This window comes from Anoxybacillus sp. P3H1B, from assembly GCF_001560855.1.
Taxonomy (GTDB): domain Bacteria; phylum Bacillota; class Bacilli; order Bacillales; family Anoxybacillaceae; genus Anoxybacteroides; species Anoxybacteroides rupiense.
Genome location: NZ_LPUG01000025.1, coordinates 1 through 57,671, shown reverse-complemented (window position 1 = coordinate 57,671; position 57,671 = coordinate 1). Strand labels below are relative to the sequence as shown.

Sequence of the window (57,671 nt, the reverse complement as noted above, 5' to 3'; positions counted from 1 at the left end):
TAGCCGTAATGATGAATAGGTGCATCGACAATATCAGAGGTATGATGTGAGAGAATTTCTTCTGGAAGCTGAATCGTCTCGTGGATTCTGTTATAAAACCGAATACCCATATGATTGCGAAACAAACGAGGCTGATAATATAAAAAAAACTGATCTTCCTGAATCGGAAAATGATCTCCATAATAATTAAGAACAGGAAATAAAAGCACATGTGCTTTTGTCTGCACAACCGATTGCTCGACCAAGCGCTCTTGATTAGATTCGAGCTGCTCATCGGCGTCCATCCATAAAATCCAATCACCGCTGGCTTGTAAAAGTCCAAAATTTCTAGCCTCAGCAAAATGATGGTTCCATTCATAATGGTATATCTTTGCCCGGAATTTTTCACAGATAGATAAAGTGCCATCATTAGATCCCGTATCAACGATAATGATTTCACTGACTAATTTGCTTACGCTAGCCAAACATTGCTCGATAAAGTCTTCCTCATTTTTTACGATCATACATAACGAAATAGCGGGAAACTTCATTGCTGCATCACACCCTTTATCCTGATATTCCGAAATATTAACGATTGCTTAGATATTTAGGCTTCCATGGAGGAGGTAGCGAGGCATCGACTACGACTTTGATATTTTGCACATCAGGTGAGTAATAATAGGATAATATTTTCCTGATAACCTTCTCAAAAAGCTGTTTGTGCTCTTGTTTAAAAAATGGATGTTGTTGGATTAAACTCATTAAACATTTTAAATCATGATAACTTTCGTTGTTTTTACTAAAAAAGGATAATTTTTCTGATAACATCCCTATTTCTTGAAAAAAGAACTGTTGCTCATACAGATACATATGGATTTTTTCAATCAACTCCAGAGAGTTAAGGATAACCCTTTCAGTATAAATTTGTTTTTGTCGGGAAGAAGTACGGCAAGAAATGGTGAAAAAATAATGAATGATAAATTGAAAAAAGAAATGAAAATATTTGAAGTAATTGATTTTGCTTTGAATGATTTTATCTTGCACAGATGCGTATTTACTTCGCATTTACTTCCCACCCCACATTTAATCATGTCTCACGAACTACACCTAGTAAATGTTTAACTTCATTTTTCATTACATCCATCATCACAGCCACACGGATAATATCTATCAAGACAATCAGGGCATGGTGGCTCCTCATCACATTCATCTGGATCTTGACTAGGGCATTTTTCACAGCACGTATCACGGTCCAATAAAATGATATCTTCTAGTCTGAATTGCAGTAATATTTGTGATTTGACTACAGCGCGAAGGGTACGATTGATACTTTCGTTTATTTTTAAATAATCATTTAAATTGTTAGGATCTGTATTTAAAAAAGCTTGAAGCTTTTCGGCTTCTGCGTTCAAAATATTTGATAATCCAATTTCTTCAAGAGCAATGGATGATAATAATAAGTCGATGGTTTCACATCGTTCTAATGATATAATCGGTGTAATGTTTGGAATATTGGGGAGCGACATATTTCGTTTACCTCCTAAATAAGCTTTTTGTTCCGAATCCTTTACAGGTTTTCCTTTCATCATAAGTCCAAGAATGATGGATGCTCTCTAGGCATTCCTTACATGCAGCTTTTCAAATGAGAACAAAACAAAGAAAGATGGGCAATGCTTTGATCGATAATGGTCTCATAAAGAGGTCTCTTGAAACAAATGAGTTCTGTAGCAACCAATCGCTCCTCACCTGTGCCATCTTCCCTGACGCTTTCTATTTCATGCATTTGCCTATATCATATGTAAAAAATAAGCAGATGTTACCCCAGTAGAAAATATGTTAAAAAAGCAATCATTCTTTCCGCATATTAAAAAAGCTGGTATGCCATAATGCATCCAGCTTTTCTCACTTGAATTAAGCGATTTGGTGTACAGACCAGACAATTCCAGACGATGTACCACCTAAATTTAACCCGATTGTTAAACCATTGGCTTCATAAAATAATCCGATTTGATCCCCTGCTGTTAGTTCAACTTCTCCACTCAATGTAACAGTGCCGCTTCCAAGAACAGCTCTTAAAGTTAAAACTAATGCAACGTTCACATTTAATACAGGGAATAATCCTGTTATTAAGTCTGTCGTGGTAGGGGCAATACGCCTTACAACAAACGCTGGGTTTACACCTGTTCCTAAACTGATAGTCAGTGCAGCAGATGTCTGATAATTAATGGTGGCCGAAATAGAATATCGACCCGTTGCTGGAACCGTATAGGTCCCTGTCACTTCATTAAAGCTAGGATTATCATAATAAGGGGACGATACGGTCCATCCAGCAATCTGGGTAGAAGCCGTAACCCCTGGCGCAGTAGTGAATGCGGAAAAACCATTTGCTGCAAACGCCGGACCGGTTGGGCCGGTTGGACCCGTTGCTCCTGTTGCTCCTGTCGCTCCCGTTGGACCCGTCGGACCTGTTGCTCCCGTCGCTCCCGTTGGACCCGTTGCTCCTGTTGGACCGGTTGGACCCGTTGGACCTGTTGCTCCTGTTGGTCCCGTCGGACCTGTTGCTCCCGTCGCTCCCGTTGGACCTGTTGGACCCGTTGCTCCTGCTGGACCCGTTGGACCCGTTGCTCCTGTTGCTCCCGTCGGACCCGTTGCTCCCGTTGGACCCGTTGCTCCCGTTGGACCCGTTGGACCCGTTGCTCCTGTTGCTCCCGTCGCTCCCGTTGGACCCGTTGCTCCCGTTGCTCCTGTCGCTCCCGTTGGACCCGTCGGACCTGTTGCTCCCGTCGCTCCCGTTGGACCCGTTGCTCCTGTTGGACCGGTTGGACCTGTTGCTCCTGTTGCTCCCGTCGGACCTGTTGCTCCCGTCGCTCCCGTTGGACCTGTTGCTCCTGTCGCTCCCGTTGGACCCGTTGCTCCCGTTGGACCCGTTGGACCCGTTGCTCCTGTCGCTCCCGTCGGACCTGTTGCTCCCGTCGCTCCCGTTGGACCCGTTGCTCCCGTCGGACCAATCCCTCCGCTCGGCATAATTTGAGTAACTTGGCGCAATTTGTTATCCAATAATAATTCCTTCTTCATCGCCATCGCCAACGTACTTTGAACACTCTCATTGATTTCTAATATATCTTCAAGTGTCGATGGCGTTGGCAATCCAGGAATGGTACCTAAAGCATATTGAATTTTTTCTCCTTCTGCGTTTACAATATGGGCAATCCCTATTTCCTCCATCGCTATTGAAGCTAAAAGTAAATTGATGACATCATCTCGATTTAAAGAAATAGTTGGAGTAATATTTGGTAAATTAGGCTGTGACACTTCTTTCCCTCCACTCGTATTTTTGACGGTTACAGGTTTCTCTTCTTAACGATCCATTGCTATAAAACCATCATTCATAATCAACTCAATACAATCCATAATAACTATCCACTATTCCGAGCATATCGATAAATGGATCTTTGACTTTTGCCCTGCCATAACACCACCTATCCATAACTCAAATCAATATCTTCTTTAAGTTATTCAATAGTAGAACAAATAGTGTAAGATAATTTCCATTTGTTTGTTAAATTTTCCAAATTAGGCATTCGTCTTATGAAGAGTATATGAAAATATAGGAGAAAATGATTAGGGAACAAATCAATTGAAGAACAAGAAAGGATAATTAGCTGAGGAAAAGGTTAGCCCAAGCAAAATAAAAAGACTCTCGAAGCATAAAAAGATCGAGAGTCCTGCTTTGAAATATTAACGTTTTGAGAATTGTGGCGCGCGACGAGCACCTTTGAGACCGTATTTTTTACGCTCTTTCATGCGTGCATCGCGAGTTAATAAGCCAGCACGTTTTAATGGTTGACGGTACTCTGGATCTACCTCCAATAACGCGCGAGCAATGCCGTGGCGAATAGCGCCTGCTTGGCCAGAGAAGCCGCCTCCATGTACGTTAACTAATACATCATAGCTGCCTAATGTTTCTGTCAATACAAGCGGCTGTTTTACCACTTCAATCAAAGCCTGAGATGGAATGTACTCTTGAATATCACGATTATTGATGACAATACGTCCGTCACCAGGAACTAAGCGTACACGTGCAACAGAACTTTTGCGACGGCCTGTGCCATAATATTGTACCTGTGCCAAAATAATACCCTCCTTAATCGATTATCCGCGAAGTTCGTAAACTTCTGGTTTTTGTGCTTGATGTGGATGTTCGCTTCCTCTGTAAACATGCAATTTTTTAAACATTTGACGGCCAAGGCGACCTTTTGGAAGCATGCCGCGAATAGCTCCTTCAAGCATTTTCTCAGGATAGTTTGTACGCATTTCAAGCGCTGTTCTTACTTTTAATCCACCTGGATGCAAGCTGTGGCGGTAATATAGCTTATCCGTTAATTTGTTCCCAGTTAATTCAATTTTCTCTGCATTAATAATAATAACATGATCACCAGTATCAACATGTGGTGTGAAAGTTGGTTTATGCTTGCCGCGTAAAATTGCCGCAACTTCGCTTGCAAGACGACCTAACGTTTTGCCTTCAGCGTCAACAACGTACCATTTACGTTCTACTTCGTTTGGCTTTGCCATATAAGTTGTACGCATGATTTTCCCTCCTAAAATAAAAAATCAACGAAACGTTATATATTTATCTGAACACGATTATTTTTCCGGGGCTAATCGTGGCTCTAAAATACATACCATATGATATGATATCTCTTTCCGTTGCCAATGTCAAGAAAATGTTACACCAGGATTAGTTGTCATAAAACACCTGCCATAAGTAGAGTCCATGCGGAGGAGCCGTTCTTCCCGACAGGCGGCGATCTCTTCCTTCTAAAATGGAAGGAATGCAGCTCCAGTGCCTTTTTCCTTGCCCGATTTCCAGCATCGTACCAACAAGGATTCGAACCATATTATATAAAAAACCGTTCCCTATCCATTGAAACTCTATGCCATCATCCGCTACAAGCAGATTCGCTTCATAAATGGTCCGTACCCGATCCTCTATCTCGGTTTTTGCCGAACAAAAGCTGGTAAAATCATGAGTTCCCTTCACAAGCTGTAGTGCTTGCTTTATTGCTTCATCGTTAAGCGGATACGGATAATGATAGGAATAATAGCGAGAAAATACATCTTGTTCAGATGCTGTCCTAATTTTATAACGGTATTCTTTTCCCACTGCGCTAAATCTAGCATGAAACGAAGCGTTTACTTCTTGTACTTGGCGAATCACAATATCATCTGGCAACATGGCATTCAGCGCTTTTTTCCATCCTTCTGTCGGAAGCTGCAATGGCGAATCAAAATGAATGACTTGTCCATATGCGTGAACACCTGCATCCGTTCTTCCTGACGCAACTACCCGGATCGGATCTCCTTTATGCATCTGTAATAAAACGCGTTCTAATTCCCCTTGTACCGTTCTTTGGTTAGGTTGAATCTGATATCCACCAAAATGCGTTCCATCATAAGAAATAATACATTTCCAACGTTTCATGTTTCCATTCTCCATTAAGATCGCAATAAAAATAATGCAGCAGCTAATATAGCAACGGCTAACAGCAAGACTGTGTCGATCCCCTTCCATGTCAAGACGCGATATTTAGTGCGCCCTTCTCCCCCGCGATATCCTCGTGCCTCCATTGCGATTGCCAGCTCTTCAGCACGTTTAAAGGAGTGGATAAATAATGGGACAAGCAATGAAACAATCGCTTTCATCCTTTCACCCAACGGCCCGCCGTAAAAATCAACTCCCCTAGCTGCCTGTGCCTTCATAATTTTCTCTGTTTCATCCATTAATGTAGGGATAAAACGAAGGGAAATAGACATCATGAGCGCTAGTTCATGGACAGGTATCCGAAATCGTTTTAATGGGCCAAATAAGCTTTCGATGGCGTCTGTTACCTCGATTGGAGTGGTTGAAAGCGTCAGCAAGGTAGTGATGAGAACGAACAAGAGAAAACGAAGGGAAATAAATATCCCCTGTTGAATCCCGCCTTCATAAATGGCAAATGGTCCAATCTGATACAGAACACTTCCCTCTTTCGTCATAAAAACATGAAGTAAAAAAGTGAACAATACAACCCAGAGAACGGGTTTGATTCCCTTTAAAACAAATAAAAACGGAACTTGCGATAAGAAAAGGAGCAAAAGCGTAAAAGCCGTTAAAATCGCATAAGTTACCCCATTATTTGCTAAAAAGACGATACCCACATAAAAAAATACTAAAAGAAGCTTAGCCCGAGGATCCATTCGATGGATCACAGAGTTACCTGGAACGTATCGCCCAATAATCATCTTATTCATGCTCATTCACCTTAGCGAATAGCTGCTTAATGCCTGCTATGAGTTGTTCCATTGTTAGGCATGGGGAAGGAATTTCTTGTCCCATTTTCTCCTCGAGCCGTCGCTTTAACAACACCGTTTCCGGCACATCTAAGCCCAAATGCAGCAAAGAGTCCAAATCATGAAAAATTTGCTGCGGCGTTCCTGTTTTCCAAACTGTTCCCTTATGCATAACGACGATATAATCTGCATACTTTGCTGCATCTTCCATACTGTGAGTAACTAAAATCGTGGTTAGTTGTTTTTCGCGGTGCAGACGAGCGAACATCTCCATTAAATCTTTACGACCTTTTGGATCTAAACCGGCCGTTGGTTCATCTAAAACAATCACATCTGGTTCCATCGCTAATATACCCGCAATAGCAACACGGCGCATTTGGCCGCCGCTTAAATCAAACGGAGATTTATTCAGCACTTCCTCAGGCAGTCCGACTAATGAGAGAGCTACCTTGGCTCTCCTTTTCGCTTCCTCCTCTGAAACGCCAAAATTGATGGGGCCAAAACAAATATCTTTCTCTACCGTTTCCTCAAATAATTGATGTTCAGGAAATTGAAAAACAATTCCCACCTTTTGACGCAGTGGCTTCAGCTGTTTCGCTTGTTTGGCGCTATGAATGACATAATCATCAACGCATACCATGCCCTTTGTTGGCTGCAAGAGCCCATTTAAATGCTGCAGCAATGTAGATTTTCCAGATCCAGTATGGCCGATAATCGCCACGTAAGTGCCACTTTTTATCGATAAATTGACATCGTATAAAGCTCTTTGTGAAAACGGTGAATTCGCCTGATAAATATGTTCTACTTGTTCAAATACAATGTCCATAATTCATTCACCAGCCCCTCTAGCGACGCATCATTCAATTGAAGGGGAAGCCCCGCCTGCTTTAATTCATTTCTTATTTTAATGACAAAGGGAAGATCTAAACGAATTTCCTCCAGCTTTTCTCCCAAAGAGAAAATTTGCTGTGGTGTTCCCTCAGACATGGTCTCGCCACGGTTCATCACAATCATTTTATCCGCTTTCATCGCCTCTTCTAAATCGTGGGTGATAGAGATGACCGTCATATGGTGTTTCACTTTTAGCTTTTCGATGGCCCCAATGACCTCTCTCCTTCCGCGCGGATCAAGCATTGAGGTAGCCTCATCTAAAATAATGATATCTGGCTGTAACGCAATCACTCCAGCAATAGCGACTCTCTGCTTTTGTCCCCCTGATAAATAATGAGGCTCTCTTAACAAAAATTCTTCCATTCCTACTTGCTGAATAGCAGACTTCACACGCTCAATCATCTGTTCCCGAGGAACTCCGTTATTTTCCAAACCAAAAGCAATGTCATCTTGCACAGTAGTTCCAACAAATTGATTGTCTGGATTTTGAAAAACGATGCCCATGCGTTTGCGAATACTCCAAATCGTTTCTTCATTTAGCAACTGATCAAATACTTTGATGATGCCGCTTTTCGGCTTTAATAGACCCATGAGAAGCTTCGCAATCGTCGATTTGCCAGAGCCATTATGGCCAACAATGGCGACCCATTCACCTTTTTTGATTTGAAAGCTAACATTGCGAATCGCATCATTCGGTTGATTAGGATATTGAAAGAAAAGATTTTCTACTGATACCGCTATTTCTTCCACTCTTCTTCTTCCTCTCATCTCGATCTATATAGATGCAACTTAGCCTCTTAACTTTTGCATGGATATGCAGTCATGGTAAGTTACATCTATACACCGTGGCGCTTGTTGAGCATTACGCGTATATGAAGGCTTTACCATTTGTCCCTGTGTGAGCTGGTGATGACCCGATTGCTTCGGCGGTTGCGTGACGGAACGACACCGCTTCCTCACAAATAGGTTGTCTGTAAAGAGGCTTATGGGTCGGCACCAAAGCGTGACCGAGACCAGTCATCTCCTTGTCTCCCAATCATCAATTTTTACACATACCGTTCGTTCCAAGTCATAGAACCCAAGGCTAACCAATGGAGCGATTGGATCTAACACCACGGAATATCTATCTCTACTCTTTACTCTACTACATCACATATTCAAAAGGGAAATAAAAAAAGGGCATAGATCCAGTTCAAAATAAACTGTCTCGCCCTTGTTAGTCAACCGAATCGTATTAAACGAGTTCAATAACAACCATTGGAGCGCCGTCGCCACGACGTGGTCCAAGTTTCATGATGCGAGTGTAGCCGCCTTGACGCTCTTGGTAGCGAGGAGCGATATCGCTAAATAATTTTTGAATCGCATCCTGACCAGTTTCTGTGTTTGCTACCTCTGGGCGGATAAATGCAGCTGCTTGACGACGAGCATGTAGATCGCCGCGTTTTCCTAAAGTAATCATTTTTTCTACTACAGAGCGCAATTCTTTTGCACGAGCTTCTGTCGTTTCAATGCGCTCATTAATAATTAAATCCGTAGCTAAGTCACGAAGTAACGCTTTACGTTGAGCGCTTGTGCGTCCTAATTTTCTGTATGACATGAGAGATGTCCCTCCTTTTTTGAATAACTTGTAACATGAAAATGCCTAGTTAATCAAATGTTAACTAGTCATCTTTACGCAACCCTAACCCTAGCTCCTCAAGCTTTGCTTTGACTTCCTCAAGGGATTTCCGTCCTAGGTTGCGCACTTTCATCATATCTTCTTCTGTTTTCTGTGCGAGCTCTTGAACAGTGTTGATTCCTGCACGCTTCAAGCAGTTATAGGAACGAACGGACAAATCGAGTTCCTCGATTGTCATTTCAAGCACTTTTTCCTTTTGGTCTTCTTCTTTTTCAACCATGATTTCTGCATTTTGTGCTTCATCTGTAAGACCGACGAAAATATTTAAGTGCTCTGTCAAAATTTTAGCGCCAAGAGCAACGGCTTCTTTCGGACCAATGCTTCCATCTGTCCATACATCCAGCGTTAACTTATCATAATTGGTCACTTGCCCAACACGAGTGTTTTCTACTTGATAAGATACGCGCGATACCGGTGTATAAATCGAATCGATAGGGATAACACCTATTGGCTGATCCTCGCGTTTATTCGCATCAGCTGGAGTATACCCACGCCCGCGTCTTGCCGTCATTCTCATGCGAAGATGACCGCCTTCGGCCAGCGTAGCAATATGAAGATCCGGATTTAGTATCTCAACATCGCTGTCGTGAGTAATATCCGCAGCCGTGACAACTCCTTCACCCTGTACATCAATTTCAAGCGTCTTTTCTTCTTCAGAGTAAATTTTCAACGCAAGTTTTTTAATGTTTAAGATCATTGCTGTCACATCTTCTACGACGCCTTCAATTGTTGAAAACTCATGCAGTACACCATCTATTTGAATAGATGTCACAGCGGCACCAGGGAGTGAGGATAATAGGATACGACGTAAGGAGTTACCCAAAGTTGTACCATATCCACGCTCAAGTGGTTCAACGACGAATTTGCCATACTTGGCATCTTCGCTGATTTCAACCGTCTCGATTTTTGGCTTTTCGATTTCGATCATGATCTATACATACCCTCCTTCAAAACGTCGAAACCCCGACCAAACGATATGCGTCTAATCGAAATTCCCCCATGAATCAGTTCCCGAATGTGCGCATTAAATGAGTAAAGCTTCTCTGCTAGAAAACGATATCATATCCCATTATTGACAAGAGGATACAAAATCTATACAGAGAAATTAAACACGGCGACGTTTTGGCGGACGGCATCCATTATGTGGAACAGGAGTAACATCTTTAATTGCTGTAATTTCCAATCCAGCAGCTTGAAGTGCACGGATGGCAGCCTCACGACCAGCGCCAGGACCTTTTACGTTTACCTCAATAGTTTTCATACCATGCTCCATCGAAGCTTTCGCAGCTGCTTCTGCAGCCATTTGTGCCGCAAATGGAGTAGACTTACGAGAACCTTTGAACCCTAATGCACCAGCACTTGACCAAGAGATTGCATTGCCATGGACATCAGTAATTGTCACGATTGTATTGTTAAATGTAGAACGAATATGAGCAATACCTGATTCAATATTTTTTTTCACGCGGCGTTTGCGTGTATTTGTTTTACGTGCCATTCGTTCATGTACCTCCTTTGCCTAATTATTTTTTCTTATTCGCTACTGTGCGGCGCGGACCTTTACGTGTGCGAGCATTGTTTTTCGTATTTTGACCGCGAACTGGCAAGCCGCGGCGATGACGAAGGCCACGGTAGCAGCCAATTTCCATCAGACGTTTAATATTTAAAGATACTTCACGACGAAGATCTCCTTCTACTTTTAAGCGGTCAACAATTTCACGGATTTTCCCTAATTCTTCTTCTGTTAAATCGCGAACGCGAGTATCTTCAGAAACACCTGCTTCTGCTAGAATTTTTTGTGCAGTTGGTTTACCGATACCGTAAATGTATGTTAAAGAAATAACTACACGTTTCTCACGAGGAATATCTACACCTGCAATACGTGCCATAATTTTTACACCTCCTTAAAAATTACCCTTGTTTTTGTTTGTGTTTTGGGTTTTCGCAAATTACCATAACTTTTCCACGTCTGCGAATGACTTTACATTTTTCGCAGATTGGTTTCACTGATGGTCTGACCTTCATGATTTTTTACCTCCTTGTTCATGCGGAGTACTGATTATTTATAACGGTACGTAATTCTGCCACGAGTTAAATCGTATGGAGATAATTCTACCGTAACTTTATCTCCAGGTAAAATACGAATGAAATGCATGCGAATTTTACCAGAAACATGTGCTAACACTGTGTGGCCATTTTCAAGCTCCACCTTAAACATTGCATTAGGCAATGTCTCAACAACTGTTCCTTCCACTTCAATTACATCGTCCTTCGCCATGGATCGGCTCTCCCTTCTTCGAATCAGTAACATATTTCATTAATGCATAACGCAATTTACCGTTTGTCACACGACCAGTTTCAAGGATGCTGTTTTTAACTTCCGGGGAAATAATGTCTAGCAACTTTATATGCTGGACATTCTTCTTTTTCGGGAAGTCAAACTTCCGCTTGCTTCCATCAGCAAGCAGAACAAACCGCTCATCAACGATTCCAACAACGACAGCATATTGCCCTGCTTCACGACCATGTGTAATCAACACAATTTGTCCGATTTGGCATGGTGAGCCTGTATGCAATGATTTCACCTTCGATTAGAGGGTAGTTAAAATCTCATAGCCGGTCTCTGTAATGGCGATTGTATGCTCAAAATGAGCGCACATTTTTCCGTCTACTGTTACAACTGTCCAATCATCTTCAAGCGTTCTTACATAACGGCTCCCCGCATTCACCATCGGTTCAATGCACAATACCATGCCTGGCTTCAGCCGTGGCCCTTTATTTGGCGGACCATAATGTGGAATTTGCGGGTCTTCATGTAAGTTTTGACCAATTCCATGCCCGACATACTCGCGGACAATTGAAAAATGGTGTGCTTCTACATATGTTTGAATAGCATGAGAAATATTGGATAAGCGGACTCCTGGCTTCGCTTCCTTTAAACCTATATATAAAGATTGTTCCGTCACTTCTAGAAGCTTTTTCGTTTCGTCAGCAATTGGGCCGACTGGATACGTCCAAGCTGAATCAGCATGGTAGCCATTATATTGAGCACCGATATCAATGCTAATGATATCGCCCTCTTCTAAAACGCGGTTACCAGGGATGCCGTGCACCAGCTCTTCATTCACTGAAGCGCAAATGCTGCCCGGGAATCCGTTGTATCCTTTAAAAGAAGGAGTGGCTCCATGCTGGCGAATGACTTTTTCAGCGATTTGATCAAGCTCTTTAGTAGTGATTCCAGGCTGAATATGTTTTTGCAATTCTTGGTGAGTAAGAGCTACGATTCGCCCAGCTTCACGCATCACTTCGATTTCACGAGGGGTTTTGCAAATGATCATTACTTTAAGCCCCCAAGCAATTCACAAATATCCGCAAAAACCTGTTCAATTTCCTGTTGTCCGTTAATGTTGTGCAAATACCCTTTAGACTGATAAAAATCAAGCAACGGCTGTGCTTGCTTCATATTGACTTCCAAACGGTTCGCAACCGTTTCGGCATTGTCATCTGCACGCTGGTAAAGCTCTCCACCACACTTATCACAAACTCCTGATTGGGCAGGTGGATTGAATACTAAATGGTATGTGGCACCGCAGTCTTTGCAAATGCGTCTTCCTGTCAAACGTTCCATTAAAATTTCTTTATCTACTTGAATATTAATAACGGAATCAATCGAACGGCCAAGCTCCGTTAGCATGCTTTCTAATGCTTCCGCTTGAGCTACTGTTCGTGGGAACCCATCAAGCAAAAATCCTCTTTGGCAATCGTCTTTGCTTAAGCGTTCACGAACGATGCCGATTGTTACTTCGTCTGGTACAAGATCGCCACGATCCATGTATTCTTTAGCTTGTAATCCTAATGCTGTTCTTTCTTTAATAGCTGCTCGAAACATGTCTCCAGTTGAAATATGAGGAATCTCATATTTCTCCACAATTTTTTCTGCCTGTGTCCCTTTTCCGGCACCTGGCAATCCCATTAAAACTAAGTTCATCATAGTTCCCCCTCAACTCTAGTGAGGTAGAGGGAATGAACTCCCCCGCAAACCTCTTTACTTAATGAAACCTTTGTAATGTCGTTTAACTAATTGACTTTCAAGCTGCTTCATGGTTTCAAGCGCAACTCCAATCACAATCAGCAAGCTCGTTCCACCGATTCGAGCAGAATCTGGCAAATTAGCAACCTTGACAAAAAATACAGGAAGAACAGCGATTACTGCTAAAAATATTGAACCAACAAATGTGAGACGATAAAGAACTTTGGTTACGTATTCTTGAGTGTTTCTTCCTGGGCGAATGCCTGGAATATATCCACCTTGTTTTTTCAGATTGTCCGCCATTTGCTCCGGGTTCACTTGAACAAAGGCATAGAAGTACGTAAAGGCAATAATTAATGCCACATATATAATCATACCAACTGGCTGTGTATAATCAAACGTTTTCTTGATCCACAATGTTACATCATTCGAGCCGAAAAACGATGCAATTGTCGGTGGTGCAACAATAAACGACACCGCAAAAATAACAGGAATAACCCCTGCCGGATTTACTTTTAACGGCAAATGAGTAGAGTGACCGCCTACCGGACTGCGTCCCTCCAATCGCTTTGCATACTGAATTGGAATCTTTCTAAACGCTTGTTGAACGTAGATGACTCCAACAATGATGGCAATCACAGCTAAAGCGATAAGAAGCACCGTTACAATTCTTAAAAATAGCTGATCACCAGCGTTTTCAAACTGCTGGGCGTAAATTTGGTTAAGAGTAGAAGGGATTCCCGAAACGATACCCGCAAAGATGATAATGGAGATTCCGTTTCCTACTCCCTTTGCTGTAATTTGTTCTCCTAACCACATTAAAAACGATGTACCCGCAGTTAATACAAGCGCGATAAGCAAATATGTCGGCACTCCAGGATTTTTAATTAACATGCCATTTGTCATATTGTTAAAGCCGTATGACATACCGAATGCTTCGATGAAGCCAAGCACAATCGTAAAGTAGCGGGTAAACTGAGCTAATTTACGTCGTCCAACCTCTCCTTGTTTGGACCATTCCGTAAATTTAGGAACAACATCCATCTGTAGCAGCTGTACGATGATGGATGCTGTAATGTAAGGCATAACCCCCATAGCAAAAATGGAGAAGTTTTTTAAAGCCCCTCCCCCAAATGTATTGAGAACGCCGAACACATTTAACTGGTCTTGCATTTTCAATACATCAGCGTTCACGCTTGGAACAGGAATAAACGTCCCAATCCGGAACACAATGAGCATAAGGAGGGTGAACAGAATTTTCTTTCTTATGTCACCCACGCGCATAAAGTTGGAGATTGTTCGAAACATTAAATCACCTCAGTTTTACCGCCAGCAGCTTCAATCGCTTCTTTTGCAGCAGAGGAGAATTTATGTGCTTTCACTGTTAATTTTTTCTCAATTTGACCATTTCCTAAAATTTTCAAACCAGCTTTCAGCTTGCTGATTACACCTGTTTCTAAAAGAAGCTCAGGTGTTACTTCTGTGCCATCTTCAAAGCGGTTGAGCGTATCAAGATTTACGATCGCATATTCTTTTCGATTGATGTTTGTAAAGCCGCGTTTTGGAAGACGACGGAATAAAGGAGTTTGACCACCTTCAAAACCAAGTCTTACACCGCCACCTGAACGAGCATTCTGTCCTTTGTGACCTTTACCAGACGTTTTACCGTTACCAGAACCGATACCACGACCCACACGGTTACGTTCTTTGCGGGAGCCTGGTGCTGGTTGTAATTCATGAAGTTTCATCGCGAGGCACCTCCTTATACTAATTATTGTTCTAGCTCTTGTACTTTCACAAGATGCGATACTTTATTAATCATTCCGCGAATCGCTGGATTATCGTTATGAACAACTGTTTGATGCAATTTTCGCAAACCTAAAGTTTTTACAGTGACACGTTGATCTTCAGGACGACCAATCACGCTGCGAGTGAGGGTAATCGCTAATTTTTTCGCCATTTGTATTTCCCTCCTTATCCTAACAGTTCCTCAACTGTTTTACCACGCAATTTTGCTACATCTTCTGCGCGTTTCAATTGTTTTAAGCCGTCGATTGTCGCGCGCACCATGTTGACAGGCGTGTTAGAACCGATGGATTTAGATAGAATGTCACTTACTCCTGCTAATTCAAGTACTGCACGAGCTGGACCACCTGCGATAACTCCTGTACCTTCAGAAGCCGGCTTTAAGATGATTTCACCCGCACCAAAGTGGCCGACTACTTCATGAGGAATGGTTGTACCAACGATCGGCACTGTAATCAAGTTTTTCTTAGCATCTTCAATCGCTTTGCGAATCGCATCTGGAACCTCTTGAGCCTTTCCAGTTCCAAATCCGACATGACCGTTCTTGTCACCAACAACAACAAGAGCAGCGAAACGGAATCGACGTCCACCTTTTACTACTTTTGCTACACGGTTAACGGCAACTACGCGTTCTTCAAGTTCAAGTTTATTTGGATCAATGCGACGCATCTCTGTCCCTCCTTTATAATTAGAATTCTAACCCAGCTTCGCGAGCAGCGTCAGCAAGTGCTTTTACACGGCCATGATATAAGTATCCACCGCGGTCAAATACTACGCTTTTAATTCCTTTTTCTAATGCGCGTTTTGCAACTAATTCGCCCACTTTTTGTGCTGCATCTACATTTCCAGTTGCGTCTAAGTTGAACTCTTTATCAAGTGTAGAAGCACTAACAATGGTTACAGCTTTGACATCATCAATAATTTGTGCATAAATGTGCTTGTTGGAACGGAACACATTTAAGCGTGGACGTTCAGCAGTTCCAAATAATTTTCTCCGAACGCGAGCATGTCTTTTTTTGCGAACCGCGTTTTTATCAAGCTTAGTGATCATTTCCGTCACTCCTTTCATTTACCTAAGCAGCATTATTTCTTACCTGTTTTACCTTCTTTACGACGTACAACTTCGCCTTCGTAACGAATACCTTTTCCTTTGTATGGTTCTGGAGAGCGTACCGCACGAATGTTTGCTGCTAATTCACCAACACGTTGTTTGTCCGCACCTTTAACAACAATTTTTGTTTGTGAAGGAACCTCAATTTCAAGACCCTCTTCTGGCTCAATTTCAACAGGATGAGAGTACCCGACACTAAGAACGAGCTTTTTGCCTTGTTTTGATGCACGATAACCGACCCCTACTAATTCAAGGCCTTTCTCGTATCCTTTTGAAACTCCTTCCACCATGTTCGCCAATAAGCTGCGTGTTGTACCGTGAAGAGTGCGATGCTCTTTTGCATCACTTGGACGAGAAACTGTGAGAATATTGTCTTCCACTGTGATTGTCATATCAGGATGGAAAGCACGAGTCAATTCGCCTTTCGGTCCTTTTACTGTAACGGTGCTGCCGTTAACTGTTACTGTTACACCTGCAGGAATTTCGATTGGTTTTTTACCAACACGTGACATAACTTGACACCTCCATTCTTAAAAAGACTGATTACCAGATGTATGCTAACACTTCGCCGCCAGTTCCTTTTTGACGCGCTTCTTTATCTGTTAAAATTCCTTGAGACGTAGAAATAATAGCGATACCTAAACCGTTCAATACACGAGGCACTTCATTAGCTTTGGCATAAACGCGCAAACCAGGCTTGCTGATGCGTTTAAGACCAGTAATAACGCGCTCATTATTTGGACCGTATTTTAAGAAAATACGGAGAACACCTTGTTTGTTATCTTCGATGTATTCGACATCACGAATGAAGCCTTCACGTTTTAAGATTTCTGCGATTTCTTTCTTCATTTTCGAAGCAGGGACTTCAAGTTTTTCGTGACGCACCATGTTCGCATTACGAATGCGAGTAAGCATATCTGCAATTGGATCTGTCATCACCATTATGTTTTACCTCCTTCCCAATTCACGGGTTGATTACCAGCTTGCTTTTTTCACACCAGGAATTTGACCTTTATATGCTAATTCACGGAAACAAATACGGCAAAGTTTAAACTTGCGATAAACGGAGTGTGGACGTCCGCAGCGTTCGCAGCGAGTGTACGCCTGAACTTTAAACTTTGGTGCGCGTTTTTGTTTCGCGATCATTGATTTCTTAGCCACATTTTCGCCTCCCTCTTTTTATAAATGGGATTCATTATTTTTGGAACGGCATACCAAGCAATGTTAACAACTCATGAGCTTCCTCATCAGTGTTTGCTGTTGTAACGATCACAATGTCCATACCACGAACTTTGTTGACTTTATCGTAGTCAATTTCAGGGAAAATTAGCTGTTCTTTGATCCCTAATGTATAGTTACCGCGGCCGTCGAATGATTTTTTTGATACGCCGCGGAAGTCGCGAACACGTGGAAGAGAAACAGAGATTAATTTATCAAAAAACTCATACATGCGCTCTCCGCGTAATGTGACTTTCGCTCCGATTGGCATACCTTCACGAAGACGGAAACCAGCGATTGATTTTTTCGCACGAGTGACAACTGGTTTTTGACCAGAAATTAATGCTAGCTCTTCAACAGCATTGTCCAATGCTTTCGCGTTTTGCACCGCATCACCAACACCCATGTTGATGACGATTTTTTCGATTTTTGGAACTTGCATTACAGATTTATAGTTAAACTTGCTCATAAGAGCAGGAATAACTTCTTTTACATATTTTTCTTTTAGGCGGTTCATGTAAGTACCTCCTTTCTCACATCACGATTATTTATCTAAAATTTCACCAGATTTTTTCGCGTAACGTACTTTTTTTCCATCTACTAATTTATAGCCTACGCGAGTTGGAGTTCCTGTTTTAGGATCTAAAGGCATTACGTTTGAAACGTGAATTGGTGCCTCTTTGCTAATAATACCGCCTTGAGGGTTTACTTGAGATGGTTTTGCGTGTTTTTTAACGATGTTTACTCCTTCTACAAGCACTCGGTTTTTCTTAGGGAACGCTGCAAGTACAACCCCTTGCTTTCCTTTATCTTTACCAGAGATTACTTGTACTTTATCACCTTTTTTTACATGCATCGTAGTTCGCACCTCCTTGAAAGGCTTTTCCTATTCATTAAATCACTTCTGGAGCTAGAGAAACGATTTTCATAAAATCTTTTTCACGTAATTCACGCGCAACTGGGCCGAAAATACGAGTTCCGCGTGGGCTTTTGTCGTCACGGATGATCACGCATGCGTTTTCGTCAAAGCGAATGTAAGAGCCGTCTGCGCGACGCACACCACGTTTTGTACGAACCACAACAGCTTTTACAACTTGACCTTTTTTAACAACGCCACCTGGTGTTGCGTCCTTAACAGTCACTACAACAACATCGCCGATGTTCGCATAGCGACGACCGGAACCACCTAACACTTTAATGACAAGCACTTCACGCGCACCAGAGTTATCTGCAACCTTCATACGAGTTTCTTGTTGAATCATTTACGAAACCTCCCTTCGGAATTATATCAATCATCCGAACATCATTAAAGAATAATCGCTTTTTCCACTACTTCTACAAGACGGAAACGCTTTGTTGCAGAAAGCGGACGAGTTTCCATGATTTTTACGATATCGCCAACTTTTGCTACGTTGTTTTCGTCATGCGCTTTATATTTTTTGGAGTATTTAACACGCTTTCCATAAAGCGGATGTTTTTTGTATGTTTCTACAAGAACCGTCACCGTTTTGTCCATTTTGTCAGACACAACGCGGCCAATGTATACTTTACGTTGATTGCGTTCACTCATGTCGCGAACCTCCTCTCAAGCGTTTATTTATTAGCAGCAATCTCTCTCTCGCGAACGATCGTTTTCATGCGGGCAATAGATTTACGCACTTCGCGAATGCGAGCTGTGTTTTCTAATTGGCCTGTCGCTAATTGGAAGCGAAGGTTGAATAATTCTTCTTTTAAAGATTTAATTTTTTGTTCAATCTCGGCAGTGGTAAGGTCACGGATTTCTTTAGCTTTCATTAGATTCACCACCAATTTCTTCACGTTTTACAAACTTACACTTAATCGGAAGTTTATGAGAAGCTAAACGCAATGCTTCGCGTGCTACTTCTTCAGAAACACCCGCAATTTCGAACATTACTTTACCAGGTTTTACAACCGCTACCCAACCTTCAGGCGCCCCTTTACCGGAACCCATGCGCACTTCTAAAGGTTTTGCTGTATAAGGCTTTGAAGGGAAAATTTTGATCCAAACTTTACCGCCACGTCTCATATAACGAGTCATCGCACGACGAGCAGCCTCGATTTGACGGTTCGTAATCCAAGCAGATTCTAATGCTTGTAATCCATATTCACCGAAATGCACTTCTGTACCGCCTTTTGCGCGGCCTCTCATGCGTCCACGATGTTCACGACGGAATTTCACGCGTTTTGGCATTAACATAATTAATTTCCTCCTTCCTCAGTTTTCTTTTTCGCAGGAAGGACCTCTCCACGATAAATCCATACTTTCACACCGATTTTTCCATATGTTGTATCCGCTTCTGCTGTTGCATAGTCAATGTCAGCACGAAGAGTGTGGAGTGGAACTGTTCCTTCACTGTAGTGTTCAGAACGAGCGATATCGGCACCGCCTAAGCGACCAGATACCATTGTTTTAATTCCTTTTGCACCAGCACGCATTGTGCGTTGAATCGCTTGTTTTTGTGCACGACGGAACGATACGCGGTTTTCAATTTGACGCGCAATATTTTCAGCTACTAATTTCGCATCTAAATCCGGTTTTTTGATTTCTAAAATGTTGATATGAACACGTTTCCCCGTTAGTTGGTTAAGAGCTTTGCGAAGCGCTTCGACTTCTGTGCCGCCTTTACCGATAACCATGCCTGGTTTAGCAGTATGGATCGTAATGTTGATACGGTTAGCCGCACGTTCGATTTCTACTTTAGAAACAGCCGCATCGCTTAAACGTTTCGTGATGTACTCACGCACTTTAAGGTCTTCATGCAAAAGATCCGCATAATCTTTTTCAGCATACCATCTTGATTCCCAATCACGGATAATACCGATGCGAAGACCGACTGGATTCACCTTTTGACCCACTGATTATCCCTCCTTCTTTTCTGAAACAACGATCGTAATATGGCTTGTGCGTTTGTTGATCGCGCTCGCACGACCCATTGCGCGAGGACGGAAGCGTTTCAATGTTGGACCTTCATCCACATATGCCTCTGTTACGACTAAATTGTTAACATCCATATCATAGTTATGCTCTGCATTCGCTACAGCAGATTTCAATACTTTCTCAATAATTGGAGAAGCAGCTTTAGGAGTATGACGAAGAATCGCTACTGCTTCACCTACTTGCTTTCCTCGAATCAAATCAATCACTAAACGAGCTTTACGAGGAGCAATACGAACTGTTCTAGCAACAGCTTTAGCTTGCATAAATGAGCCTCCTCTCATTAACGTTTTGTTTTCTTATCATCGCCAGCATGACCTTTGTATGTGCGCGTTGGTGCGAATTCACCAAGCTTGTGTCCTACCATATCCTCTGTAATGTACACAGGTACATGTTTGCGTCCATCATATACCGCGATTGTGTGACCGATGAATTGTGGGAAAATCGTCGAACGACGAGACCATGTTTTAATTACTTGTTTTTGTCCAGTCTCATTTAACTTTTCAACTTTTTTCATTAAATGATCATCACAAAAAGGACCTTTTTTTAGGCTGCGACCCATAAATAAACCTCCCTTCGTGATTGTTCTACGGTTCTTAAGAACCGTAGTTCAACCCCGTTATTTTTTACGACGACGTACAATAAATTTATCGGATTTATTTTTCTTTTTACGAGTTTTGAATCCAAGAGTTGGTTTACCCCATGGAGTCATTGGCGACTTGCGTCCGATTGGTGCTTTACCTTCACCACCACCATGTGGGTGATCAACAGGGTTCATAACGGAACCGCGAACAGTTGGACGGATGCCTAACCAACGAGCACGTCCTGCTTTACCAACATTGACAAGCTCATGTTGTTCGTTACCTACTTGACCAATTGTCGCACGGCAAGCACCTAAAATCATGCGAACTTCACCAGAAGCTAAACGAACAAGAACATACTTGCCTTCTTTACCAAGCACTTGTGCAGATGTACCAGCAGAACGAACAAGCTGTCCACCTTTTCCTGGTTTCAATTCAATGTTGTGTACTAAAGTACCAACAGGGATATTCGCAAGCGGTAGTGCATTCCCTACTTTGATGTCCGCTTCTGGACCAGACATGATTTCCATGCCTACTTCTAAGTTTTTAGGAGCGATAATATAACGTTTTTCACCATCTACATAGTGAATCAACGCAATGTTCGCTGAACGGTTTGGATCGTACTCGATTGTAGCAACGCGTCCTGGAATGCCATCTTTGTCGCGTTTGAAATCGATGATACGATATTGACGCTTATGACCGCCACCTTGGTGACGAACTGTCAACTTACCTTGGTTGTTACGACCACCTTTTTTCTTTAAAGGCGCAAGCAATGATTTCTCTGGCTTGTCAGTTGTGATTTCTGAGAAATCAAGAACTGTCATGCCACGGCGACCGTTGGACGTTGGTTTGTATTTTTTAATCGCCATGTCGGTTTCCCTCCTTCTCTGTTAAACTTATACTTCGAACAATTCGATCTCTTTGCTGTCTGGTGTTAATGTCACAATCGCTTTGCGACGGCGGTTTGTAAGCCCGCTATAACGGCCAACTCGTTTGAACTTTCCTTTGTAGTTCATGATGTTGACTTTCGCAACCTTTACGCCAAAAATTGCTTCGACAGCATCTTTTACTTCTGTTTTGTTTGCTTTTACATCCACTTCGAATGTATATTTTTTCTCAGCCACTAAATTCATTGAGTTTTCAGTGATAACGGGGCGCTTAATAATATCGCGAGGATCTTTCATTATGCAAGCACCTCCTCTACTTTTTCCACGGCTGCTTTTGTAATCACAAGCTTATCGTGGTTTAACACATCAAGCACGTTGATTCCGTTAGCAGCAACCACTGTTACTCCAGGAATGTTGCGTGCCGATAGCATGATATTTTCATTGATGTCCGCTGTTACGATTAACGCTTTGCGGTCTGCAGAAAGATTGCTTAAAATTTTCACCATTTCTTTTGTTTTTGGTGCTTCTAAAGCTAAGTTGTCTAATACAACAATGTTATTTTCAAGAACTTTTGAAGACAAAGCAGATTTAATAGCTAAACGACGAACTTTCTTTGGAAGCTTGTAGCTGTAACTGCGTGGAACTGGACCAAACACAGTACCGCCGCCACGCCATTGTGGAGAGCGGATCGAACCTTGACGAGCACGTCCAGTACCTTTTTGGCGCCATGGTTTACGGCCACCGCCGCTTACTTCAGCGCGATTTTTCGTTTTGTGCGTTCCTTGACGCAAAGAAGCACGTTGCATAATCACTGCTTCAAATAACACATGTTTATTTGGCTCAATACCAAATACGGAATCGTTTAATTCAATTTCTCCAACAGTTGCTCCGTTTTGGTTGTACAATGCTACTTTTGGCATTGGATAATTCCTCCTTTCTTAAGAAAGTTATTTCACTTTTGCTTTAACCGCACTTTTGATCACAACAAGTCCTTTATTTGGACCAGGTACATTTCCTTTAACAAGAAGCAGATTACGTTCTACATCTACTTTTACAATTTTCAAGTTTTGAACTGTAACACGCTCTCCGCCCATGCGACCTGGCAATTCTTTCGATTTAAATACGCGGTTTGGCGCAATAGGACCCATTGAACCAGGACGGCGATGATAGCGAGAACCGTGAGCCATAGGTCCACGAGATTGGCCATGGCGCTTAATTGCACCTTGGAATCCTTTACCTTTTGAAACTCCTGTTACATCGATCATATCGCCCTCAGCGAAAATATCAACTTTGACTTCCTGACCAACTTCGTATTCCGCTGCGTTAGCACCGCGGATTTCACGGATGAAGCGCTTAGGTGCAGTGTTCGCTTTGGCTACATGACCTTTTTCCGGTTTGTTGGCTAACTTTTCGCGTTTATCTTCAAAACCTAATTGGATTGCTTCATAGCCATCATTTTCAACTGTTTTCTTTTGAAGAACAACGTTAGGAGTCGCTTCAATTACCGTTACCGGAATTAGATCGCCGTTTTCTGCGAATACCTGCGTCATACCAATTTTTCTCCCTAAGATTCCTTTGGTCATTTGTCACACCTCCTATAAATTCGTTTTTACAATTAAAGCTTGATTTCAATATCGACACCGGATGGTAAGTCCAAACGCATTAATGAATCCACAGTTTGTGGAGTTGGGTTTACGATATCGATCAAACGTTTATGTGTACGCATTTCAAATTGTTCACGAGAGTCTTTATACTTGTGAACAGCACGTAAAATCGTATAAACAGTTCTTTCTGTTGGTAATGGAATCGGCCCAGATACTTTTGCACCTGAACGTTTTGCTGTCTCTACGATTTTCTCAGCAGATTGATCAAGGATTCGATGATCGTAAGCTTTTAAACGGATACGAATTTTTTCTTTTGCCATTATTTTCCCTCCTTCTTCGCCTATTTTAAAAATAGACATTCTCCGTGGAAATTTCCTCACACTCGCCATGGCAAAGCGGCCGGGTGTGTCAGCAACCTTCCACTTCATCGCAGTCAAAGACCAACATTAGATATTATACAGATATCTATAATGAAATGCAAGCAAAATCTCGCTTTGCATCCATTGTTTTATCGTAAAACTGATTTTCGCTACAGCTTATCAACGCGTGTCAAAAATGCCTGAATCCATTGTAGACGAATGGGGACATTTATAAACCTATTGGCCTGAATTTCATTATTGAGATTTAGGCCCCTATTTCTTGAGTCTATGTTGAAAATACTTTCATATCGACATGATTTGATTCTCATATGAGCGGATGATGATTTACTTTTGCAGTCAAACGATCATGAGTTTTAATAGATATCATCATATGTATACAAGCATGGAGACAATAAGTGATTCGATTAGATCTAGCACCACGAGTTTTTATTATTTATGAGAACCAAAACATAGCAAAACACAATTTTCATCTTTTTGATGGCGACGCAACTTTCCGTCATAGACAAGTAATGAAGACAACGCTGCCCAGATAGATTTTCAACAATAAAAAAGGGTTTGCTTGAAGCAAACCCTTTCTATGATTATTCAATGATAGAAGATACAACGCCAGCGCCTACTGTACGTCCACCTTCGCGGATAGAGAATTTTGTACCTTCTTCAATCGCGATAGGTGCAATCAATTCTACTGTCATTTCGATGTTGTCGCCAGGCATAACCATCTCTACGCCTTCTGGTAGAGTGATGATACCAGTAACGTCAGTTGTACGGAAGTAGAATTGTGGACGGTAGTTAGAGAAGAATGGGGTATGACGTCCACCTTCTTCTTTAGATAATACGTAAACTTCTGCTTTAAATTTTGTGTGTGGTGTGATTGTGCCTGGTTTTGCAAGTACTTGACCACGTTGGATTTCATCGCGAGCAACACCGCGAAGAAGTGCACCGATGTTGTCACCAGCTTCTGCTTGGTCAAGAAGCTTACGGAACATTTCTACACCAGTAACTGTTGTAGATTTTGGCTCATCAGCAAGACCGATGATGTCTACAACGTCACCAACTTTTAAGATACCGCGCTCAACACGACCAGTAGCAACTGTACCACGACCAGTGATAGAGAATACGTCCTCAACTGGCATCATGAATGGTTTATCAGTGTCGCGTTGTGGAGTTGGGATATACTCATCAACAGCGTTCATAAGCTCAACGATTTTAGCTTCCCATTCAGCGTCACCTTCAAGAGCTTTTAACGCAGAACCTTTGATTACTGGGATTTCATCGCCAGGGAATTCGTATTCAGACAATAGGTCACGAACTTCCATTTCAACAAGTTCTAATAATTCCTCGTCGTCTACCATATCGCATTTGTTTAAGAATACTACGATGTATGGTACGCCTACTTGGCGAGAAAGAAGAATGTGCTCACGAGTTTGTGGCATTGGACCGTCAGCAGCAGATACTACAAGGATCGCGCCGTCCATTTGTGCCGCACCAGTGATCATGTTTTTCACGTAGTCAGCGTGTCCTGGGCAGTCAACGTGTGCATAGTGGCGGTTGTCAGTTTCGTACTCAACGTGTGCAGTTGAGATTGTGATACCGCGCTCACGCTCTTCTGGAGCAGCGTCGATTTGATCGTATGCACGAGCTTCTGCTTTACCTTGTTTCGCAAGAACAGTTGTGATTGCAGCTGTTAAAGTTGTTTTACCATGGTCAACGTGGCCAATTGTACCAATGTTAACGTGTGGTTTAGAGCGTTCAAATTTCGCTTTAGCCATTATAGATATCCTCCTTAAATAATAATTTTCATTTTAATTTTTAAGTATATTGAATGCTTGGAAGCAAACATGCAAGCATGTCTGCTCCCAAGTCTTACATAAGTATTTATACTTGAACAATGCTAGAAAATCAATTATTCGCCTTTATTTTTTTTGATGATTTCCTCAGCAATGCTCTTTGGAACTTCTTCATAGTGATCAAATACCATGGAGAATACTCCGCGTCCTTGCGTATTAGAACGCAATGAAGTTGCATATCCGAACATTTCGGATAATGGAACCATCGCGTGTACCACTTGCGCGTTACCGCGAGCCTCCATGCCTTCTACGCGTCCGCGGCGAGAAGTGATGTCACCCATAATGTCACCAAGGTATTCTTCTGGAATGACAACTTCTACTTTCATAATTGGCTCAAGTAATACTGGGTCACATTTTGTTGCTGCGTTTTTCAATGCAAGAGAAGCAGCAATTTTGAATGCCATTTCACTTGAGTCTACATCGTGGTAAGAACCATCGAATAGTTTCGCTTTGATATCAACAACTGGATATCCAGCGAGAACACCATTTTGCATTGCGTCTTCAAGACCCGCTTGAATTGCCGGGATATACTCTCTTGGAACAACCCCACCGACAATCGCATTTTCAAATTCAAAGCCTTTTCCTTCTTCGTTTGGCGTAAATTCAATCCAAACGTGACCGTATTGACCGCGACCACCAGACTGACGTACGAATTTACCTTCTACTTGAGCAGACTTGCGGAATGTTTCGCGGTATGCAACTTGTGGAGCACCTACATTCGCTTCTACTTTGAACTCCCGACGCATACGGTCAACAATGATATCAAGGTGAAGCTCACCCATACCCGCAATAATGGTCTGACCTGTTTCTTGGTCTGTCCACGCGCGGAATGTTGGGTCTTCTTCTTGAAGCTTTTGCAACGCTGTGCTCATTTTGTCTTGGTCTGCTTTTGATTTTGGTTCAATCGCAATTTGAATAACTGGCTCTGGGAATGTCATCGATTCCAAAATAACAGGATCTTTTTCATCGCACAGAGTATCTCCAGTCGTTGTATCTTTTAAACCTACTGCTGCAGCGATATCACCCGCATATACTGTAGAAATTTCTTGGCGGTGGTTCGCATGCATTTGTAGAATACGACCGATACGTTCACGTTTACGTTTTGTCGAGTTCAATACGTATGAACCGGAATCTAATGCACCAGAATATACGCGGAAGAACGTCAACTTACCAACGTAAGGGTCTGTCATAATTTTAAACGCTAATGCTGCAAATGGAGCATCATCGCGAGATTCACGCACTGTCTCTTCTTCTGTATCTGGAACAACCCCTTTAATTGGCGGGATGTCCACTGGAGCAGGTAGGTAATCTACGACTCCATCTAGCATTAACTGAACACCTTTGTTTTTGAAAGCAGAGCCGCAGAATACTGGGAAGAATTCAACAGAAATAGTGGCTTTACGGATTGCTGCCTTTAATTCCTCTGTTGTAACCTCTTCTCCTTCTAAATATTTCATCATTAATTCTTCATCAAGCTCCGCTACTGCTTCAATCAATTTCCCGCGATATTCTTCTGCTACATCGCGGTAATCTTCTGGAATTTCAATGCGCTCAATGTTTTTACCTAATTCATCGTGGTAATGATAAGCGCACATTTCAACAAGATCAATAATGCCATTGAATTGATCTTCAGCGCCAATCGGCAATTGGACCGGATGAGCATTCGCTTGCAAACGGTCATGAAGTGTTTTAACAGAATATAAGAAATCAGCGCCGATTTTGTCCATTTTGTTAACGAATACAATACGAGGAACACCGTATGTAGTCGCCTGACGCCATACCGTTTCAGTCTGAGGCTCTACCCCAGATTGCGCATCAAGTACTGCTACTGCTCCGTCTAAAACGCGTAAAGAACGTTCAACTTCCACTGTGAAATCTACGTGTCCTGGTGTGTCGATAATGTTAATACGATGACCTTTCCATTGAGCTGTTGTCGCCGCAGACGTGATGGTAATCCCGCGCTCTTGCTCTTGTTCCATCCAGTCCATCGTAGCAGCGCCTTCATGCACTTCACCGATTTTATGAACGCGACCTGTATAGAAAAGGATACGTTCCGTTGTTGTCGTTTTACCGGCATCGATATGAGCCATGATACCAATATTGCGAGTGTTTTCTAAGGAGAACTCTCTTGCCATCTTGGTTTTTTCTCCTTCCTTGATAAGTTAAGTATCTTAATTTAATAAATAGTTGCAAATATAGGAAGATAGGTGAGTATACGAACAAGGTCAACACCTGATCGTCTTCACCTATTTTCCTCATTGGACATAAAAGATCCATCGTTTCATTAAGGCAATACGATTACCAGCGATAGTGAGCAAATGCTCTGTTTGCCTCTGCCATTTTGTGAGTATCTTCGCGTTTTTTCACAGATGCTCCTGTATTGTTTGCAGCATCTAAAATTTCGTTTGCTAAACGCTCTTCCATCGTTTTCTCACCACGAAGACGAGCGTAGTTTACTAACCAACGAAGACCTAATGTTGTGCGGCGGTCAGGACGAACCTCTACTGGAACTTGGTAGTTCGCACCACCAACGCGACGTGCACGCACCTCAAGAACAGGCATTACATTTTTTAATGCTTGTTCAAATACTTCCATCGGATCTTTGCCAGTGCGTTCACGAATAATGTCGAACGATGTGTAAAGAATTTTTTGCGCCTTTCCTTTTTTACCATCAATCATGATTTTGTTGATGAGGCGTGTTACGAGTTTCGAATTGTAAATTGGATCTGGTAGTACATCTCTTTTCGCAACCGAACCTTTACGTGGCATAGTTTTTCCTCCTTTCAAGAAAAAAATCCTATTTTTTCAATTGTCATCATCTATTATTTTTTAGCAGCTTTTGGTTTTTTAGCACCGTATTTAGAACGGCCTTGCATACGGTTAGCCACACCTGCAGTATCTAATGCACCACGAACGATGTGATAGCGCACACCCGGCAAGTCTTTAACACGACCACCGCGAATTAATACAACACTGTGCTCTTGTAGGTTGTGACCGATACCCGGAATGTATGCTGTTACCTCGATTCCGTTTGATAAACGCACACGGGCATATTTACGAAGCGCTGAGTTTGGCTTCTTCGGCGTCATTGTACCTACACGTGTACATACACCGCGTTTTTGCGGAGAAGCAACGTTCGTTTGTACTTTTTTGAAGCTGTTATACCCTTTATTTAAAGCAGGGGATTTAGATTTCACAACTTTTTTCGTACGGCCTTTGCGTACTAATTGGTTAATTGTAGGCATAATAAAAATCCTCCCTTCACACATAAGTTCAAGTCCACACATCCAGGTGGCTCATTATTTATGCAAAAACAAAGTTTTTGTAGAAAATCCACAAAAACAGTTTTAACGAATAATCGCAACAGCTGCGGCCCTTACTTGGATTTTACACGCTTCTCCAAGCTTCTTCATCGAATCTACCTTTGTTACAGGGACGCCTGCTTTGTTTGCTGCTTCCATAATTTTAGTGGTAATGGCTGGATCAGCATCCTCGGCAACCACTACTTCCTGTACGATTCCTTCTTTTAGGACGCGCATTGTTTGCTTTGTTCCCACTAACACTTGTTGAGCCTGTAATACTTTTTCATAAGACATATGCCATATCCTCCAAAGCAACAGGTTTTCGGAACACCTTTATTACATTAACATGTTCTACATGACATTGTCAACTCTTATTTGATGAATTTGTTACCGGCAGGTCTTACCTGCCGGTAACTCCATGAATCATGATTTACTTGGTTGTTACCTGTTCATCTTGATGCTGTTTAACAGCAGGCTTGATTTTTCGATAACGCGCCATTCCCGTTCCGGCTGGCACAAGCTTACCGATGATCACATTTTCTTTTAAGCCAAGCAATTCATCGCGCTTACCTTTGATAGCTGCATCCGTTAACACACGCGTCGTTTCTTGGAATGAAGCAGCCGATAAGAACGAATCTGTTTCGAGTGACGCTTTTGTAATACCAAGAAGCACTGGGCGAGCCGTAGCTGGACGTTTTCCTTCAAGCAGAACCTGCATATTCGCATCTGTAAATTGATGAACATCAAGCAAGGTGCCTGGAAGTACATCTGTGTCTCCAGCGTCAATGACTCGAACTTTGCGAAGCATTTGACGCACCATCACTTCAATATGCTTATCGCTAATTTCTACCCCTTGCATCCGGTATACTTTTTGCACTTCACGCAACAAGTACTCTTGAACAGCCGTGATGTCTTTTACTTTGAGGAGCTCCTTCGGATCAATCGATCCTTCTGTCAACTCTTGACCTCTCTCAACTTGCTTTCCTTCTTGAACTTTTAATCTTGCGTTGTATGGAGCCGTATATGTTCGTGTCTCAACCTCGCCTTTTACGACGATTTCTTGTTGACGGTCTCTCGTTTCATTAATAGCAACAACGACACCGTCAATTTCAGAGATGACCGCTTGCCCCTTCGGATTACGCGCTTCGAATAGCTCCTGAACCCGAGGCAAACCTTGTGTAATATCGTCTCCTGCTACCCCACCTGTGTGGAATGTACGCATCGTTAGCTGTGTACCAGGTTCACCGATGGATTGGGCAGCGATAATACCAACTGCTTCTCCTACTTCTACTTCTGCACCAGTAGCAAGGTTGCGGCCATAACATTTTTTACATACTCCATGGCGAGTGTTGCATGTAAAAGCAGAACGAATCCATACTTGATCAATACCGGCTTTAATAATAGCGTTAGCAATATCCTCTGTGATCATTTCGTTCTCTTTTACTAGAATTTCTCCTGTTTCTGGATGCTTCACTGTTTTCCGCGCATAGCGCCCTACTAGACGCTCCTCTAGCTTCACAATCACTTCTGTTCCATCAGTTAGTGATTTCACAAGCATACCACGGTCTGTACCGCAATCATCTTCACGAACAATGACATCTTGGGCAACGTCGACAAGTCGGCGCGTTAAATAACCAGAGTCCGCTGTTTTTAATGCTGTATCAGCAAGTCCTTTACGCGCACCATGTGTGGAAATAAAGTATTCCAATACTGTTAAACCTTCACGGAAGGATGATTTGATCGGCAATTCGATAATGCGTCCCGCCGGGTTCGCCATCAATCCGCGCATACCTGCAAGCTGTGTAAAGTTAGAGGCGTTACCACGCGCTCCAGAATCACTCATCATAAAGATCGGGTTACGCTTATCTAAGGACTCCATCAGCTTGCTTTGAATTTTATCTTTCGCAGCGCTCCACACGGAAATGACACGTTCATAACGCTCTTCATCTGTAATTAAACCGCGTCTAAATTGCTTTAACACTGTATCTACTTTCGTTTGCGCTTCTTGAAGGATTTCTTGCTTTTCCGGCAATACGACGATATCGGCTACACCAATAGTGATACCAGCTTTTGTCGAATACTTAAATCCAAGATCCTTCATCCGGTCTAACATTTTAGATGTTTCCGTGATTTTGAACCGTTTAAATACTTCAGCAATAATATTACCAAGTATTTTCTTTTTAAATGGAGGCACAAGCTCGCGCTTGCGGATTTCTTCTTTTACGTTTACACCTTTATCAAGGAAGTATTTATCCGGCGTTCTTTCTTCAATATTTTCCTGCGTCGGCTCGTTAATATACGGGAAAGACTTCGGCAGAATTTCGTTAAAGATCAACTTCCCGACGGTTGTAATGAGCAACTTCTGATTTTGCTCTTCTGTGAACGTTTCATTTTTCAACGAACCCGCATGGATGGCAATTCGAGTGTGCAAATGCACGTAGCCGCTATGGTAAGCGAGCAACGCCTCATCTGTATCTTTGAAGATCATTCCTTCACCGACCGCACCCTCGCGTTCCATCGTCAAGTAATAGTTTCCTAACACCATATCCTGTGAAGGAGTAACAACTGGTTTTCCATCTTTCGGATTCAAAATGTTCTGGGCCGCCAGCATAAGCAAACGCGCTTCCGCTTGTGCTTCTGCTGATAACGGAACGTGTACAGCCATTTGGTCTCCGTCAAAGTCCGCATTATAGGCTGTACATACAAGCGGATGCAGACGAATTGCCCGTCCTTCAACAAGCGTTGGTTCAAACGCTTGAATTCCAAGTCTATGCAAAGTTGGAGCACGGTTTAAAAGCACTGGATGTTCTTTAATGACAGACTCCAATACATCCCAAACTTCCGGGTGCACACGCTCGATTTTCCGTTTCGCGCTTTTAATATTATGAGCCAAACCACGCTCAACCAGCTCTTTCATAACAAATGGCTTGAAGAGCTCCAGCGCCATTTCTTTTGGCAAACCGCATTGATACATTTTTAAGTTCGGGCCGACGACGATTACAGAGCGGCCAGAATAGTCCACGCGTTTACCAAGTAAGTTTTGGCGGAAACGCCCTTGTTTACCTTTTAGCATATGCGATAAAGATTTAAGCGGACGGTTCCCTGGCCCTGTTACCGGACGGCCACGGCGTCCATTGTCAATTAACGCATCCACCGCTTCTTGAAGCATCCTTTTTTCGTTTTGCACAATGATGCTTGGCGCACCCAGATCTAATAAACGCTTCAAGCGATTGTTCCGGTTAATGACACGGCGATATAAATCATTTAAGTCTGAAGTCGCAAAACGGCCACCGTCTAATTGAACCATTGGGCGCAATTCAGGCGGAATAACCGGAAGTACGTCAAGCACCATCCATGCTGGATCATTTCCGGAATTACGGAAGGCTTCCAACACTTCTAAGCGTTTAATCGCCCGAGCGCGCCGTTGTCCTTGCGCTGTTTTTAGCTCTTCTTTTAATGTTTCTACTTCTTTTTCAAGATCAATATCCTGTAAAAGCTTTTTAATGGCTTCTGCTCCCATTGATGCTTGGAATGAGCTTCCGTATTTTTCACGATAGGCACGATACTCCTTCTCGGAAAGAAGCTGCTTTTTCTCAAGCGGTGTATCTCCGGGATCTGTAACAACATATGAGGCAAAATAAATTACCTCTTCCAAAGCTCGCGGGGACATGTCTAGGACAAGTCCCATGCGGCTCGGAATCCCTTTAAAATACCATATATGCGAAACAGGGGCAGCCAGTTCAATATGGCCCATACGCTCACGGCGAACTTTCGCTCGAGTAACTTCTACACCACAACGATCGCAAACAACACCTTTATAACGTACGCGCTTATATTTTCCACAATGGCATTCCCAGTCTTTCGTTGGTCCAAAAATGCGCTCGCAGAACAACCCGTCTTTTTCAGGCTTGAGTGTACGATAGTTAATCGTTTCTGGTTTTTTCACTTCGCCATAGGACCAAGAGCGAATTTTTTCCGGCGAAGCGAGTCCGATTTTCATATACTCAAAGTTATTTACATCTAGCAAGGGGCCTACCTCCCTCTCAATCTCCAGGTTTTACCCTTTTTGCCTTATCGGTTTATTCCTTTGTCACTGCATCTTTTTCTTCTTCTTTTTCCACTTCTATTCCAACGGCAATGGCTTCTGCTGGTTGGACATCATCATCTTCGTCAAAGTTTTCCATGTTGATTTCTTTCTCGTCACTTGAAAGGATCGTCACATCCATTCCTAAGCTTTGAAGCTCTTTGATTAAAACTTTAAATGATTCCGGAACGCCTGGTTCTGGAACATTTTCACCTTTGACAATGGCTTCGTAAGTTTTTACGCGACCCACTACATCGTCCGACTTCACAGTCAAAATTTCTTGTAGCGTATATGCCGCACCATAAGCCTCAAGAGCCCAAACCTCCATCTCACCAAAACGCTGGCCGCCAAATTGAGCTTTACCGCCAAGCGGCTGTTGCGTGACAAGCGAGTATGGACCTGTAGAACGAGCATGGAGCTTATCGTCAACCATGTGCGCAAGTTTAATCATGTACATGATTCCGACAGAGACACGATTATCGAACGGCTCACCAGTTCTTCCATCATAAAGCACCGTTTTGGCATCACGTGCCATTCCAGCTTCCTCCAAAATGGCCCAAACGTCTTCTTCGCGAGCTCCATCGAATACTGGTGAAGCAACATGAAGACCAAGCTTTCTCGCAGCCATTCCCAAATGCAATTCAAGCACCTGACCAATGTTCATGCGTGAAGGAACGCCCAATGGGTTTAACATGATATCCACCGGTGTTCCATCTGGTAAAAATGGCATATCTTCTTCCGGAAGAATTCTTGAGATAACCCCTTTGTTTCCGTGACGACCAGCCATTTTATCTCCAGCAGAGATTTTCCGTTTTTGAACAATGTATACACGCACAAGCTGGTTCACGCCGGGAGGAAGTTCATCCCCATCTTCTCGGTTAAAGACTTTGACATCCAGTACGATCCCGCCGCCACCGTGTGGTACACGAAGCGAGGTGTCGCGCACTTCACGCGCTTTTTCTCCGAAGATAGCATGAAGCAGACGTTCTTCCGCTGTCAGCTCTGTCACCCCTTTTGGTGTGACCTTCCCTACTAGCAAATCTCCGTCTTTTACTTCTGCGCCAATTCGCACAATGCCGCGCTCATCTAGATTGCGCAACGCGTCTTCTCCAACGTTTGGAATATCGCGGGTGATTTCCTCTGGTCCCAATTTTGTGTCACGAGATTCTGATTCATATTCTTCAATGTGAACAGACGTATATACATCTTCTTTTACAAGACGTTCGCTCATAATGATCGCGTCTTCGTAGTTATAACCATCCCATGTCATAAAGGCAACTAATACGTTGCGACCGAGCGCCAGTTCACCTTTTTCCATTGATGGTCCGTCTGCGAGAATTTCTCCTTTTTCAACAATATCGCCTTTTTTCACAATTGGGCGTTGATTATAGCATGTTCCTTGGTTGGAACGAACAAATTTAAGCAGACGATATTTGTCCAGATCGCCTTTTATCTCTTTCCCGTCAACTTCCACCAAACGGCGAACCCAAATTTCTTTTGCTTCCACCCGCTCAACAATTCCACGATGCTTACAAATAACAGCAGCACCTGAATCTTTAGCTGATACATATTCCATTCCTGTACCAACAATTGGTGCTTCCGGCTGCAATAACGGCACCGCTTGGCGTTGCATGTTTGCTCCCATCAACGCTCGGTTGGAATCGTCATTTTCTAAGAATGGAATACACGCAGTCGCCGCTGATACGACCTGTTTCGGCGATACGTCCATATAGTCGACGCGATCGCGTTTAACGACAATGTTTTCACCACGGAAGCGCGCTACAATATCTTCATCTAGGAATGTTCCATCCTCAGCAATTCTGGCATTTGCCTGCGCTACCACATAGTTATCTTCTTCGTCAGCCGTTAAATAGTCGATGCGGTCCGTGATTTTTCCTGTTTCAGGGTCAACTCGGCGATAAGGTGTTTCAATGAATCCAAATTTATTAACTTTGGCATACGTAGATAAAGAGTTAATTAAACCGATGTTTGGCCCCTCAGGTGTTTCAATCGGACACATGCGTCCATAGTGAGAATAGTGTACGTCACGCACTTCCATACCCGCACGTTCGCGAGTTAAACCGCCTGGTCCTAATGCGGATAAACGGCGCTTATGAGTCAGCTCAGCAAGCGGATTGGTTTGATCCATAAATTGTGAAAGCTGTGAGCTGCCAAAGAATTCCTTAATAGCAGCAATCACTGGACGAATATTAATAAGCTGTTGAGGTGTGATCGTATTTGTGTCCTGAATCGACATGCGCTCGCGAACTACCCGTTCCATGCGCGATAAACCGATACGGAATTGGTTTTGCAACAGCTCTCCTACAGAACGAAGGCGCCGGTTTCCTAAATGATCGATATCATCCGTGTCACCTACTCCATGGAGAAGGTTGAAGAAATAGCTAATGGACGCAATAATATCGCTTGGCGTAATGTGTTTGACATCTTCAGCAATGTATCCGTTGCCAATGACATTAATGACTTGCTCACCATCAGGATCATTCGGTGCATAAATTTTAATGGACTGAAGCGTAAACTCCTCATCTACTACACCACCGAATGGCTTATATGTCCGGAAGCCGATCCCGTTTTCGAGATAAGGTAGAATTCGATCAAGCGTTCTGCGATCAATCATCGTTCCTTTTTCAGCGATAATTTCACCAGTCTCCGAATGAACGAGTGTTTCAGCAAGCCGTTGATTGAAAAGTCTATTTTTGATATGAAGTTTTTTGTTAATTTTATAGCGGCCGACGCTCGCTAAATCATAGCGTTTTGGATCAAAAAAACGAGAAATAAGCAAGCTTTTCGCGTTTTCTACTGTCGGCGGCTCGCCAGGACGTAAGCGCTCGTAAATTTCTAGTAACGCTTTCTCCGTATTTTCTGTATTATCTTTTTCAAGCGTATTACGAATATACTCGTTTTCACCGATTAAATCGATAATCTCTTGATCGGATCCAAATCCAAGAGCACGCAAAAGCACGGTGACAGGCAGTTTACGAGTACGGTCAATGCGAACATAGACAACGTCCTTTGCATCTGTTTCATACTCCAGCCATGCGCCTCGGTTTGGGATAACAGTGGCTGAGAATCCGCGTTTGCCGTTTTTATCTACTTTTCCGCTATAATATACGCTTGGAGAACGTACAAGCTGCGAAACAATGACCCGTTCGGCACCGTTAATAATAAACGTTCCCGTCTCTGTCATTAGAGGGAAATCGCCCATGAAAACATCTTGCTCTTTTACTTCGCCTGTTTCTTTATTAATCAGGCGCACTTTTACGCGAAGAGGTGCCGCATATGTAACATCGCGTTCTTTCGACTCTTCGACTGAGTATTTCGGCTCTCCTAGGCTATAGTCGATAAATTCAAGAGATAGATTTCCGGAAAAATCCTCAATTGGCGAAATTTCTTTGAACATTTCTCTCAGACCTTCATCAAGAAACCATTGGTAAGAGGAGGTCTGAATTTCGATAAGGTTTGGTAATTCCAATACCTCACTAATACGCGCGTAACTTCTTCGTTGGCGGTGTCGTCCATATTGAACTAGTTGACCTGTCAACTGATTCACCCCTCAAATTCAAGCGTTGATAAAAAAGTAGAAGGCTGCCTTGCTGATGAAGGCATTTTTTGCCTTACTATCAGACAAAAGAAAAATGGTTTCTATAACAAGAAAACCACATTTTCACCTATTTATTGATTTTATAATTTTCCCCATTAGAAATAAAATTATACATATGAATTATAGATAGCTACATAAGGTTACACATTTGGCATTTTATAATGCTATCATAGCTAAAAAAAACTGTCAATATTTTTTTGCCTTTATGATATAATATCCTTTTTTCTTTGTTATTACTTCTACTTCTGGAAATAGTGATTGGAGTTTTTCAAGAGCGGAAGGAGCCCCTTGCTTCTTCTGAATCACAATCCATAATTCTCCACCAGAAAGGAGATGATCCACACTTTCTGCAAAAATCGAATGAACGATCTGCTTTCCCGCACGAATTGGGGGATTCGTTAAAATGGCAGCGAACTTTTTCATTCCGATCTCTTGAAACAAATTGCTTTCATAGATGATGGCATTATGAATTTGATTTTGCTGCTGATTTTGGCGGGCTAACGCAATCGCTCGTTCATTAATGTCAACCATCTCCACCTTGCGCTCAGGGAAAGATTTTGCTAAAGCTAAACCAATCGGACCGTAGCCGCAGCCGACATCCAAAAAGTCCCCTTGAATCAACGGCTCTTCAAACGTTTCAATGAGCAATCGTGAGCCAAAATCCACCTCACGCTTAGAAAAAACACCTTGATCAGTTGTAAAGAGCAAATCATTTCCTCTAAGTGTGTAACTCCATGTATGTGGATCACTTGAAGAAGACGGAGCTTTGGAGTAGTAATGTTCACTCAATGATTCTCATCCTTTCATTGGCTTTTTACCATTCTCTCCATACTTGATAGCAGAATATGCTGTAAAATCCATGTATATAGATATATAGCCGGATGCCTCCACATTAATTCCCAAGTGAGCAGGTGATGATCCTGCTTCGTCCGATTTCGACGGTCAGACAACCATAGTTTTTTACACATACCATCCATTTCATCTTTGTATTGATGCCGTACAAGGACAACAAAGTGAATCGATTTTATTTGACTGATACGATAAGTGCTGTAAAGATGAAAAAGCCCGCTATCATTAGCGGGCTTTTTCATTCCACATAAAGAAAAGAGAAATTACTTCACTTCTACGCTAGCGCCAGCTTCTTCAAGTTTAGCTTTGATTTCTTCAGCTTCTTCTTTAGAAACGCCTTCTTTAACTGGCTTTGGAGTGTTGTCAACTAAGTCTTTTGCTTCTTTTAAGCCAAGACCAGTAAGTTCACGCACAACTTTGATAACTTTGATTTTTTGCGCGCCGCCATCTGTAAGAATAACATCGAATTCTGTTTTTTCAGCAGCAGCTTCGCCACCAGCAGCACCGCCACCAGCAACTACTACAGGAGCAGCAGCAGTTACGCCGAACTCTTCTTCAATTGCTTTTACTAAATCGTTTAATTCTAAAACTGTCATATTTTTAACCGCTTCAATGATTTGTTCTTTCGTCATTGTAATATTCCTCCCTTAATATCAAGATGTTTAGCATTGTTTTTCAAATGGGCTAAGCCACTATAAGATTAAGCACCTTGTTCTTCTTTTTTCTCTGCAACTGCTTTTGTAACAAGCGCGAAGTTGCGGATAGGAGCTTGAAGAACGCTAAGCAACATAGAAAGCAAGCCTTCGCGAGAAGGAAGATTAGCAAGTGCTTTCACTTCTTCAACTGTAGCTACGTTGCCTTCAATAATTCCTGCTTTAATTTCCAACGCTTCATGCGCTTTTGCAAAATCGTTTAGAAGCTTGGCTGGAGCTACTACATCTTCGTTACTAAACGCGATCGCATTTGGACCAGTAAGTACTTCATCTAACCCTTCTAAACCAACTTCTGCAAGCGCACGGCGAGTTAACGTATTTTTGTATACTTTGAACTCAATACCAGCTTCGCGAAGCTGTTTGCGAAGTTCAGTAACTTCTGCTACGTTTAGACCGCGATAGTCTACAATAATAGTTGATTTGCTTGCGCGGAATTTCTCTGCGATTTCTGCGACTACTTGTTTTTTGAGTTCGATTGCGCTGCTCATTTTCACACCTCCTGTAGAAGATAAGATGAAATACCACTTATACCGTTCATAAGAAAACCTCCATGCCACGTAGACATGGAGGTACTGTAAAGCACCACAAGATGCACTTTGCTTTCTATAAACAAAACACCTCGGTAGGAAATTAAGCTCATGCCGAGCACCTACTGTCTACGGTACAAATGATATTCTCTTTTCAGACAAGTTTTATGATACTAAATGACTGCCCGAAAGTCAACAGCCACTTATTTTGCAACAGCAAATGTTGAAGGATCGACTTTGATGCCAGGTCCCATCGTTGAAGTTACTGTTACATTTTTTACATACGTGCCTTTAGCAGCAGCAGGCTTCACTTTTAAAATTGTTTCGTAAATTGTTGTGAAGTTGCCCACTAGCTTTTCGTTATCAAACGAAATTTTGCCAATTGGCACATGAATGTTTCCAGCTTTATCAACACGGTACTCTACTTTACCAGCTTTGATTTCTTTTACCGCTCTTGCTACATCAAATGTAACTGTTCCTGTTTTTGGATTCGGCATTAATCCTTTAGGTCCTAGGATACGACCTAGCTTACCGACTTCACCCATCATGTCAGGAGTAGCTACGATTACGTCAAAATCAAACCATCCTTGTTGGATTTTGTTGATGTACTCTGTATCGCCCACATAATCTGCTCCCGCAGCTTCAGCTTCTTTTGCTTTTTCTCCTTTTGCAAATACGAGCACGCGTTGTACTTTACCTGTTCCATGAGGCAACACAACGGCCCCGCGAATTTGCTGATCCGCTTTTTTAGGGTCAACCCCTAAACGGAAAGCAACTTCTACAGTGGCATCAAATTTCGCAATGCTTGTTTTCTTCACTAATTCAATTGCTTCAGTTACAGAATAAGCTGTATAGCGGTCCACAAGCTTCGCCGCTTCTAAATATTTTTTTCCTCTTTTAGCCATTTGAATTTCCTCCTTATTGTGGTTTTAGCGGAATAACCTCCCACGAATAAAGGTTGCGAAACAGATTATTTCTGTACTCGCAACCTTCAGCAGCCAGATACCATAACACGATTAGTCTTCGATAACAATTCCCATGCTGCGTGCGGTACCTTCCACCATACGCATTGCTGCTTCAATGCTAGCAGCATTGAGATCTGGCATTTTTGTTTCAGCAATCTCACGTACTTTGTCACGCTTGATTGTTGCTACTTTATTACGGTTTGGCTCACCAGAACCTGACTCAATGCCAGCCGCTTTTTTAAGCAAAACAGCAGCAGGCGGAGTTTTTGTAATAAATGTAAATGAACGGTCCTCGTATACCGTAATTTCAACAGGAATGATCAAACCTGCTTGGTCAGCTGTACGAGCATTGAATTCTTTACAGAATCCCATAATGTTTACACCAGCTTGACCTAAAGCTGGACCAACTGGTGGTGCCGGATTCGCTTTACCCGCAGGAATTTGTAGCTTTACAACTTTGATTACTTTTTTAGCCACGAGACACACCTCCTTAAGTCCGTGATGTGGTATTAGGGACGTTCCCTCCCACTCATATAAGGTTATGAATAATGCAGCATTTGCATTATTCTTTCGTAAGGCAGGACGTAACCTTTCGCCCTTCTATTTCCTATCATGCTTAAAGCATAGGAAATGCCACTGATTTATCATTGATTATAAAAAAGTTCATATGATCAGCTTGTATCATGAGATACACTGACTATAAAATATTATCACTTTTCCTTTTTGATTGCAAGTTGTTTCAGCAATTATATTTTTTCAATTTGCGAAAAATCAAGCTCTACTGGGGTTTCACGCCCAAACATATTCACAAGCACTTTAACCTTCCGCCGATCCATATCAATTTCTTCAATCGTTCCTGTGAAATTAGCAAAAGGCCCTTCCTTAACCTGTACCGTTTCTTTTAGCTCATAATCAAAATCAAGCTCATTAAGCGGCACGCCCATACGTTTTAAAATTAAGTGAACCTCTTCTTCAAGAAGAGGGGTTGGCTTTGATCCTGCTCCGCTTGATCCGACAAATCCAGTAACTCCTGGTGTATTGCGCACTACATACCAAGAGTCATCCGTCATAATCATTTCAACCAACACATATCCAGGGAATACCTTCCGCTTTGTTACTTTTTTCTTTCCGTTTTTCATATCTGTTTCTTCTTCTTCAGGAACGACAACGCGAAAAATTTTATCCTGCATCCCCATCGATTCTAAACGTTTTTCCAGATTGGCCTTCACTTTATTTTCATAGCCTGAATATGTATGGATAACATACCAGTTTTTCTCCATTGGCTGGGACTTAAACGTCCTTCCCTCCCCTTAAACAGCAATTAAGTTTTATAAGCAAAACAAAAACCCGTTTCCGGGCCTTTTATTTCTACCTTATTATCTTTTATTATACCATAACAAAGCGCCAGTTATTCAAGCACAAAACGAATTAAAGAAGAAATCCCTAGATCCACAACCGCAAAAAAAATGGTCATGAAAGCAACAGTGGCTAACACGGTAATGGTATAATTGACTAACTCTTTTCTTTTCGGCCAACTGACTTTTTTCATCTCACGTGCGACTTCATTAAAAAAATTGATAATACGTTGCATGATTAATAACCTCCAACAACTTAGAGCTGCTTTGCCAGTCATTGGCATGATCGTAAAACTTATTTCGTTTCCCGGTGAATTGTATGTTCATTGCAAGTTTTGCAAAACTTTTTGATATCTAGACGTTCTTGAGTATTTGCGGTATTTTTCATCGTTGAATAATTACGGGTATTGCATTGACTGCAGGCTAATATCACCTTTTTACGCATATGCCTCCCACCGTTCTACGAGATGTCTTTAAAAATTTAACATATCCATCTTTCTTATGTCAATGACAAATAGTGCTTTAGCCTGTTGCCCAGCATGCCCTTTTCATTTATAGACTGATTTCGCGATATTCCAAATATCTTTCCAACTTTCGCTTCACTCTTTGTAAAGCGTTATCAATCGATTTAACATGGCGGTTAAGCTCTTCAGAAATTTCTTGATATGACCGCCCATCTAAATATAGAACAAGCACCTTTCTCTCTAAGTCACTTAAAAGCTCGGCCATTTTAATTTCAATATCATCGACTTCTTCACGATTAATAATCAACTCTTCTGGATCCGTTGCTTTTGTTCCGGAAATAACATCCATCAGTGTTCGATCGGATTCATCATCATAAATAGGCTTATCAAGCGAAACATATGAGTTGAGCGGAATGTGCTTTTGCCTTGTGGCCGTTTTGATTGCGGTAATCATTTGCCGAGTAATGCATAATTCCGCAAAGGCTTTAAAAGAAGTAAGCTTGTCCTCTTTAAAATCCCGAATCGCTTTATATAGGCCAATCATTCCCTCCTGAATAATGTCCTCTTTATCTGCTCCAACTAAAAAATAAGAACGCGCTTTCGCTCGGACAAAGTTTTGATACTTATGAATCAAAAAGTCCAAGGCATCGCTGTCTCCTTGGTGCACCCGTTCGACTAATACTTCATCCTCAAACTGTTCCAACTTTTTCTCATCTTTGCTTTTGAAGCCTTCGCCCACGCCGATCCCTCCGACCGCACAAATCGATAAAATTATTATACAGTACAAAATTTTACAGCGTCAACCTCTCATTTTTCGCCTCTTCGCCATCTTTCGAAAATTCTTGCCACTTCATCTGTTAAAGGAATTTTTGAGACTGGTTTTTGTTCGTGAATGGCTTTTACTTTTTTAGAAATTCCTTGTTCAATTGATTCCATTTCGGTCAAAAGCTCACGAGCCGACTTTCGCAAAGCACCTTGTCCAAAAATCGCCCATTGTTCTGTGTAATCAGAGGTCGCTACATATACTTTTGTCCGAATATTAATTAGCTGCTTTGCAAGCTTTTCAATTCGCTCATCTGCTGTTTCATTCTCTTTTGTAAAAATAACATCTACTTGATAATTGGTATATTTTTTCTCAACGCCTTGTACGAGGTGTGCATCAAAAACAATGATCACTTTATATCCAGTAAATCCTTGGTACTCAGCCATTTTAGAAATTAATACATCTCTTGCTGAAGCAAGATCATGCTCTTTTAATTTGCGAAGCTCAGGCCAAGCACCAATCACGTTGTAGCCATCCACAATGAGAATATCCATAGAGTTATTCTCCTAAAGGATATCGTTTACGGTACACCTCATACATTAATAAACTGGCTGCCACTGAAGCGTTTAGCGATGTCACCTTCCCCTTCATCGGAAGGCGAATTAAAAAGTCACATTTTTCCAAAATCAACCTCCCAATTCCTTTCCCTTCACTTCCAATTACGAGGGCTAAAGGCATTGTTCCATCCAGCTGGCGATAATCGTCTTGTGCTTTGGCATCCGTGCCGACAATCCAAATTCCCCGTTCTTTTAGCTCATCAATCGTTCTTGCTAAATTCGTCACACGGGCAACTGGAATATGTTCAATCGCTCCTGTGGAAGCTTTGGCCACTGTTGAGGTTAAGCCAACTGAACGACGCTTCGGGATAATAATGCCATGTGCTCCGACCGCATCGGCTGTGCGCATAATAGAGCCTAAATTATGAGGGTCTTCCAGCTCATCAAGCATCAAGAAGAAAGGAGGTTCATTTTTTTCTGCCGCACGGTAAAATAATTCATCGATATCATAATATTGGTAAGCAGCTACTTGAGCAATAACTCCTTGGTGATTTCCATCAACCATCTGATCCAGCTTTTTTTTCGGAACATATTGCACAATCACTTTTTGCTGCTTAGCCAGCTCAATGACCGATTGCATCGCTCCCCGCTGCGCCCCTTCGGCAACCCAAATTTTATTTACTTCCCGTTCCGACTTTAACGCTTCTAATACAGGATTTTTTCCGATAATAAGGTCCATTTCTTTACGTCTTCCTTTCTTAGCCTTCAGTAATATCAAATGAATAACGGATGAGCTCTTTCAGTCTTTCCTCATTATTTCCTAAGAAATGATACCCAATCAACGCTTCAAAGGCTGTACTGTATCGATACGTTTGAACATCGGTATTTTTAGGAATTGTAGCTGATTTAGCATTTCTCCCTCTGCGCAAGACCGCTTGCTCTTCCTCCGTTAAGATCGCTTGTTCTAGTAACGCCAATACCACTTTTGCCTGCGCCTTGGCAGAAACATACCGGATGGCTTGCTTGTGTAATTGATTTGGCTTAACGCTTCCTTTGGCAAGGAGGCGATGCCGCACATACAATTCGTAGACAGCATCACCGATATAAGCAAGAGCTAAACCATTAAGCTGTTTTACATCTTTTATATCTACAAAAAAGTCTTTCACACTCTTATCCTCTTTTCCATCTCGTTCCTTGCGGCGTATCTTCTAAAATAATATTTTTTGCTTTTAGTTCATCCCTAATTTGATCAGCTAAGGCAAAATCGCGATTTTTTCTAGCTTCATTTCGCTTCTGGATCAATGCTTCGACTTCGTCATCGAGCAATTCATCCTCTGTTAAAGAAATTCCCAATACACCTAATAGCTCTTCAAACTCATGTATGAAAGCAGAAATGACTTTTTCAGCTGTATTTTTTTCAAGCAAATATAAATTTGCCTGTTTAGATAGCTCAAATAATACAGCAATGGCATTTGCCGTGTTAAAATCATCATCCATCTCCGTAATGAAAACATTGCGGCATTCATTAATCTTATCTAACCATTGCCCATCGTTATCGGTTAAATTGCTGCAGCTCGCAAGACGATGTTTTAAATTAAGGTAGGACGTTTTTAAACGTTCCAATCCGTTCTTTGTGCTTTCTAACAACTCTTGACTATAGTTAATCGGATGACGGTAATGAACAGATAGCATAAAAAAGCGCAATACTTTCGGATCTACTTGCTGAATGATATCGTGTACAAGAACAAAGTTCCCGAGAGATTTAGACATTTTTTCATTATTGATATTAATGTAGCCATTATGCATCCAATATTTCGCAAATGTCTTTCCTGTCAACGCTTCTGACTGGGCAATCTCGTTTTCGTGATGTGGAAATGTTAAATCTTGGCCACCTGCATGAATATCGATAGTATCTCCTAAATATTTGTGCGCCATCGCTGAGCATTCGATATGCCAGCCCGGCCGTCCTTTTCCCCAAGGGCTATCCCAAGCGATTTCGCCCTCTTTCGCTGCTTTCCATAAAGCAAAATCAAGCGGATCTTTTTTCTTTTCTCCAATTTCAATACGGGCCCCCGCTCGAAGCTCATCAACCGATTGATGTGAAAGTTTTCCGTATTCTGCAAACGCTCTTGTTTTATAATAAACATCCCCATCTACTTCATAAGCATATCCTTTTTCGATCAGCTGCTCAATAAATTCAATAATAATGTCAATATTTTCGGTTACACGCGGATGAACATCGGCTTTTCGGCAGCCTAATGCGGATACATCTGCAAAATAAGCCTCAATAAAACGTTCAGCAATCGTTGGAACATCTTCTCCTAATTCTTTAGCCGCCTTAATCAATTTATCATCAACATCAGTAAAGTTCGAAACATATTGCACATCATAGCCGCGAAATTCTAAATAGCGGCGGACGGTATCAAATACAATAGCTGGACGCGCATTTCCAATATGAATATAGTTGTACACCGTTGGACCACAGACATACATTTTTACCTTATTTGGTTCAATCGGTTCAAATTTCTCTTTCTTTCGTGTCAATGTGTTATAAAGCTGAATGCTCATTTTGTGCCTTCCCTTCTTTAAGTTGTTGAATTTCCATTTGTAGCTTTTCAACCTGATTCTCTAGCTCTTTTAAACGATCGGCAATAGGATCCGGTAAATCCGTATGGTTTAAATCTTTGTTCACTCTGACTCCATTATGCACCACGACTTTCCCTGGAATACCAACAACAGTGGAGTTCGGGGGTACATCTTTTAAAACAACCGATCCTGCTCCTATTTTTGAATTTTCTCCAATTGTAATGGAACCAAGCACCTTAGCTCCTGTTGCAATCAAACAGTTATCTTTAATGGTCGGATGGCGCTTTCCTTTTTCTTTTCCTGTCCCACCTAATGTCACTCCTTGATATACCGTCACATTATCGCCAATTTCACATGTTTCTCCAATCACAACACCCATGCCATGGTCGATAAAAAAGCGACGACCGATCTTTGCACCTGGATGAATCTCAATGCCTGTAAAAAAGCGACTAATTTGTGAAATCAGCCTTGCAAGAAAGTACAGTTTCCGTTTATAAAAAGCATGAGCAATGCGATGCGCCCAAATAGCATGTAATCCTGAGTAAGTCAAAATAACTTCTAAATAGCTTCTTGCTGCCGGATCTTGTTCAAACACAACTTCAATGTCCTCTTTCAAGATTTTAAACATCTCTCTCCCTCCTCCTCAGACTTCCAGAATATCGGAATAATAAAAAGCGTCTCTGTGTTTGCAAACACAGAGACGCTCGGACGCGCGGTTCCACTCTGTTTAGCCAAATGAAAAGCTTGGCTCCCTCAGCTCTTATAACGGAAGAGAATCCGCTCCATTCTACTACAGAGCATCTCTGCTTCGAAAGGAGGCTCCGAGGCGCATTTCAAAAGCATTAAGCATGAATCACTTCCAGCCAAGGTGACTCTCTCTGTAATGTTAATGCTTTTTACTTCTCCTCATCTACGCTTTATATATGGATTTGTTAATCATCATATTACAAAAAAGAAAAAATGTTAGTCAATTAGTTTTTCTAAGCGTTGAATCACTTTTTCTTTTCCAAGCAGCTGTATCGCGAGCGGCAGCTCCGGTCCGTGAGTTTGTCCTGTGGTAGCTACACGGATAGGCATAAATAATTTCTTGCCTTTCTGTCCCGTTGTTTTTTGTACCGCTTTAATAGCGGCTTTAATGGACTCTGCATCCAATTTTTCCAGATTTTTCACTGCCTCTAAAAACGCCTTCAATACGGCTGGAACTTGTTCTTCCACTAATACAGCCCGCGCTTCTTCGTCATACTCGACATCTTCTTTAAAAAACAGCTTGGACAATTCTACAATCTCTGCTCCATAGCTCATCTGTTCTTGATATAAAGCAATTAATTGCCGAGCCCATTCCCGCTGCTCTCCGGTCATTTGCGCCGGCAAACAGCCCGCCTTGATTAAGTGAGGCAAAGACAGTTCTACAAGCCGATCTAAATCAAGCTTTTTAATATATTGGTTATTCATCCATGTCAGCTTCTGTTTATCAAACATCGAAGGAGATTTAGATAGGCGAGATACATCAAAAATACGAATGAGCTCTTCCTTCGTAAAGAGTTCTTCTTCTCCTTCTGGCGACCACCCTAATAAAGCAAAAAAGTTAAACATCGCTTCAGGAAGGTAGCCAAGCTCTTTATATTGAGAAACAAATTGAATAATCGATTCATCGCGTTTGGATAACTTTTTGCGCTGCTCATTTACAATCAATGTCATATGACCGTAGCGCGGTGGCTCCCAACCTAAATACTCATAAATCATCAACTGTTTTGGCGTGTTCGATAAATGTTCTTCGCCGCGAAATACATGAGTAATCTCCATTAAGTAATCATCTATGACCACCGCAAAGTTATAAGTCGGAATTCCGTTAGCTTTGACGATGACCCAGTCACCGATATCTTTTGATTCAAACACTACTTTGCCACGAACCATGTCTTCAAACTCGTATACTTTCCCTTCAGGTACTTTTATACGCAATGTATACGGCTTGCCTTCCGCCTCCAACTGCTGTACCTGTTCAGGCGTTAGATGACGGCATTTGCCACTATATTGCGGTGCTGCAATTCCCGCCGCCTTTTGGGCTTCACGTTCTTGCTCCAATTCTTCGGGCGTACAGAAGCATTTATAGGCATATCCTTTTTCTAATAGCTCATTTGCATACTGACGATATATATCAAGACGCTCTGTCTGGCGATAAGGTCCATATCCTCCATCTTTGTCTACCGATTCATCGTAATCAATGCCGAGCCATTTTAAATTCTCCAATTGAGACTGCTCTCCGCCGGGCACATTCCGTTCGATATCAGTGTCTTCGATTCGCACAATAAATTTCCCATTATGGTGGCGAGCAAACAAATAATTAAATAGAGCTGTGCGCGCTCCTCCGATATGTAAATGGCCAGTCGGACTCGGCGCATAACGCACTCTTACCTCTTGTGACATGTTAAGACCTCCATCAACATTTAACTGTGTATCGTTATTTTAACATTATACCACCACAAAGTTAAGCCATTATTGCCTTTGCAATAAAACAACCGCTTGAGCAGCAATGCCTTCTTCACGCCCAGTAAATCCAAGTTTTTCTGTCGTCGTCGCCTTCACATTTACTTGAGAGCGCTCCGCTTCTAATAACTCAGCCATTCTCTCTATCATTTGTTCAATATAAGGAGCCATTTTCGGTTTTTGTGCAATAATGGTACAGTCTAGATTGGCAAGCTTATACCCCTCTTTCTTAACGAGGTTCCAAACTTGCTGTAGCAATCGCGCGGAGTCGGCATCTTTATATTGTTGATCCGTATCTGGAAAATGCGTCCCAATATCGCCAGCACCAATGGCTCCTAAGCACGCGTCTGCCACAGCATGCAACAACACATCTGCATCTGAGTGACCAAGCAATCCTTTTTCATAAGGAATGCAAACACCGCCAATTATTAAAGGGCGGCCTGTTACTAATTGATGAACGTCAAATCCTTGCCCTATCCGAAACATATATTCACCTTGCTTCCTTTAATGATAAAATCGCTTCCGCAAATAGTAAGTCATCTGGCGTTGTTAATTTAATATTTCGATAATCTCCCTCCACAATTTTCACTTTTTTTCCCATCCGTTCAACAAGACTGGCATCATCTGTTCCGATATACCCTTCTTCCTGTGCCCGTTTATGCGCTTCTAAAACAAGGGAAACACGAAAAGCTTGTGGAGTCTGTACAGCCCACAAGCTAGAGCGCTCCACCGTTTCCTCAGCCATTCCATTCCTAACTTTTTTAACGGTGTCTTTCATAGGTACAGCGGGAATTGCCGCACCATGCTCTTGCGCTTCCTTCACTAATTCGTGTATTTTTTCTAGCCTAATAAACGGGCGGGCACCATCATGAATGAGGACAATCTCACCTTCTTTAACTGCCTGCAACCCATTGTAGACGCTATGTTGCCGTTCGATGCCACCACTGACGATCGAGATCACTTTTTTGATCCCGAACTTTTTCAGTAGCTCAACAAACAGCGGTCTTTCCGTTTCGTTTACTACCATAATAATTCCGCGACAATCGTCATCTTGTTCAAACACCTTTAACGTGTGTATAATGACAGGCTGATGCTGCAATTCAATAAGCAGTTTGTTCATGCCAGCCTTCATTCGCTTTCCCTGTCCTGCTGCCGGAATGACTACTTGATATAACATATGACTTATTCTCCTAGTCTACACTTATAATGCCTTTTGGAGAAGCTTGAGCTTCGCAAAAATCATTCTCCCTGCTGAAGTTTGTAACACACTAGTGACTAAGACGTCAACCCGTTTGCCTATATAATCTCTGCCATCTTCGACAACAATCATCGTTCCGTCATCTAAATAGGCAACGCCCTGGTTATGCTCTTTTCCATCCTTAATGACTTGTACATTCAATTCTTCTCCCGGTAAAACAACCGGTTTAACTGCATTGGCCAAGTCGTTTATATTCAGGACTCTCACATTTTGCAGTTCACAGACTTTATTTAAATTGAAATCGTTCGTCACGACCACTCCTGATGTTAATTTCGCTAATTTCACTAGCTTGCTGTCCACTTCCTGAATGTCATCAAAATCGCCTTCATAAATCTCTACTTTCATTTCCAATTCTTTTTGAATGCGATTCAAAATATCAAGCCCGCGGCGGCCGCGATTTCGCTTCAGTACATCTGAGGAATCAGCAATATGCTGTAATTCTTCTAGAACAAAACGAGGAATAACAATCGTTCCCTCTAAAAATCCTGTTTGGCAAATATCAGCAATTCGTCCGTCAATAATCACGCTTGTATCAAGAATTTTTAAAGTACTGTTTTTTTGCTTGTCGCTTTCTTCTTCTGTTCCTTTTTTCTTAGACATGCGACTAGAAATGGAAAATAAATTCATCAACTCATGGCGTTTCTTAAATCCTACCTGAAACCCTAAATAGCCAAGCAAAATCGTTAAAAAAACTGGCAGCACGGTATTAACGACTTGAAATTGAAATGCTTTAAGCGGCATCACCACTAAAAATGCAACAAACAATCCAAAAATTAACCCTAAGCTTCCAAACAAAATATCTGTGACAGGTGCTTTTACCAGAGATTCTTCAATCCAGTGAATTAAACCCACTACATAATCAACTAGCCAAAAAGTCATGATAAAGAAAATAAGTGCTCCCAAAATCGCCAGCATATATGGATTGTTAAAAAATGAAAGATGATGGATATTCAGCAGTCGAAATATATTCGGAAGAAAAATAATTCCTAAGGTCCCTCCGACGACTAAGAAAAATAATTGGACTACTCTCTTTAACATCATACTTTCACCTCCTCAACTACATTATAAACAGTTTCCAATGTTTGAAACCAATGATAACACAGTTTTTAATCTTTTTTAAAAATTTGATACATGTTTGTAACGTTTATTCATACAGATTTTCTGTCTCCTAACGTGTATTCCAACGCTTCAGCGACATGAGACACCCCGATAATTTCCACTCCTTTTGGCGCCAGCCATCCTCCCAAATTATTTTTTGGAATAATAATACGATGAAATCCAAGCTTTACTGCTTCTTGAACTCGCTGCTCGATACGAGAGACTCGACGTACTTCTCCTGTCAGCCCCACCTCTCCGATGATGACATCTGATGGATTCGTCGGCAGATCGCGAAAGCTGGAAGCAATGCTTACAGCGATGGCTAAATCAATAGCTGGTTCATCTAATTTGACTCCCCCGGCTACTTTTAAATAAGCGTCTTGGTTTTGCAGAAGCAACCCAACTCTTTTTTCTAGTACAGCCATCAGCAATGATACGCGGTTATGGTCAATTCCCGTCGCCATTCTTCTTGGATTGCCAAAGCTTGTTGGGGAAATTAACGCTTGAATTTCCACGAGCACGGGTCTTGTGCCCTCCATTGACGCTACTACCGTTGATCCTGCCACTCCGCTTGATCGTTCTTCCAAGAATACCTCTGAAGGGTTTTCAACCTCTAGCAGCCCCGTTTCTCTCATTTCAAAAATACCAATCTCATTAGTCGATCCAAATCGATTCTTCACTGCTCGTAAAATTCGGTACGTATGATGGCGCTCACCTTCAAAATACAAAACTGTATCTACCATATGCTCTAAAATTCTCGGTCCAGCAATGGAGCCTTCCTTTGTTACATGGCCGACAATAAAAATCGCAATTCCTTTTGTTTTAGCGATTCGCATCAATTCCCCTGTACACTCCCTGACTTGAGAAACGCTGCCGGGAGCTGATGTAATCTCGGCTCGATAGATCGTTTGAATGGAATCAATTACTACAAAGTCAGGTTGAATTTCTTCAATCGCTTGATGAATATATTCCAAGTCTGTTTCTGATAATACATACAGCTCATTAGCGGAAATGCCCAAACGGTCAGCACGCAGCTTCGTTTGCTTGACTGATTCTTCCCCGGAAATATATAGCACCTTATATTGATTCAACGCCAATTGTGCAGACACCTGCAAAAGAATGGTTGATTTTCCGATACCAGGATCACCGCCGATAAGAACGAGAGAACCTTTAACGATTCCGCCACCTAACACGCGATTAAACTCCGCAAGATCCGTTACCATTCTTGGCTCCTGTGCTGTTGCTACGGTTGTAATCGACACTGGCTTGGATATAGAAGAAGGAGCAGTATGAACAAATACTCCCCTTGCTGCTGGTTTTCCTTTCTCAATTTCCTCAATCATAGAGTTCCACGTCTGACAACCTGGACACTTTCCCATCCATTTGGCTGATTCATATCCGCATTCTTGACATACAAATTTCGTTTTCTTTTTCATAACAGCTAATTCCTCTCTATTCGCAAATGCAAAAAGAAGGTATGCGCCAATCTACTTCTGCCGCATACCTTGCTGCCACCTTTTACTGAACGGTTTGTTCTGATAAAACTACAAATTCTCCGTCTTTGACATCTACAATGACTTTTTGCCCTTTTGTGATCGTTCCTTTCAACAGCTCTTCAGATAAGCGGTCTTCAATGTGTTTTTGTAAAGCTCGGCGCAATGGACGAGCACCATATTCTGGGTCATGTCCTTCTTCAGCAATTTTTGCAATCGTTTCTTCCGTCAATTCTAATTCAATATCTTGCTCTGTTAAACGTTTTACAAGCTGATCGGCCATAAGATGAACAATTTTTGCTAAATGTTGTTTTTCTAATGAGTGGAATACAATAATTTCGTCAATACGATTCAAAAACTCTGGACGGAACGCTTTTTTCAATTCATCCATGACTTTACCCTTCATGTCTTTATATTTCTGGCTTTCATCTTGAACATTAAAGCCTACATACTTATTTCGTTTCAGGGCATCAGCTCCCACATTGGATGTCATAATCACAATCGTATTGCGGAAATCAACCGTTCTTCCTTTTGAATCTGTTAAACGTCCGTCTTCTAATACCTGCAGAAGAATATTAAATACATCTGGATGTGCTTTTTCCATCTCATCCAATAAAACGACCGAGTATGGTTTACGGCGAACTTTTTCTGTCAATTGTCCTCCTTCTTCATATCCGACATATCCAGGAGGAGAACCAACAAGTCGAGAAGTAGAATGCTTCTCCATATACTCGGACATATCGATGCGAATCAACGCATCCTCATCTCCAAACATCGCTTCTGCCAGTGCTCGTGCTAACTCTGTTTTTCCTACCCCAGTTGGTCCAAGGAAGATAAATGAACCGATTGGACGCTTTGGATCCTTTAATCCTGCACGGGCGCGTCGGACCGCCTTCGCCACTGCTTTCACTGCTTCTTCCTGTCCAATCACTCGCGAATGCAAAATTTCTTCAAGCTTTAACAACCGTTCTGTTTCTGTTTGCGCCAATTTCGATACAGGTATTCCTGTCCAGCTAGATACAACCAAAGCAATATCCTCTACTGTTACTTCCGAATTTTCCTGACCTTGCTTTTCTTTCCAAGCGCGTTTTGTTTCTTCTAATTCCTCACGCAAACGTTGTTCCGTATCGCGCAATGAAGCAGCTTTTTCAAATTCCTGACTCTGAACAGCAGCGTCTTTTTCTTTACGAACCTCTTCTAACTTTTGTTCCAACTCTTTTAAATTAGGAGGAGCGGTAAAAGAACGAAGACGCACTTTTGAGCATGCCTCATCAATTAAATCAATGGCTTTATCTGGGAGAAAGCGATCTGTAATATATCGATCTGATAGCTTCACTGCTTGAATAATTGCTTCATCAGAAATCGAGACACGATGATGCGCTTCATATCGGTCACGTAACCCTTTTAAAATTTGAATGGACTCTTCAACAGTCGGTTCATCAACATAAATTGGCTGGAAACGACGTTCTAGCGCAGCATCCTTCTCTATATATTTCCGGTATTCATCTAACGTTGTAGCACCGATACACTGCAATTCACCACGAGCTAATGAAGGTTTTAAAATGTTTGAAGCATCAATAGCTCCTTCCGCTCCCCCTGCGCCGATGAGCGTATGCAGCTCATCAATAAATAAAATAATATTTCCTGCTTGACGAATTTCATCCATAACTTTTTTCAAGCGGTCTTCAAATTCACCGCGATATTTGGTTCCGGCAACAACTGTCCCCATGTCTAACGTCATGACTCGCTTGTCTCGTAACGTTTCAGGAACTTCATTATTGACAATTTGCTGCGCCAATCCTTCTGCAATCGCTGTTTTACCTACACCGGGTTCACCGATTAATACCGGGTTGTTTTTCGTGCGTCGGCTTAATACTTCAATTACACGTTGAATCTCTTTACTTCTTCCAATGACAGGATCTAAGCTGCCTTCGCGAGCAATGGCTGTTAAATCGCGAGCAAGACTGTCTAACGTCGGTGTACTCACATGGGAAGCACTGCCTTGGTGTCCGGAAACAGACTCATTGCTTCCCAATAGTTGTAACACTTGTTGACGTGCTTTATTCAAGCTTACTCCTAAATTATTGAGAACACGAGCGGCGACTCCCTCTCCTTCACGAATTAAGCCAAGCAAAATATGCTCTGTACCTACATACGAATGTCCAAGCTTTCTGGCTTCATCCATAGAAAGCTCAATCACTTTTTTGGCACGTGGCGTATAATGAATCGTTTGCGACACCTCATGTCCTCGACCAATCAATGCCTCTACTTCCTTCTGAATCTTTTCTGGTCCTAACCCCAAAGCAATTAAAGCTTTAGCGGCAATCCCTTCCCCCTCGCGAATCAATCCAAGCAAAATATGCTCCGTGCCAATGTTATTGTGACCAAGACGTACCGCTTCTTCTTGAGCTAAAGCCAACACTTTTTGCGCCCGTTCTGTGAATCTACCGAACATCATTTTCATCACCCTCCATTGCTTTTCGTTCTTCCATTTTTAAACGTTCTCGAATCAAAGTAGCTCGAAGAACATCCCGTTCATTAGGTCTTAATGCTCCGCCAGCATATTGCTGCAAGAATCCCGGCTGCATTAAAATCATCAGCTCATTTAGAATGCTCCGAGAAATGTTTTTAATATACCCTAAATCAATTCCCAAACGTACATCCGATAAACATTGGGCCGCTTCCTTCGATTCGATAACACGGCAATTGGTCAAGATGCCATAGGAGCGAAAGACTCTGTCTTCTAATTGTATGTTTAAAGTTTTGACTAATGCCTCTCTTGCCATTCTTTCCTGAGCAATTAATTGTTGAACAACACTTTTTAAATCCTCCACAATATCTTCTTCTGATTTGCCAAGCGTAATTTGATTTGATATTTGGAATATATTCCCTAAGGCCTCACTTCCTTCTCCATACGTTCCTCTTACCACTAATCCTAGTTGGCTAATGGCTGGAATGATTTGGTTCATTTGCTGTGTTAGAGTCAGAGCCGGTAAATGCATCATTACCGATGCTCTTAATCCTGTTCCTACATTTGTAGGACAGCTTGTTAAATAACCTTTCTTTTCATCAAATGCGTAATTGACATGCATTTCAATCCAATCATCCAGCGCATTGGCCATCTCTAAAGCTTCTGTCAGTTGCAGTCCTGGAAATAAACATTGAATACGAATATGGTCCTCCTCGTTAATCATAATGCTTACCTCTTCATTTTCCGACAGCAAGCATGCTCCGAATGGGCAATCTTCCGCTAAATGTGGACTAATTAAATGTTTTTCAACCAATACCCTTTTTTCGATCGTTTGGAGCTCATTCATTTTTAAAAGCTCAAATCTACCAACTACAGGATGTGATTGGCGTGCAAATGTCTGTTCAAATTGCTGTACGATATGCTGGGCTTCTTCGTTGCCAAAAACAGTGGGAAACTGGTAATCTACAATATTCCTTGCAAGCCGAATCCGACTGCTCAATACAATGTCTGAGTCCGGACCTTCTTGGTTCATCCAAGAGCTTACTGCTGTATTCAAAAACTTCTCAAGCGACACAATCAGCCCTCCTCCCCATGTTTACTTACACGTGATTCAAGCAAACGAATTTGATCGCGAACTTCAGCTGCTTTTTCAAACTCTTCTCTGGCAATAAGCTCTTGCAGTTTTTGTTTTAAATGAGCGATTTGTTTACGAATATAAATACTGCCACCGATTCGTCTTGGAATTTTCCCTGCATGAGTAGTATTGCCACTATGAAGTCGTTTCAATATCGGCTGCAGTTGTTTAGCGAATGTATGATAGCAATGAGAGCAGCCAAAACGGCCAATTTTGGCGAATTGATTATATGTCATGTTGCAGCGTTCACATTGCAAAATTTCAATGCTTTGAAATGCATTTTGCTTGGCTCCCTTTGTAGGAGCTTCAAAATTTAATAGACCTGCCAATAAATTTTGCAGAGAGAATCCTGCATTTCCATGAAACATAAAAACGTCCCCGTGCTCTTGAGCACAATGTTCGCAAAGATGAAATTCTGTCTTTTCACCATTGATAATTTTCGTAAAATGCATCGTGGCCGGTCTCTGCTTACATTCTTGACATATCAAAGATCTCACCTCTTTCTATTTATACTTCAAAGACATTAACATGGCTTTTAACATTCTAGCTCTCAACTCATCTCTTTGAGGCAAGTCAATATATAAAACAGATCGATCCATTACGCTCAACATAATATTTGCCTCTCGTTCAGAAATGACTTTTTCTTCAACAAGTCGGCGAATAATATCCTCTGCACTCGATTGACTGACATGATGACGAATTAAAGATAATAGCTGATCAATTAATTGCGATTCATTTTTTGTTTTCACTTTTATAATTCGAATATAGCCTCCACCGCCGCGCTTGCTTTCTACAATATAGCCTCGTTCCAAAGTAAAGCGTGTATTAATGACATAATTAATCTGTGAAGGAACGCACTGAAATTTATCGGCGATTTCACTTCGTTTAATCTCAACAATTTCTTGTTCACTCATATTTAAAACTTGCTTTAAATATTGTTCGATAATATCAGAAATGTTTCTCACCCTACCCCTCCTTGCTTAGGTAGTTGACTTTGACTATATTTGACCTTAATTTTACTATATAGCAGATATAAAAAAAATGCAACAAACAAGAGCAGATAATCATATGATTGCCGATTTTCCGAATTTAAAACAAAAGCAGTATGAATTAATTCGATAACATATGCTAAAAATCCTTTATATCAAGAAAAAAGTTATAATTATGAAGCAAGGACATATCTCAACATGACACATGCTCAAAGATCCATCTTTGAAGCAGTAAACCATTCAACGATGGAAACAGACACCAGCACTTTTTTAGAGTTTTCGCATGTGCAGCAAAGCATATTCAATCCGTAGAATATGTCAATTAAGCTGTTTTTGAATGAGAGAGAAGCACAGGAACCGAGGAGTTTGACGTGGTCATTCACATGATTTAACGTTTAATATGCTCGAGGATATGATATGGGGTGAATAGAGGTTCAAATTTTAATCAGTGAAAACCAATCGTATCGAAAAAACGAAATGTACAATTTTATTGTGAATATGTCGCAAAGCGCATCATAAATGAATAAAGACATATAAAAACCCACTCACTCCCTTGAAAATCCTATACAGCGACCAATAAGCTCCAAAGAGTGGACATTATGCGTTCTAATTTGATTAAAGAACATGCATGTAGGAGATGAAATCTCTTTTGATGCATTCTTCCAATAGATCCATCGGCTTTCTTTGTTTGGCACGCCGTATACAACAGAGAGGCCGCCGATTTTAAAAAGGCATTACTCAGGTGCTTATTTTTAAAAACGTATTTTGCGCTCGATTCGTTGCGAGAGTTGATGTGAGTCCTTCAGTGGTTTGATTATTGTCGCCGCCTTTGTAGACTAACAGCGTTCTGCATGTTTCGACGCTTTCTCGTACAAAACAATGGTTTCAAGAGCAAGAGTTTCCGGAATCTCATGCTCAACTGCTTATGCATTTAAGTGTCAAGCAGCCTTCAGCTGTGTGGATTGACAATATGGCACTCCGAAGCAGCCCCTATGATTCTCAAATGATGGGAAGGATGATGCCCACTCTTATCACTTGTTTAAGGGCTATCAACTTTATACAGGTATCACCGCAGGCGAAATCGTGGTCTCCCATATGCTTACACCCCCCAATCGACATGACGCGGCAGTCACGCCAGAGGTTTTTTGAGCTCTCAAAGACTGGAACATTCGGTTTGCTTTAGGAGATGCCGCCTATGACAGCAAGAAGGTTCAAACTATCGCCCGCCGAGAACATAGGAGTGTTTTTGGGTCACCTCGAAATCAAAAGAACGAATATGACTCCAGGGTTGTTGAAGGTGACATTTGGAAAACAGTTATGGGGCTTGCATACCAACATTGAACGAATAGGCCATCAGCTCAAAATGAAAGGACAAGGATCAGCATGAGTTATGGAGGTTATCGCCATCCGTTGCATGGTCAATAGTATATTTTTATTTAGCAACACCATCATTAGTAGTGTAAAGCATTTACAGATGGTTTCAATATATTAAACAAAAAAGCATGTTTCATAATGAAACATGCTTTTTATATACAGCCTAGCAACGTCCTACTCTTGCAGGGGCGTTAGCCCCAACTACCATCGGCGCTGGAGAGCTTAACTTCCGTGTTCGGGATGGGAACGGGTGTGACCTCTCCGCCATCGTCACTAGGCTTGTTATTT

71 protein-coding genes, 1 rRNA gene and 2 other annotated features (1 of these 74 running past the window's edge) are annotated in these 57,671 nt (G+C 41.9%); all 72 genes read right to left on the bottom strand.

The features are described from left to right. On the bottom strand, positions 1-530 hold the 5' portion of the coding sequence (locus AT864_RS14985; RefSeq protein ID WP_066150270.1) for a glycosyltransferase family 2 protein. Its footprint begins 502 nt before the window's first position; 530 of the gene's 1,032 nt are visible here — the first part of the coding sequence; the start codon lies at positions 528-530; its stop codon lies beyond the left edge, outside the window. Positions 531-567: 37 nt separating this feature from the next. After that, on the bottom strand, positions 568-1,044 hold the full coding sequence (locus tag AT864_RS14980; RefSeq protein WP_066150267.1) for a hypothetical protein: 477 nt from the start codon (positions 1,042-1,044) through the stop codon (positions 568-570). Positions 1,045-1,103: 59 nt separating this feature from the next. Next, the gene (locus tag AT864_RS18205) at positions 1,104-1,568 is read right to left on the bottom strand and encodes a hypothetical protein (RefSeq protein ID WP_197431029.1); all 465 of its coding nucleotides are present in this window, start codon (positions 1,566-1,568) and stop codon (positions 1,104-1,106) included. 322 nt (positions 1,569-1,890) lie between these two features. Further along, on the bottom strand, positions 1,891-3,291 hold the full coding sequence (locus tag AT864_RS14970; RefSeq protein ID WP_197431028.1) for a hypothetical protein: 1,401 nt from the start codon (positions 3,289-3,291) through the stop codon (positions 1,891-1,893). A gap of 426 nt (positions 3,292-3,717) precedes the next feature. After that, positions 3,718-4,110, bottom strand: coding sequence for a 30S ribosomal protein S9 (rpsI, locus tag AT864_RS14965; protein ID WP_044744035.1), 393 nt, complete (start codon positions 4,108-4,110; stop codon positions 3,718-3,720). A gap of 21 nt (positions 4,111-4,131) precedes the next feature. After that, a complete protein-coding gene (gene rplM / locus AT864_RS14960; RefSeq protein WP_044744036.1) occupies positions 4,132-4,569 on the bottom strand; it encodes a 50S ribosomal protein L13 in 438 nt (145 codons plus the stop codon). 151 nt (positions 4,570-4,720) lie between these two features. Continuing rightward, positions 4,721-5,464 carry a tRNA pseudouridine(38-40) synthase TruA gene (gene truA, locus AT864_RS14955; protein ID WP_066150261.1) on the bottom strand — a complete coding sequence of 248 codons (744 nt, stop codon included), beginning with the start codon at positions 5,462-5,464 and terminating at the stop codon, positions 4,721-4,723. A 14-nt stretch (positions 5,465-5,478) separates the two neighbouring features. Next, positions 5,479-6,273: an energy-coupling factor transporter transmembrane protein EcfT gene (locus AT864_RS14950; RefSeq protein WP_044744038.1), complete on the bottom strand. Its 795-nt coding sequence runs from the start codon at positions 6,271-6,273 to the stop codon at positions 5,479-5,481. Then, entirely contained in the window at positions 6,266-7,138 is an 873-nt protein-coding gene (locus AT864_RS14945; protein WP_066150259.1) for an energy-coupling factor ABC transporter ATP-binding protein, read from the bottom strand. The genes AT864_RS14950 and AT864_RS14945 overlap by 8 nt, the downstream gene beginning before the upstream one ends. Next, positions 7,114-7,953 (bottom strand): energy-coupling factor ABC transporter ATP-binding protein, encoded by an 840-nt coding sequence (locus AT864_RS14940; protein ID WP_066150256.1) that lies wholly within the window; start codon positions 7,951-7,953, stop codon positions 7,114-7,116. The genes AT864_RS14945 and AT864_RS14940 overlap by 25 nt, the downstream gene beginning before the upstream one ends. 484 nt (positions 7,954-8,437) lie before the next feature. After that, the gene (gene rplQ / locus AT864_RS14935) at positions 8,438-8,800 is read right to left on the bottom strand and encodes a 50S ribosomal protein L17 (protein ID WP_027410616.1); all 363 of its coding nucleotides are present in this window, start codon (positions 8,798-8,800) and stop codon (positions 8,438-8,440) included. 64 nt (positions 8,801-8,864) lie between these two features. Further along, positions 8,865-9,809, bottom strand: a complete 945-nt coding sequence (locus tag AT864_RS14930; RefSeq protein ID WP_066150252.1) for a DNA-directed RNA polymerase subunit alpha — start codon at positions 9,807-9,809, stop codon at positions 8,865-8,867. A gap of 177 nt (positions 9,810-9,986) precedes the next feature. Beyond that, on the bottom strand, positions 9,987-10,376 hold the full coding sequence (gene rpsK / locus AT864_RS14925) for a 30S ribosomal protein S11 (RefSeq protein ID WP_066150249.1): 390 nt from the start codon (positions 10,374-10,376) through the stop codon (positions 9,987-9,989). Between the two features lie 25 nt (positions 10,377-10,401). After that, positions 10,402-10,767 carry a 30S ribosomal protein S13 gene (rpsM, locus tag AT864_RS14920; RefSeq protein ID WP_027410257.1) on the bottom strand — a complete coding sequence of 122 codons (366 nt, stop codon included), beginning with the start codon at positions 10,765-10,767 and terminating at the stop codon, positions 10,402-10,404. A gap of 22 nt (positions 10,768-10,789) precedes the next feature. Then, positions 10,790-10,903, bottom strand: coding sequence for a 50S ribosomal protein L36 (gene rpmJ, locus AT864_RS14915; protein WP_000868344.1), 114 nt, complete (start codon positions 10,901-10,903; stop codon positions 10,790-10,792). A gap of 34 nt (positions 10,904-10,937) precedes the next feature. Next, positions 10,938-11,156: a translation initiation factor IF-1 gene (gene infA, locus AT864_RS14910; RefSeq protein ID WP_003178377.1), complete on the bottom strand. Its 219-nt coding sequence runs from the start codon at positions 11,154-11,156 to the stop codon at positions 10,938-10,940. Continuing rightward, a complete protein-coding gene (locus tag AT864_RS14905) occupies positions 11,134-11,454 on the bottom strand; it encodes a KOW domain-containing RNA-binding protein (protein ID WP_066150243.1) in 321 nt (106 codons plus the stop codon). The genes infA and AT864_RS14905 overlap by 23 nt, the downstream gene beginning before the upstream one ends. Before the next feature lie 15 nt (positions 11,455-11,469). Further along, positions 11,470-12,216, bottom strand: coding sequence for a type I methionyl aminopeptidase (gene map / locus AT864_RS14900; protein ID WP_044744043.1), 747 nt, complete (start codon positions 12,214-12,216; stop codon positions 11,470-11,472). Further along, a complete protein-coding gene (locus AT864_RS14895) occupies positions 12,216-12,866 on the bottom strand; it encodes an adenylate kinase (protein WP_066150238.1) in 651 nt (216 codons plus the stop codon). The genes map and AT864_RS14895 overlap by 1 nt, the downstream gene beginning before the upstream one ends. Before the next feature lie 57 nt (positions 12,867-12,923). Continuing rightward, positions 12,924-14,216, bottom strand: coding sequence for a preprotein translocase subunit SecY (gene secY / locus AT864_RS14890; protein ID WP_066150236.1), 1,293 nt, complete (start codon positions 14,214-14,216; stop codon positions 12,924-12,926). Beyond that, positions 14,216-14,656 (bottom strand): 50S ribosomal protein L15, encoded by a 441-nt coding sequence (rplO, locus tag AT864_RS14885; protein WP_044744046.1) that lies wholly within the window; start codon positions 14,654-14,656, stop codon positions 14,216-14,218. The genes secY and rplO overlap by 1 nt, the downstream gene beginning before the upstream one ends. Before the next feature lie 23 nt (positions 14,657-14,679). Next, positions 14,680-14,868, bottom strand: coding sequence for a 50S ribosomal protein L30 (gene rpmD / locus AT864_RS14880; protein ID WP_044744047.1), 189 nt, complete (start codon positions 14,866-14,868; stop codon positions 14,680-14,682). A gap of 14 nt (positions 14,869-14,882) precedes the next feature. After that, entirely contained in the window at positions 14,883-15,383 is a 501-nt protein-coding gene (rpsE, locus tag AT864_RS14875) for a 30S ribosomal protein S5 (RefSeq protein WP_044744048.1), read from the bottom strand. A gap of 19 nt (positions 15,384-15,402) precedes the next feature. After that, on the bottom strand, positions 15,403-15,765 hold the full coding sequence (rplR, locus tag AT864_RS14870; protein WP_044744049.1) for a 50S ribosomal protein L18: 363 nt from the start codon (positions 15,763-15,765) through the stop codon (positions 15,403-15,405). A 32-nt stretch (positions 15,766-15,797) separates the two neighbouring features. After that, entirely contained in the window at positions 15,798-16,337 is a 540-nt protein-coding gene (gene rplF, locus AT864_RS14865; protein ID WP_044744050.1) for a 50S ribosomal protein L6, read from the bottom strand. Between the two features lie 31 nt (positions 16,338-16,368). Next, positions 16,369-16,767, bottom strand: a complete 399-nt coding sequence (gene rpsH, locus AT864_RS14860; RefSeq protein ID WP_044744051.1) for a 30S ribosomal protein S8 — start codon at positions 16,765-16,767, stop codon at positions 16,369-16,371. Between the two features lie 33 nt (positions 16,768-16,800). Next, the gene (locus tag AT864_RS14855; protein WP_066150233.1) at positions 16,801-16,986 is read right to left on the bottom strand and encodes a type Z 30S ribosomal protein S14; all 186 of its coding nucleotides are present in this window, start codon (positions 16,984-16,986) and stop codon (positions 16,801-16,803) included. A gap of 34 nt (positions 16,987-17,020) precedes the next feature. Then, positions 17,021-17,560: a 50S ribosomal protein L5 gene (gene rplE / locus AT864_RS14850; protein ID WP_066150230.1), complete on the bottom strand. Its 540-nt coding sequence runs from the start codon at positions 17,558-17,560 to the stop codon at positions 17,021-17,023. A gap of 27 nt (positions 17,561-17,587) precedes the next feature. Continuing rightward, positions 17,588-17,899 (bottom strand): 50S ribosomal protein L24, encoded by a 312-nt coding sequence (gene rplX, locus AT864_RS14845; protein WP_044744053.1) that lies wholly within the window; start codon positions 17,897-17,899, stop codon positions 17,588-17,590. Between the two features lie 37 nt (positions 17,900-17,936). Then, on the bottom strand, positions 17,937-18,305 hold the full coding sequence (gene rplN, locus AT864_RS14840) for a 50S ribosomal protein L14 (protein ID WP_044744054.1): 369 nt from the start codon (positions 18,303-18,305) through the stop codon (positions 17,937-17,939). A 44-nt stretch (positions 18,306-18,349) separates the two neighbouring features. Further along, positions 18,350-18,613, bottom strand: coding sequence for a 30S ribosomal protein S17 (rpsQ, locus tag AT864_RS14835; RefSeq protein WP_044744055.1), 264 nt, complete (start codon positions 18,611-18,613; stop codon positions 18,350-18,352). A 23-nt stretch (positions 18,614-18,636) separates the two neighbouring features. Continuing rightward, positions 18,637-18,837, bottom strand: coding sequence for a 50S ribosomal protein L29 (rpmC, locus tag AT864_RS14830; RefSeq protein ID WP_044744056.1), 201 nt, complete (start codon positions 18,835-18,837; stop codon positions 18,637-18,639). Continuing rightward, on the bottom strand, positions 18,827-19,261 hold the full coding sequence (rplP, locus tag AT864_RS14825; RefSeq protein ID WP_044744057.1) for a 50S ribosomal protein L16: 435 nt from the start codon (positions 19,259-19,261) through the stop codon (positions 18,827-18,829). Before rplP ends, rpmC begins: the two co-directional genes overlap by 11 nt. 2 nt (positions 19,262-19,263) lie before the next feature. Continuing rightward, positions 19,264-19,920 carry a 30S ribosomal protein S3 gene (rpsC, locus tag AT864_RS14820; RefSeq protein ID WP_044744058.1) on the bottom strand — a complete coding sequence of 219 codons (657 nt, stop codon included), beginning with the start codon at positions 19,918-19,920 and terminating at the stop codon, positions 19,264-19,266. A gap of 3 nt (positions 19,921-19,923) precedes the next feature. Then, the gene (gene rplV / locus AT864_RS14815) at positions 19,924-20,265 is read right to left on the bottom strand and encodes a 50S ribosomal protein L22 (protein WP_044744059.1); all 342 of its coding nucleotides are present in this window, start codon (positions 20,263-20,265) and stop codon (positions 19,924-19,926) included. A gap of 17 nt (positions 20,266-20,282) precedes the next feature. Further along, entirely contained in the window at positions 20,283-20,561 is a 279-nt protein-coding gene (gene rpsS, locus AT864_RS14810) for a 30S ribosomal protein S19 (RefSeq protein ID WP_044744060.1), read from the bottom strand. 57 nt (positions 20,562-20,618) lie between these two features. Further along, complete coding sequence (gene rplB, locus AT864_RS14805) at positions 20,619-21,449, bottom strand: 50S ribosomal protein L2 (protein ID WP_044744061.1); 831 nt, start codon at positions 21,447-21,449, stop codon at positions 20,619-20,621. Positions 21,450-21,476: 27 nt separating this feature from the next. Then, the gene (rplW, locus tag AT864_RS14800) at positions 21,477-21,764 is read right to left on the bottom strand and encodes a 50S ribosomal protein L23 (RefSeq protein ID WP_044744062.1); all 288 of its coding nucleotides are present in this window, start codon (positions 21,762-21,764) and stop codon (positions 21,477-21,479) included. Next, positions 21,764-22,387, bottom strand: a complete 624-nt coding sequence (gene rplD / locus AT864_RS14795; RefSeq protein WP_044744063.1) for a 50S ribosomal protein L4 — start codon at positions 22,385-22,387, stop codon at positions 21,764-21,766. The genes rplW and rplD overlap by 1 nt, the downstream gene beginning before the upstream one ends. Before the next feature lie 27 nt (positions 22,388-22,414). Beyond that, on the bottom strand, positions 22,415-23,050 hold the full coding sequence (rplC, locus tag AT864_RS14790) for a 50S ribosomal protein L3 (RefSeq protein ID WP_066150227.1): 636 nt from the start codon (positions 23,048-23,050) through the stop codon (positions 22,415-22,417). A 32-nt stretch (positions 23,051-23,082) separates the two neighbouring features. Continuing rightward, positions 23,083-23,391, bottom strand: a complete 309-nt coding sequence (gene rpsJ / locus AT864_RS14785) for a 30S ribosomal protein S10 (protein ID WP_003247558.1) — start codon at positions 23,389-23,391, stop codon at positions 23,083-23,085. Positions 23,392-24,032: 641 nt separating this feature from the next. After that, on the bottom strand, positions 24,033-25,220 hold the full coding sequence (gene tuf / locus AT864_RS14780; RefSeq protein WP_066150224.1) for an elongation factor Tu: 1,188 nt from the start codon (positions 25,218-25,220) through the stop codon (positions 24,033-24,035). 134 nt (positions 25,221-25,354) lie between these two features. Beyond that, positions 25,355-27,433, bottom strand: coding sequence for an elongation factor G (gene fusA / locus AT864_RS14775; RefSeq protein WP_044744066.1), 2,079 nt, complete (start codon positions 27,431-27,433; stop codon positions 25,355-25,357). A gap of 163 nt (positions 27,434-27,596) precedes the next feature. After that, positions 27,597-28,067: a 30S ribosomal protein S7 gene (rpsG, locus tag AT864_RS14770; protein WP_044744067.1), complete on the bottom strand. Its 471-nt coding sequence runs from the start codon at positions 28,065-28,067 to the stop codon at positions 27,597-27,599. Between the two features lie 53 nt (positions 28,068-28,120). Then, positions 28,121-28,543: a 30S ribosomal protein S12 gene (gene rpsL, locus AT864_RS14765; RefSeq protein WP_044744068.1), complete on the bottom strand. Its 423-nt coding sequence runs from the start codon at positions 28,541-28,543 to the stop codon at positions 28,121-28,123. Between the two features lie 102 nt (positions 28,544-28,645). Then, complete coding sequence (locus AT864_RS14760; RefSeq protein ID WP_066150221.1) at positions 28,646-28,894, bottom strand: 50S ribosomal protein L7ae-like protein; 249 nt, start codon at positions 28,892-28,894, stop codon at positions 28,646-28,648. A 136-nt stretch (positions 28,895-29,030) separates the two neighbouring features. Further along, positions 29,031-32,627 (bottom strand): DNA-directed RNA polymerase subunit beta', encoded by a 3,597-nt coding sequence (rpoC, locus tag AT864_RS14755; protein ID WP_044744070.1) that lies wholly within the window; start codon positions 32,625-32,627, stop codon positions 29,031-29,033. A gap of 52 nt (positions 32,628-32,679) precedes the next feature. Further along, positions 32,680-36,243, bottom strand: coding sequence for a DNA-directed RNA polymerase subunit beta (rpoB, locus tag AT864_RS14750; protein WP_066150217.1), 3,564 nt, complete (start codon positions 36,241-36,243; stop codon positions 32,680-32,682). 246 nt (positions 36,244-36,489) lie between these two features. Further along, positions 36,490-37,092, bottom strand: a complete 603-nt coding sequence (locus AT864_RS14745) for a class I SAM-dependent methyltransferase (protein ID WP_044744072.1) — start codon at positions 37,090-37,092, stop codon at positions 36,490-36,492. A 323-nt stretch (positions 37,093-37,415) separates the two neighbouring features. Next, positions 37,416-37,784: a 50S ribosomal protein L7/L12 gene (gene rplL, locus AT864_RS14740; protein ID WP_044744073.1), complete on the bottom strand. Its 369-nt coding sequence runs from the start codon at positions 37,782-37,784 to the stop codon at positions 37,416-37,418. A gap of 68 nt (positions 37,785-37,852) precedes the next feature. Further along, entirely contained in the window at positions 37,853-38,353 is a 501-nt protein-coding gene (gene rplJ / locus AT864_RS14735; RefSeq protein ID WP_044744074.1) for a 50S ribosomal protein L10, read from the bottom strand. A gap of 42 nt (positions 38,354-38,395) precedes the next feature. Beyond that, positions 38,396-38,545 (bottom strand) — a sequence feature (ribosomal protein L10 leader region). 50 nt (positions 38,546-38,595) lie between these two features. Next, a complete protein-coding gene (gene rplA / locus AT864_RS14730; protein WP_066150214.1) occupies positions 38,596-39,297 on the bottom strand; it encodes a 50S ribosomal protein L1 in 702 nt (233 codons plus the stop codon). Between the two features lie 111 nt (positions 39,298-39,408). After that, positions 39,409-39,834 (bottom strand): 50S ribosomal protein L11, encoded by a 426-nt coding sequence (gene rplK / locus AT864_RS14725; protein ID WP_027410223.1) that lies wholly within the window; start codon positions 39,832-39,834, stop codon positions 39,409-39,411. Between the two features lie 269 nt (positions 39,835-40,103). Then, on the bottom strand, positions 40,104-40,637 hold the full coding sequence (gene nusG / locus AT864_RS14720) for a transcription termination/antitermination protein NusG (protein ID WP_044744076.1): 534 nt from the start codon (positions 40,635-40,637) through the stop codon (positions 40,104-40,106). Between the two features lie 128 nt (positions 40,638-40,765). Beyond that, complete coding sequence (secE, locus tag AT864_RS14715; RefSeq protein WP_044744077.1) at positions 40,766-40,948, bottom strand: preprotein translocase subunit SecE; 183 nt, start codon at positions 40,946-40,948, stop codon at positions 40,766-40,768. Between the two features lie 59 nt (positions 40,949-41,007). Next, positions 41,008-41,157 (bottom strand): 50S ribosomal protein L33, encoded by a 150-nt coding sequence (gene rpmG / locus AT864_RS17740; RefSeq protein WP_080862215.1) that lies wholly within the window; start codon positions 41,155-41,157, stop codon positions 41,008-41,010. 107 nt (positions 41,158-41,264) lie between these two features. Next, positions 41,265-41,915: an RNA polymerase sporulation sigma factor SigH gene (sigH, locus tag AT864_RS14710; protein ID WP_066150211.1), complete on the bottom strand. Its 651-nt coding sequence runs from the start codon at positions 41,913-41,915 to the stop codon at positions 41,265-41,267. 68 nt (positions 41,916-41,983) lie between these two features. Continuing rightward, on the bottom strand, positions 41,984-42,493 hold the full coding sequence (locus AT864_RS14705; protein ID WP_066150205.1) for an NYN domain-containing protein: 510 nt from the start codon (positions 42,491-42,493) through the stop codon (positions 41,984-41,986). Between the two features lie 4 nt (positions 42,494-42,497). Beyond that, positions 42,498-43,235, bottom strand: a complete 738-nt coding sequence (rlmB, locus tag AT864_RS14700) for a 23S rRNA (guanosine(2251)-2'-O)-methyltransferase RlmB (protein ID WP_066150202.1) — start codon at positions 43,233-43,235, stop codon at positions 42,498-42,500. A gap of 19 nt (positions 43,236-43,254) precedes the next feature. Continuing rightward, entirely contained in the window at positions 43,255-43,662 is a 408-nt protein-coding gene (locus AT864_RS14695) for a Mini-ribonuclease 3 (RefSeq protein WP_231734667.1), read from the bottom strand. 4 nt (positions 43,663-43,666) lie between these two features. Continuing rightward, positions 43,667-45,064: a cysteine--tRNA ligase gene (gene cysS / locus AT864_RS14690; protein WP_066150199.1), complete on the bottom strand. Its 1,398-nt coding sequence runs from the start codon at positions 45,062-45,064 to the stop codon at positions 43,667-43,669. Next, positions 45,045-45,710, bottom strand: a complete 666-nt coding sequence (cysE, locus tag AT864_RS14685) for a serine O-acetyltransferase (protein ID WP_066150196.1) — start codon at positions 45,708-45,710, stop codon at positions 45,045-45,047. The genes cysS and cysE overlap by 20 nt, the downstream gene beginning before the upstream one ends. 65 nt (positions 45,711-45,775) lie before the next feature. Beyond that, positions 45,776-46,004: a binding site (T-box leader), on the bottom strand. Between the two features lie 41 nt (positions 46,005-46,045). After that, positions 46,046-47,506, bottom strand: a complete 1,461-nt coding sequence (gene gltX / locus AT864_RS14680; protein ID WP_066150193.1) for a glutamate--tRNA ligase — start codon at positions 47,504-47,506, stop codon at positions 46,046-46,048. Positions 47,507-47,575: 69 nt separating this feature from the next. Further along, complete coding sequence (gene ispF / locus AT864_RS14675; RefSeq protein WP_044744084.1) at positions 47,576-48,052, bottom strand: 2-C-methyl-D-erythritol 2,4-cyclodiphosphate synthase; 477 nt, start codon at positions 48,050-48,052, stop codon at positions 47,576-47,578. Between the two features lie 4 nt (positions 48,053-48,056). Further along, entirely contained in the window at positions 48,057-48,743 is a 687-nt protein-coding gene (ispD, locus tag AT864_RS14670) for a 2-C-methyl-D-erythritol 4-phosphate cytidylyltransferase (protein ID WP_066150190.1), read from the bottom strand. 24 nt (positions 48,744-48,767) lie between these two features. Beyond that, complete coding sequence (locus AT864_RS14665; protein WP_044744093.1) at positions 48,768-49,862, bottom strand: PIN/TRAM domain-containing protein; 1,095 nt, start codon at positions 49,860-49,862, stop codon at positions 48,768-48,770. A gap of 110 nt (positions 49,863-49,972) precedes the next feature. Next, positions 49,973-51,358, bottom strand: a complete 1,386-nt coding sequence (gene radA, locus AT864_RS14660; RefSeq protein ID WP_066150187.1) for a DNA repair protein RadA — start codon at positions 51,356-51,358, stop codon at positions 49,973-49,975. A gap of 82 nt (positions 51,359-51,440) precedes the next feature. After that, on the bottom strand, positions 51,441-53,873 hold the full coding sequence (gene clpC, locus AT864_RS14655) for an ATP-dependent protease ATP-binding subunit ClpC (RefSeq protein ID WP_066150184.1): 2,433 nt from the start codon (positions 53,871-53,873) through the stop codon (positions 51,441-51,443). Further along, positions 53,860-54,960 carry a protein arginine kinase gene (locus AT864_RS14650; protein WP_066150182.1) on the bottom strand — a complete coding sequence of 367 codons (1,101 nt, stop codon included), beginning with the start codon at positions 54,958-54,960 and terminating at the stop codon, positions 53,860-53,862. The genes clpC and AT864_RS14650 overlap by 14 nt, the downstream gene beginning before the upstream one ends. Before the next feature lie 2 nt (positions 54,961-54,962). Further along, complete coding sequence (locus tag AT864_RS14645) at positions 54,963-55,508, bottom strand: UvrB/UvrC motif-containing protein (RefSeq protein WP_044744089.1); 546 nt, start codon at positions 55,506-55,508, stop codon at positions 54,963-54,965. A 15-nt stretch (positions 55,509-55,523) separates the two neighbouring features. Next, entirely contained in the window at positions 55,524-55,985 is a 462-nt protein-coding gene (locus AT864_RS14640) for a CtsR family transcriptional regulator (RefSeq protein WP_044744090.1), read from the bottom strand. 1,559 nt (positions 55,986-57,544) lie between these two features. Then, a 5S ribosomal RNA gene (gene rrf / locus AT864_RS14630) occupies positions 57,545-57,661 on the bottom strand. Between the last annotated feature and the right edge of the window lie 10 nt (positions 57,662-57,671).

Coding starts and splice junctions, on each gene's coding strand:
- rplF (WP_044744050.1), bottom strand. CDS start 16,337: ATGTCACGTGTTGGTAAAAAACCAATCGAAATTCCTGCAGGTGTAACA.
- rpsH (WP_044744051.1), bottom strand. CDS start 16,767: ATGGTGATGACAGATCCAATTGCAGATATGCTTACTCGCATTCGTAAT.
- rpsL (WP_044744068.1), bottom strand. CDS start 28,543: ATGCCTACAATTAACCAATTAGTACGCAAAGGCCGTACGAAAAAAGTT.
- AT864_RS14895 (WP_066150238.1), bottom strand. CDS start 12,866: ATGAACTTAGTTTTAATGGGATTGCCAGGTGCCGGAAAAGGGACACAG.
- fusA (WP_044744066.1), bottom strand. CDS start 27,433: ATGGCAAGAGAGTTCTCCTTAGAAAACACTCGCAATATTGGTATCATG.
- gltX (WP_066150193.1), bottom strand. CDS start 47,506: ATGTCACAAGAGGTAAGAGTGCGTTATGCGCCGAGTCCGACTGGCCAT.
- ispD (WP_066150190.1), bottom strand. CDS start 48,743: ATGTTATATCAAGTAGTCATTCCGGCAGCAGGACAGGGAAAGCGAATG.
- rplR (WP_044744049.1), bottom strand. CDS start 15,765: ATGATCACTAAGCTTGATAAAAACGCGGTTCGCAAAAAAAGACATGCT.
- radA (WP_066150187.1), bottom strand. CDS start 51,358: ATGAAAAAGAAAACGAAATTTGTATGTCAAGAATGCGGATATGAATCA.
- AT864_RS18205 (WP_197431029.1), bottom strand. CDS start 1,568: ATGATGAAAGGAAAACCTGTAAAGGATTCGGAACAAAAAGCTTATTTA.
- rplB (WP_044744061.1), bottom strand. CDS start 21,449: ATGGCGATTAAAAAATACAAACCAACGTCCAACGGTCGCCGTGGCATG.
- rplO (WP_044744046.1), bottom strand. CDS start 14,656: ATGAAACTTCATGAATTACAACCAGCACCAGGCTCCCGCAAAGAACGT.
- secE (WP_044744077.1), bottom strand. CDS start 40,948: ATGCAACGTATTATCAATTTTTTTAATGAAGTCGCACGTGAGATGAAA.
- nusG (WP_044744076.1), bottom strand. CDS start 40,637: ATGGAGAAAAACTGGTATGTTATCCATACATATTCAGGCTATGAAAAT.
- rpsM (WP_027410257.1), bottom strand. CDS start 10,767: ATGGCACGTATTGCAGGTGTAGATATTCCTCGTGAGAAACGTGTAGTT.
- rpmD (WP_044744047.1), bottom strand. CDS start 14,868: ATGGCGAAAAAATTAGCGATTACCCTCACTCGCAGCGTGATTGGTCGT.
- rplM (WP_044744036.1), bottom strand. CDS start 4,569: ATGCGTACAACTTATATGGCAAAGCCAAACGAAGTAGAACGTAAATGG.
- secY (WP_066150236.1), bottom strand. CDS start 14,216: ATGTTTCGAACAATCTCCAACTTTATGCGCGTGGGTGACATAAGAAAG.
- rpmC (WP_044744056.1), bottom strand. CDS start 18,837: ATGAAAGCTAAAGAAATCCGTGACCTTACCACTGCCGAGATTGAACAA.
- rplC (WP_066150227.1), bottom strand. CDS start 23,050: ATGACCAAAGGAATCTTAGGGAGAAAAATTGGTATGACGCAGGTATTC.
- AT864_RS14945 (WP_066150259.1), bottom strand. CDS start 7,138: ATGGACATTGTATTTGAACAAGTAGAACATATTTATCAGGCGAATTCA.
- rpsE (WP_044744048.1), bottom strand. CDS start 15,383: ATGCGTCGCATTGATCCAAATAAACTTGAACTTGAAGAACGCGTAGTT.
- AT864_RS14930 (WP_066150252.1), bottom strand. CDS start 9,809: ATGATCGAAATCGAAAAGCCAAAAATCGAGACGGTTGAAATCAGCGAA.
- cysE (WP_066150196.1), bottom strand. CDS start 45,710: ATGTTTAAAATCTTGAAAGAGGACATTGAAGTTGTGTTTGAACAAGAT.
- AT864_RS14760 (WP_066150221.1), bottom strand. CDS start 28,894: ATGTCTTATGAAAAAGTATTACAGGCTCAACAAGTGTTAGTGGGAACA.
- rpsK (WP_066150249.1), bottom strand. CDS start 10,376: ATGGCACGTAAAACAAATACACGCAAACGCCGCGTGAAAAAAAATATT.
- rplQ (WP_027410616.1), bottom strand. CDS start 8,800: ATGTCATACAGAAAATTAGGACGCACAAGCGCTCAACGTAAAGCGTTA.
- rpsS (WP_044744060.1), bottom strand. CDS start 20,561: ATGGGTCGCAGCCTAAAAAAAGGTCCTTTTTGTGATGATCATTTAATG.
- cysS (WP_066150199.1), bottom strand. CDS start 45,064: ATGAGCATTCAGCTTTATAACACATTGACACGAAAGAAAGAGAAATTT.
- infA (WP_003178377.1), bottom strand. CDS start 11,156: ATGGCGAAGGACGATGTAATTGAAGTGGAAGGAACAGTTGTTGAGACA.
- truA (WP_066150261.1), bottom strand. CDS start 5,464: ATGAAACGTTGGAAATGTATTATTTCTTATGATGGAACGCATTTTGGT.
- map (WP_044744043.1), bottom strand. CDS start 12,216: ATGATCATTTGCAAAACCCCTCGTGAAATCGAAGTGATGCGTGAAGCT.
- rlmB (WP_066150202.1), bottom strand. CDS start 43,235: ATGGACCTTATTATCGGAAAAAATCCTGTATTAGAAGCGTTAAAGTCG.
- rplJ (WP_044744074.1), bottom strand. CDS start 38,353: ATGAGCAGCGCAATCGAACTCAAAAAACAAGTAGTCGCAGAAATCGCA.
- ispF (WP_044744084.1), bottom strand. CDS start 48,052: ATGTTTCGGATAGGGCAAGGATTTGACGTTCATCAATTAGTAACAGGC.
- rplW (WP_044744062.1), bottom strand. CDS start 21,764: ATGAAAGATCCTCGCGATATTATTAAGCGCCCCGTTATCACTGAAAAC.
- rplP (WP_044744057.1), bottom strand. CDS start 19,261: ATGTTAATGCCAAAACGCGTGAAATTCCGTCGTGAACATCGTGGACGC.
- rplV (WP_044744059.1), bottom strand. CDS start 20,265: ATGCAAGCTAAAGCTGTTGCTAGAACAGTTCGTATTGCTCCTCGTAAA.
- AT864_RS14950 (WP_044744038.1), bottom strand. CDS start 6,273: ATGAATAAGATGATTATTGGGCGATACGTTCCAGGTAACTCTGTGATC.
- AT864_RS14705 (WP_066150205.1), bottom strand. CDS start 42,493: ATGGATATTCTCATTGTGGATGGCTACAACGTGATTGGTGCTTGGCCT.
- rpsJ (WP_003247558.1), bottom strand. CDS start 23,391: ATGGCAAAAGAAAAAATTCGTATCCGTTTAAAAGCTTACGATCATCGA.
- rpmG (WP_080862215.1), bottom strand. CDS start 41,157: ATGCGTAAAAAGGTGATATTAGCCTGCAGTCAATGCAATACCCGTAAT.
- rplX (WP_044744053.1), bottom strand. CDS start 17,899: ATGCATGTAAAAAAAGGTGATAAAGTACAAGTAATCTCTGGTAAAGAT.
- clpC (WP_066150184.1), bottom strand. CDS start 53,873: ATGATGTTCGGTAGATTCACAGAACGGGCGCAAAAAGTGTTGGCTTTA.
- rpsG (WP_044744067.1), bottom strand. CDS start 28,067: ATGCCACGTAAAGGTTCGGTTGCGAAAAGAGATGTACTACCAGATCCA.
- AT864_RS14665 (WP_044744093.1), bottom strand. CDS start 49,862: ATGTTAAAGAGAGTAGTCCAATTATTTTTCTTAGTCGTCGGAGGGACC.
- tuf (WP_066150224.1), bottom strand. CDS start 25,220: ATGGCTAAAGCGAAATTTGAACGCTCTAAACCACACGTTAACATTGGT.
- AT864_RS14980 (WP_066150267.1), bottom strand. CDS start 1,044: ATGCGAAGTAAATACGCATCTGTGCAAGATAAAATCATTCAAAGCAAA.
- rplL (WP_044744073.1), bottom strand. CDS start 37,784: ATGACGAAAGAACAAATCATTGAAGCGGTTAAAAATATGACAGTTTTA.
- rplN (WP_044744054.1), bottom strand. CDS start 18,305: ATGATTCAACAAGAAACTCGTATGAAGGTTGCAGATAACTCTGGTGCG.
- rplA (WP_066150214.1), bottom strand. CDS start 39,297: ATGGCTAAAAGAGGAAAAAAATATTTAGAAGCGGCGAAGCTTGTGGAC.
- rpsQ (WP_044744055.1), bottom strand. CDS start 18,613: ATGAGTGAACGCAATCAACGTAAAGTATACATTGGCCGCGTTGTGTCT.
- rpmJ (WP_000868344.1), bottom strand. CDS start 10,903: ATGAAGGTCAGACCATCAGTGAAACCAATCTGCGAAAAATGTAAAGTC.
- rplE (WP_066150230.1), bottom strand. CDS start 17,560: ATGAACCGCCTAAAAGAAAAATATGTAAAAGAAGTTATTCCTGCTCTT.
- rplD (WP_044744063.1), bottom strand. CDS start 22,387: ATGCCAAAAGTAGCATTGTACAACCAAAACGGAGCAACTGTTGGAGAA.